Annotated in this window: 60 protein-coding genes and 2 pseudogenes (2 of these 62 running past the window's edge); 40 read left to right on the top strand and 22 right to left on the bottom strand. The window is 72.9% G+C overall.

Annotated features, from left to right (window positions below; all coding sequences use genetic code 11):
- Both IF73_RS0100875 and IF73_RS0100870 read right to left on the bottom strand, forming a co-directional pair.
- Positions 1-369 carry the 5' portion of a CBS domain-containing protein gene (locus tag IF73_RS0100875; RefSeq protein ID WP_031002299.1) on the bottom strand. Its footprint begins 312 nt before the window's first position, so 369 of the gene's 681 nt are visible here — the first part of the coding sequence; its start codon is at positions 367-369; the stop codon falls past the left edge of the window.
- Positions 369-605: a CBS domain-containing protein gene (locus IF73_RS0100870; RefSeq protein WP_031002298.1), complete on the bottom strand. Its 237-nt coding sequence runs from the start codon at positions 603-605 to the stop codon at positions 369-371. The genes IF73_RS0100875 and IF73_RS0100870 overlap by 1 nt, the downstream gene beginning before the upstream one ends.
- Positions 606-806: 201 nt before the next feature.
- Between IF73_RS0100870 and IF73_RS0100865 the strand changes: the two genes are divergently transcribed.
- The 13 genes and pseudogenes from IF73_RS0100865 (at position 807) to IF73_RS42510 (ending at position 11038) form a co-directional block, all read left to right on the top strand.
- The gene (locus IF73_RS0100865; RefSeq protein ID WP_051716451.1) at positions 807-1076 is read left to right on the top strand and encodes a DUF1918 domain-containing protein; all 270 of its coding nucleotides are present in this window, start codon (positions 807-809) and stop codon (positions 1074-1076) included.
- 527 nt (positions 1077-1603) lie between these two features.
- Complete coding sequence (locus IF73_RS0100855) at positions 1604-2521, top strand: universal stress protein (protein ID WP_031002296.1); 918 nt, start codon at positions 1604-1606, stop codon at positions 2519-2521.
- On the top strand, positions 2518-3219 hold the full coding sequence (locus IF73_RS0100850; RefSeq protein WP_031002295.1) for a helix-turn-helix domain-containing protein: 702 nt from the start codon (positions 2518-2520) through the stop codon (positions 3217-3219). Before IF73_RS0100855 ends, IF73_RS0100850 begins: the two co-directional genes overlap by 4 nt.
- A 256-nt stretch (positions 3220-3475) precedes the next feature.
- Complete coding sequence (locus IF73_RS37340; RefSeq protein WP_324616065.1) at positions 3476-4246, top strand: universal stress protein; 771 nt, start codon at positions 3476-3478, stop codon at positions 4244-4246.
- A 5-nt stretch (positions 4247-4251) separates the two neighbouring features.
- A complete protein-coding gene (locus tag IF73_RS42685; protein ID WP_324616064.1) occupies positions 4252-4383 on the top strand; it encodes a universal stress protein in 132 nt (43 codons plus the stop codon).
- Positions 4380-5300 carry a universal stress protein gene (locus IF73_RS0100840; protein WP_063833395.1) on the top strand — a complete coding sequence of 307 codons (921 nt, stop codon included), beginning with the start codon at positions 4380-4382 and terminating at the stop codon, positions 5298-5300. Before IF73_RS42685 ends, IF73_RS0100840 begins: the two co-directional genes overlap by 4 nt.
- Positions 5301-5472: 172 nt before the next feature.
- Positions 5473-5847, top strand: a complete 375-nt coding sequence (locus tag IF73_RS39260) for a PEP/pyruvate-binding domain-containing protein (RefSeq protein ID WP_324616063.1) — start codon at positions 5473-5475, stop codon at positions 5845-5847.
- Positions 5848-6086: 239 nt separating this feature from the next.
- Positions 6087-6500 carry a CBS domain-containing protein gene (locus IF73_RS0100830; RefSeq protein ID WP_031002292.1) on the top strand — a complete coding sequence of 138 codons (414 nt, stop codon included), beginning with the start codon at positions 6087-6089 and terminating at the stop codon, positions 6498-6500.
- Positions 6501-6705: 205 nt separating this feature from the next.
- Complete coding sequence (locus IF73_RS0100825) at positions 6706-7161, top strand: Hsp20/alpha crystallin family protein (protein WP_031002291.1); 456 nt, start codon at positions 6706-6708, stop codon at positions 7159-7161.
- Positions 7158-7661, top strand: a complete 504-nt coding sequence (locus IF73_RS0100820; protein WP_031002290.1) for a flavodoxin domain-containing protein — start codon at positions 7158-7160, stop codon at positions 7659-7661. The genes IF73_RS0100825 and IF73_RS0100820 overlap by 4 nt, the downstream gene beginning before the upstream one ends.
- Before the next feature lie 49 nt (positions 7662-7710).
- Positions 7711-8301 carry a hypothetical protein gene (locus IF73_RS38485; RefSeq protein WP_051716450.1) on the top strand — a complete coding sequence of 197 codons (591 nt, stop codon included), beginning with the start codon at positions 7711-7713 and terminating at the stop codon, positions 8299-8301.
- A 139-nt stretch (positions 8302-8440) separates the two neighbouring features.
- Positions 8441-10653: pseudogene (locus IF73_RS37330) on the top strand (cation-translocating P-type ATPase); the annotation flags it as partial.
- On the top strand, positions 10628-11038 hold the full coding sequence (locus tag IF73_RS42510; protein WP_267883562.1) for a cation-translocating P-type ATPase C-terminal domain-containing protein: 411 nt from the start codon (positions 10628-10630) through the stop codon (positions 11036-11038). The pseudogene IF73_RS37330 and the gene IF73_RS42510, both read left to right, overlap by 26 nt.
- Here IF73_RS42510 and IF73_RS0100805 read toward each other — a convergent pair.
- The 3 genes from IF73_RS0100805 to IF73_RS0100795 all read right to left on the bottom strand — a co-directional run bounded on the left by IF73_RS0100805 (position 10978) and on the right by IF73_RS0100795 (position 13551).
- On the bottom strand, positions 10978-11637 hold the full coding sequence (locus IF73_RS0100805) for a DUF4389 domain-containing protein (protein ID WP_037877926.1): 660 nt from the start codon (positions 11635-11637) through the stop codon (positions 10978-10980). The genes IF73_RS42510 and IF73_RS0100805 overlap by 61 nt on opposite strands.
- A gap of 5 nt (positions 11638-11642) precedes the next feature.
- Complete coding sequence (locus IF73_RS42505) at positions 11643-11765, bottom strand: hypothetical protein (protein ID WP_267883559.1); 123 nt, start codon at positions 11763-11765, stop codon at positions 11643-11645.
- A 343-nt stretch (positions 11766-12108) separates the two neighbouring features.
- Entirely contained in the window at positions 12109-13551 is a 1443-nt protein-coding gene (locus IF73_RS0100795) for an MBL fold metallo-hydrolase RNA specificity domain-containing protein (protein WP_078867878.1), read from the bottom strand.
- 170 nt (positions 13552-13721) lie between these two features.
- On the opposite strand from IF73_RS0100795, the gene IF73_RS0100790 reads away from it, so the two are divergent.
- Genes IF73_RS0100790 through IF73_RS0100780 form a run of 3 tightly spaced genes read left to right on the top strand, consistent with a single transcriptional unit; the run spans position 13722 to position 17604 of the window.
- The gene (locus tag IF73_RS0100790) at positions 13722-14450 is read left to right on the top strand and encodes an alcohol dehydrogenase catalytic domain-containing protein (protein WP_031002285.1); all 729 of its coding nucleotides are present in this window, start codon (positions 13722-13724) and stop codon (positions 14448-14450) included.
- Positions 14447-15217 (top strand): HAD family hydrolase, encoded by a 771-nt coding sequence (locus tag IF73_RS0100785; protein ID WP_031002284.1) that lies wholly within the window; start codon positions 14447-14449, stop codon positions 15215-15217. Before IF73_RS0100790 ends, IF73_RS0100785 begins: the two co-directional genes overlap by 4 nt.
- Positions 15214-17604: a glycoside hydrolase family 65 protein gene (locus IF73_RS0100780; protein WP_031002283.1), complete on the top strand. Its 2391-nt coding sequence runs from the start codon at positions 15214-15216 to the stop codon at positions 17602-17604. Before IF73_RS0100785 ends, IF73_RS0100780 begins: the two co-directional genes overlap by 4 nt.
- 136 nt (positions 17605-17740) lie before the next feature.
- Here IF73_RS0100780 and IF73_RS42500 read toward each other — a convergent pair whose 3' ends face one another.
- A complete protein-coding gene (locus IF73_RS42500) occupies positions 17741-17875 on the bottom strand; it encodes a hypothetical protein (protein WP_267883558.1) in 135 nt (44 codons plus the stop codon).
- On the opposite strand from IF73_RS42500, the gene IF73_RS0100775 reads away from it, so the two are divergent.
- The gene (locus IF73_RS0100775) at positions 17874-18191 is read left to right on the top strand and encodes a hypothetical protein (RefSeq protein WP_158821892.1); all 318 of its coding nucleotides are present in this window, start codon (positions 17874-17876) and stop codon (positions 18189-18191) included. The two genes, IF73_RS42500 and IF73_RS0100775, sit on opposite strands and share 2 nt — an antisense overlap.
- A 94-nt stretch (positions 18192-18285) precedes the next feature.
- Here the strand turns inward: IF73_RS0100775 and IF73_RS0100770 are convergent, their stop codons facing one another.
- Positions 18286-18909: a CBS domain-containing protein gene (locus IF73_RS0100770; RefSeq protein WP_037877925.1), complete on the bottom strand. Its 624-nt coding sequence runs from the start codon at positions 18907-18909 to the stop codon at positions 18286-18288.
- 249 nt (positions 18910-19158) lie between these two features.
- On the opposite strand from IF73_RS0100770, the gene IF73_RS0100765 reads away from it, so the two are divergent.
- The 5 genes from IF73_RS0100765 (at position 19159) to IF73_RS0100750 (ending at position 24931) form a co-directional block, all read left to right on the top strand.
- On the top strand, positions 19159-19668 hold the full coding sequence (locus IF73_RS0100765) for a hypothetical protein (protein ID WP_031002279.1): 510 nt from the start codon (positions 19159-19161) through the stop codon (positions 19666-19668).
- Positions 19665-20525 carry a universal stress protein gene (locus IF73_RS0100760; protein WP_031002278.1) on the top strand — a complete coding sequence of 287 codons (861 nt, stop codon included), beginning with the start codon at positions 19665-19667 and terminating at the stop codon, positions 20523-20525. Before IF73_RS0100765 ends, IF73_RS0100760 begins: the two co-directional genes overlap by 4 nt.
- 6 nt (positions 20526-20531) lie before the next feature.
- Positions 20532-21245 carry a cation-transporting P-type ATPase gene (locus IF73_RS41770; RefSeq protein ID WP_234338120.1) on the top strand — a complete coding sequence of 238 codons (714 nt, stop codon included), beginning with the start codon at positions 20532-20534 and terminating at the stop codon, positions 21243-21245.
- Entirely contained in the window at positions 21221-23119 is a 1899-nt protein-coding gene (locus tag IF73_RS37325; RefSeq protein WP_234338119.1) for a cation-translocating P-type ATPase, read from the top strand. Before IF73_RS41770 ends, IF73_RS37325 begins: the two co-directional genes overlap by 25 nt.
- Positions 23120-23188: 69 nt before the next feature.
- Complete coding sequence (locus IF73_RS0100750; RefSeq protein ID WP_031002277.1) at positions 23189-24931, top strand: GAF domain-containing protein; 1743 nt, start codon at positions 23189-23191, stop codon at positions 24929-24931.
- Positions 24932-25094: 163 nt separating this feature from the next.
- Here the strand turns inward: IF73_RS0100750 and IF73_RS0100745 are convergent, their stop codons facing one another.
- Positions 25095-25817, bottom strand: coding sequence for a CBS domain-containing protein (locus tag IF73_RS0100745; protein WP_234338118.1), 723 nt, complete (start codon positions 25815-25817; stop codon positions 25095-25097).
- Between the two features lie 73 nt (positions 25818-25890).
- Positions 25891-26901: an alcohol dehydrogenase catalytic domain-containing protein gene (locus tag IF73_RS0100740; protein ID WP_031002275.1), complete on the bottom strand. Its 1011-nt coding sequence runs from the start codon at positions 26899-26901 to the stop codon at positions 25891-25893.
- A gap of 335 nt (positions 26902-27236) precedes the next feature.
- Here IF73_RS0100740 and IF73_RS0100735 point away from each other — a divergent pair, with 335 nt between their 5' ends.
- Positions 27237-28934, top strand: a complete 1698-nt coding sequence (locus IF73_RS0100735) for a GAF domain-containing protein (RefSeq protein ID WP_037877921.1) — start codon at positions 27237-27239, stop codon at positions 28932-28934.
- 20 nt (positions 28935-28954) lie between these two features.
- Here the strand turns inward: IF73_RS0100735 and IF73_RS0100730 are convergent, their stop codons facing one another.
- Positions 28955-29419 (bottom strand): pyridoxamine 5'-phosphate oxidase family protein, encoded by a 465-nt coding sequence (locus IF73_RS0100730; protein WP_031002273.1) that lies wholly within the window; start codon positions 29417-29419, stop codon positions 28955-28957.
- Between the two features lie 239 nt (positions 29420-29658).
- Between IF73_RS0100730 and IF73_RS0100725 the strand changes: the two genes are divergently transcribed.
- Together IF73_RS0100725 and IF73_RS0100720 are read left to right on the top strand one after the other, a co-directional pair.
- A complete protein-coding gene (locus IF73_RS0100725; RefSeq protein ID WP_031002272.1) occupies positions 29659-30369 on the top strand; it encodes a response regulator in 711 nt (236 codons plus the stop codon).
- A 406-nt stretch (positions 30370-30775) separates the two neighbouring features.
- Positions 30776-31645: a universal stress protein gene (locus IF73_RS0100720; RefSeq protein WP_031002271.1), complete on the top strand. Its 870-nt coding sequence runs from the start codon at positions 30776-30778 to the stop codon at positions 31643-31645.
- A 53-nt stretch (positions 31646-31698) separates the two neighbouring features.
- Here the strand turns inward: IF73_RS0100720 and IF73_RS0100715 are convergent, their stop codons facing one another.
- Both IF73_RS0100715 and IF73_RS0100710 read right to left on the bottom strand, forming a co-directional pair.
- Entirely contained in the window at positions 31699-31923 is a 225-nt protein-coding gene (locus tag IF73_RS0100715) for a hypothetical protein (RefSeq protein ID WP_031002270.1), read from the bottom strand.
- Positions 31924-32017: 94 nt separating this feature from the next.
- A complete protein-coding gene (locus IF73_RS0100710) occupies positions 32018-32209 on the bottom strand; it encodes a hypothetical protein (RefSeq protein ID WP_031002269.1) in 192 nt (63 codons plus the stop codon).
- Between the two features lie 313 nt (positions 32210-32522).
- Between IF73_RS0100710 and IF73_RS0100705 the strand changes: the two genes are divergently transcribed.
- A complete protein-coding gene (locus tag IF73_RS0100705) occupies positions 32523-33707 on the top strand; it encodes an alcohol dehydrogenase catalytic domain-containing protein (RefSeq protein ID WP_031002268.1) in 1185 nt (394 codons plus the stop codon).
- Positions 33708-33771: 64 nt separating this feature from the next.
- On the opposite strand, the gene IF73_RS0100700 is transcribed toward IF73_RS0100705, so the two are convergent.
- From IF73_RS0100700 to IF73_RS0100690, 3 genes are read right to left on the bottom strand one after another with little or no spacing between them, the layout of a single operon-like run.
- Positions 33772-34245 (bottom strand): hemerythrin domain-containing protein, encoded by a 474-nt coding sequence (locus IF73_RS0100700; protein ID WP_031002267.1) that lies wholly within the window; start codon positions 34243-34245, stop codon positions 33772-33774.
- A gap of 46 nt (positions 34246-34291) precedes the next feature.
- On the bottom strand, positions 34292-35002 hold the full coding sequence (locus tag IF73_RS0100695; protein WP_051716448.1) for a hypothetical protein: 711 nt from the start codon (positions 35000-35002) through the stop codon (positions 34292-34294).
- Positions 35003-35014: 12 nt separating this feature from the next.
- Complete coding sequence (locus tag IF73_RS0100690; RefSeq protein ID WP_031002264.1) at positions 35015-35575, bottom strand: hypothetical protein; 561 nt, start codon at positions 35573-35575, stop codon at positions 35015-35017.
- Positions 35576-35737: 162 nt separating this feature from the next.
- Here IF73_RS0100690 and IF73_RS0100685 point away from each other — a divergent pair, with 162 nt between their 5' ends.
- Positions 35738-36388, top strand: a complete 651-nt coding sequence (locus IF73_RS0100685; protein WP_031002263.1) for an HAD family hydrolase — start codon at positions 35738-35740, stop codon at positions 36386-36388.
- A 59-nt stretch (positions 36389-36447) separates the two neighbouring features.
- Positions 36448-37824, top strand: a complete 1377-nt coding sequence (locus tag IF73_RS0100680) for a TerD family protein (RefSeq protein ID WP_031002262.1) — start codon at positions 36448-36450, stop codon at positions 37822-37824.
- A 39-nt stretch (positions 37825-37863) separates the two neighbouring features.
- On the opposite strand, the gene IF73_RS0100675 is transcribed toward IF73_RS0100680, so the two are convergent.
- Complete coding sequence (locus IF73_RS0100675; protein WP_031002261.1) at positions 37864-38583, bottom strand: hypothetical protein; 720 nt, start codon at positions 38581-38583, stop codon at positions 37864-37866.
- On the bottom strand, positions 38580-39221 hold the full coding sequence (locus IF73_RS0100670; protein WP_031002260.1) for a PadR family transcriptional regulator: 642 nt from the start codon (positions 39219-39221) through the stop codon (positions 38580-38582). The genes IF73_RS0100675 and IF73_RS0100670 overlap by 4 nt, the downstream gene beginning before the upstream one ends.
- A 193-nt stretch (positions 39222-39414) precedes the next feature.
- Between IF73_RS0100670 and IF73_RS0100665 the strand changes: the two genes are divergently transcribed.
- From IF73_RS0100665 to IF73_RS0100630, 8 genes and pseudogenes are all read left to right on the top strand, one after another.
- Positions 39415-40353 carry a daunorubicin resistance protein DrrA family ABC transporter ATP-binding protein gene (locus IF73_RS0100665; protein WP_031002259.1) on the top strand — a complete coding sequence of 313 codons (939 nt, stop codon included), beginning with the start codon at positions 39415-39417 and terminating at the stop codon, positions 40351-40353.
- On the top strand, positions 40350-41177 hold the full coding sequence (locus IF73_RS0100660; RefSeq protein ID WP_051716447.1) for an ABC transporter permease: 828 nt from the start codon (positions 40350-40352) through the stop codon (positions 41175-41177). The genes IF73_RS0100665 and IF73_RS0100660 overlap by 4 nt, the downstream gene beginning before the upstream one ends.
- A gap of 146 nt (positions 41178-41323) precedes the next feature.
- Positions 41324-41413, top strand: a pseudogene (locus IF73_RS40220) (transcriptional regulator); the annotation flags it as partial.
- A gap of 32 nt (positions 41414-41445) precedes the next feature.
- A complete protein-coding gene (locus IF73_RS0100650; RefSeq protein WP_031002257.1) occupies positions 41446-43167 on the top strand; it encodes a SulP family inorganic anion transporter in 1722 nt (573 codons plus the stop codon).
- Complete coding sequence (locus tag IF73_RS40875; protein ID WP_158821890.1) at positions 43164-43316, top strand: hypothetical protein; 153 nt, start codon at positions 43164-43166, stop codon at positions 43314-43316. Before IF73_RS0100650 ends, IF73_RS40875 begins: the two co-directional genes overlap by 4 nt.
- Before the next feature lie 61 nt (positions 43317-43377).
- Positions 43378-43791, top strand: coding sequence for an STAS domain-containing protein (locus tag IF73_RS0100640; RefSeq protein ID WP_031002256.1), 414 nt, complete (start codon positions 43378-43380; stop codon positions 43789-43791).
- Positions 43792-43913: 122 nt separating this feature from the next.
- Complete coding sequence (locus tag IF73_RS0100635; protein WP_031002255.1) at positions 43914-44258, top strand: ArsR/SmtB family transcription factor; 345 nt, start codon at positions 43914-43916, stop codon at positions 44256-44258.
- Positions 44258-44626, top strand: coding sequence for a hypothetical protein (locus IF73_RS0100630; protein WP_063833394.1), 369 nt, complete (start codon positions 44258-44260; stop codon positions 44624-44626). The genes IF73_RS0100635 and IF73_RS0100630 overlap by 1 nt, the downstream gene beginning before the upstream one ends.
- Here IF73_RS0100630 and IF73_RS0100625 read toward each other — a convergent pair.
- A complete protein-coding gene (locus IF73_RS0100625) occupies positions 44530-44979 on the bottom strand; it encodes a VOC family protein (protein ID WP_031002252.1) in 450 nt (149 codons plus the stop codon). The two genes, IF73_RS0100630 and IF73_RS0100625, sit on opposite strands and share 97 nt — an antisense overlap.
- 336 nt (positions 44980-45315) lie before the next feature.
- On the opposite strand from IF73_RS0100625, the gene IF73_RS0100620 reads away from it, so the two are divergent.
- The 4 genes from IF73_RS0100620 (at position 45316) to IF73_RS0100605 (ending at position 49496) form a co-directional block, all read left to right on the top strand.
- A complete protein-coding gene (locus IF73_RS0100620) occupies positions 45316-46059 on the top strand; it encodes a hypothetical protein (RefSeq protein WP_031002250.1) in 744 nt (247 codons plus the stop codon).
- 100 nt (positions 46060-46159) lie between these two features.
- Complete coding sequence (locus tag IF73_RS0100615) at positions 46160-47098, top strand: aminoglycoside phosphotransferase family protein (protein WP_031002248.1); 939 nt, start codon at positions 46160-46162, stop codon at positions 47096-47098.
- A gap of 55 nt (positions 47099-47153) precedes the next feature.
- Positions 47154-47840, top strand: a complete 687-nt coding sequence (locus tag IF73_RS0100610) for a TetR family transcriptional regulator (protein WP_031002247.1) — start codon at positions 47154-47156, stop codon at positions 47838-47840.
- Between the two features lie 66 nt (positions 47841-47906).
- Complete coding sequence (locus tag IF73_RS0100605; RefSeq protein WP_199806602.1) at positions 47907-49496, top strand: MDR family MFS transporter; 1590 nt, start codon at positions 47907-47909, stop codon at positions 49494-49496.
- Positions 49497-49577: 81 nt separating this feature from the next.
- Here IF73_RS0100605 and IF73_RS0100600 read toward each other — a convergent pair whose 3' ends face one another.
- The 4 genes in view from IF73_RS0100600 to IF73_RS0100585 are tightly spaced (each overlapping or abutting the next) and all read right to left on the bottom strand, a layout consistent with a single transcriptional unit that may run on beyond the window.
- On the bottom strand, positions 49578-50219 hold the full coding sequence (locus IF73_RS0100600) for a LutC/YkgG family protein (RefSeq protein WP_031002245.1): 642 nt from the start codon (positions 50217-50219) through the stop codon (positions 49578-49580).
- Complete coding sequence (locus tag IF73_RS0100595) at positions 50216-51652, bottom strand: LutB/LldF family L-lactate oxidation iron-sulfur protein (protein ID WP_031002244.1); 1437 nt, start codon at positions 51650-51652, stop codon at positions 50216-50218. The genes IF73_RS0100600 and IF73_RS0100595 overlap by 4 nt, the downstream gene beginning before the upstream one ends.
- Complete coding sequence (locus IF73_RS0100590) at positions 51649-52404, bottom strand: (Fe-S)-binding protein (RefSeq protein ID WP_031002243.1); 756 nt, start codon at positions 52402-52404, stop codon at positions 51649-51651. The genes IF73_RS0100595 and IF73_RS0100590 overlap by 4 nt, the downstream gene beginning before the upstream one ends.
- A protein-coding gene (locus IF73_RS0100585) for a rhamnulokinase (RefSeq protein WP_031002242.1) crosses the window boundary here: on the bottom strand, positions 52404-52958 show its 3' portion. 945 nt of this gene lie beyond the right edge of the window; 555 of the gene's 1500 nt are visible here — the last part of the coding sequence; its start codon lies beyond the right edge, outside the window — the gene reads right to left on this strand; it ends in the stop codon at positions 52404-52406. The genes IF73_RS0100590 and IF73_RS0100585 overlap by 1 nt, the downstream gene beginning before the upstream one ends.

The following is a 52958-nucleotide window of genomic DNA, read 5'->3' as shown; positions in this document are numbered from 1 at the left end:
GACCACGAGCCGTTTGACGCCCTGCACCTCCATCAGACGTGCCGCCTCCACCACCGTCCAGTCAGGGCGAACACACACCGGGGGCGCCGACATCAGCTCTTCCGCGCGCGTGCCCTCGGCCTTCGCCCGCGCCCATGCCTCGAGCCCCGGCACGGCCGGCATGTCTCCGGGGAATGCGGCCTGGTCGGCCGTCTTGCGCAGCAGATCACCCTCCGAGACGACTCCGAGCACCCGGCCGTCGCCGTCCACCACCGGCACCGCGGTGACCCGGTGCTGTCCGAGGATCCGCACGATCTCCTTGAACGGCGCGTCGCCGCGGACGCTCACCACGTCACGTGTCATCAGCTCGTCGATCCTGCGGTGGCGCATCACCCGCTCCTTTCCGATGTGGACACGTCCGTTGCCGACACCAGGCGAAGCTCGGCGGTGGACCGCAGCAGATCTGCCTCCGAGACCACGCCGAGCGGGCGTCGGTCATCGTCGACGACCGGTACCGCCGAGATGTCGTGATCCGCGAACAGACCCGCGATCTCCTCGAAGGAGGTGGCGGGGGCCGCGGTGACCACGTGGTGCGTCATCACTTCGAACACGGTGCGGTGCTCCATGACGCTCCTCCTGCACGGGTCGGGCGGTCCCCGTGGATCCCACCCTGATACGCGGACCTTCCCGGCAGCAGTGCCGAACGGTCCCCACCCGGGACCGATGGCCCCTATGAGGGCCGGCCGGTTCGCCCGCAACGTGGAGAGAGATGAAGCGACGGTCGCGGAGACCTCGTGGCTCCGCGCTCGTGCCGGGAGGAGAGGGCCATGACCGGGACCGCAACACGACACCACTCGGACGAGGACCGCGCCGGACTGTGGGCCCGTGTCGGCGACCGGCTGATCGTCGGAGGCGCCATCGTCGGTCACGAAGGCCGCGACGGAGAGATCGTCGGTCTGCACCACGCGGACGGTACCCCGCCCTACGATGTCCGCTGGTCGGACACGGGCCGGGTCACCCTGGTCTTCCCGGGCCCGGACGCGCACGTTCAGCACTTCCCGCGCTCCGGCAGGACGTCGGTCACGCCGCGGCCGTGAACTCGGCAGCGGCGTCGACCACCCCGGGCACCGCACGGGCGAGTCGCACGACCAGATCCGCGGGGACGGAGTCCGGCAGGCACCCCATGAGCGTCACCGACCCGTCCTCGACCCGGACGGTGAGTATGGAGTCACCCTCCGGCATCGGACGCGTGAGGAGCTCCGGGCGACAGCACCGGAACCTCACACAATCTCCCGCCGCCCAACAGTGCGCCCAAGGGGCCGACCGGGGTCCGCTCGGGCCCGGTCGACCGTCTGGTGTGCGCCGAGCCTCCATGGTTCGCTGCAGCTGGGGAAAGCCCGCGTGAGAACGCGGAGCAGCGGCTTCGTACCGCGCACCGCGCAATCGGGATCCGCGAGAAGCGGAGGGGTCCTTCCGCCCGCCCAGGCCCTGCCGACGGTCTCGTCCGCACGGCGCCGGCAGGGCCTGGGCGGGCAGAGGCCGGGACCGACCGGCCCTATCCGGCCACCGCGCCCGGTGCGAGCGTGGCAGGGAGCCATCTCGTACGCGGAAGGTGGTGGGGACGATGGAATCGCGCCTGGTGGTGGGCCCCCTGGTGGTGGGCGTCGATGGTTCCGACGCCAGCCTCACAGCCTTGGACTGGGCAGTCGACGAAGCGGTACGGCACCGCCTCCCGCTGCGTATCGTGCACGCCTCGCTGTGGGAACGCTACGAGGGCGTCGTACCGTCCTGGAGCACGGACCGGCCGGAGGGACAGGTCCTCGCGGAGAACATCGCCGGCACCGCCGAGGAGCGGGCCCGGCGGCGCGCGCCCGGTCTCGCCGTCACGGCGGACGTCCTCGCGGAGGACGCTGCCACGGCGCTGCTCAGGGAGGGACAGGAGGCCGCGCTCCTGGTCGTGGGGTCCCGTGGCCGGGGTGAGCTGGCTGATCTTCTGCTCGGGTCCGTCGGCCTCGTCGTGGCCGCCCGGGCACACGGCCCGGTGGTCGTCGTTCGTGGGGACCGGCACGGCTTGGAGGCGCGCCATCAGCGGGTCCTCCTGGGGGTCGGCGACCACGACGTGGACGCGCCGGCCGTGCGTTTCGCCTTCCGCGAGGCCGCGGCGCGGGACGCGGAACTCGACGTCGTACGGGCCTGGCGACGCCCTGCGCATGAACCCGTCGACCACCCGTTGATGACCGGTGAGTCCGGCGTGTACTTCGAACACCGCGCCTCCGAACTGCTCGACAAGGCCCTCGAGGCGGCGGCGAACGAGTACCCCGACGTACGGCTGCGGCGAAGTACGGTCGAGGGCTCCGCCCACCGAGCGCTGACCGACCGCTCCGCCGCCGCCGACCTCCTGGTCGTCGGGGCGCGACGCCGGGACCGGCATATCGGGCTGGAACTCGGCAGGGTCGCCCACCGGGCTCTCCACCATGCCTCATGTCCGGTCGCCGTCGTTCCCCGGCACCACTCCGCCCCACCCGAGGGAGAAGAACGATGACCTCCGCTGCCCGGCATCAGATGAGTGACCTCGGCCGCAGGATCGAGGCCAGGCGCACCCGTCTCGGCCTGTCTCGCGAGGACGTGGCCGCACGAGCCGGATCCACACCGGGCTACATCGAACTCCTGGAAGAGCAACTGCCCAGCCCGGGCATCGAGTTCCTGGTCCGGCTCGCGAACGCACTGGAGACGACCGTCCAGGACCTGACCGGGTACACCGCGGATCTCGCGCCCGGAAAGGCCCACGCCGGCCATCATGCCGGGATGGTCGGCATCGACGAGACGGAATGCTGGGCGCTGCTCGACGACCACGGCGTCGGTCGCGTCGCCGTCACCGGAAGCGACGGGCCGGAGATCTACCCCGTGAACTACCAGGTCGTGGGCAGAGAGGTCCTGTTCATGACCGCGGAGGACACGCCGCTCGCGCGGGCGGCCGTCACCGGCGCGGCGATCGCCTTCGAAGAGGATCGCGTGGATGACGCCTTCAGCCAGGGCTGGAGCGTTCTCCTGGCCGGCCCCGTACGCAAGGTGTCCGACCCGGCCACGGCCCAGACGCTCCGAGCAGCCGCGTACTCGACCCCGTGGGCCGGTGAAGGGAGGGACACCGTCGTCGTGCTCTCCCCCCGCCGGGTGACAGGGCGACGCGTGCTGGTGCAGGGCGCGCCCGGGACGTCGTCCGGGCCTCGGCCTCGACCTTGAGGCGATGCACGCCTCCCGGTCCGGGCCGAGACACGCCGTCGTCGGCCTACCCCAAGGGCACGTCGGTTACCGGCGCGGGACTGGGGTGGATGACCGCGTGGGCCGCGTGGCCGAGATGCGGACCCCGACCAGAGGGCCGAGCAGGCATTGATCAGGGCCGAACGGCCCATCCCCGGGAGACCCGCCACGGTGTCACCGTGGAGATGCCGATTCCGGGGCGTTGCCCTCGGGGCCCGGGTACTCCGCAGGAGGAACCATGACCAGTGACATCCCCGTACGGCCGGAGCTCGGCAACGTCGTCGTGGGAGTCGACGGGTCTCCCGCGGCCCGCACCGCCGCGCTCTGGGCCGCCGCCGAGGCGGATCGCCGGGGCCGTCCCCTGCACCTCGTGCATGCCGCGGACACCGATCGGCGCGCCTACTGGACCGACGCCGAGACGATCCAGGCGGTACGCGAGGCGGGCCGTGACCTGCTGACCGAGACGGCGAGCACGATCCACGAGCGTTTCGCGGACCTCGACGTCACCAAGGAGCTCAGTCGTCAGGAGCCGGTCTCCGGACTGAAGGCGGCTGCCGGCGACCAGGGAACGATCGTCGTGGGCAGCAGGGGCCTCGGCGGCTTCTCCGCCCTCCTGCTGGGCTCGGTGGGGCTCGGCGTGGCCGCCCGGGCCGACGTGCCCGTGATCGTCGTACGCGGGGAGGGCGAACGACCCGACACAGGCTCGGTGACCGCCGCCGTACGCGACACCACGGATCTGGACTGTCTGCTCCTCGCCGCCGCCGAGGCCGACGCCCGCAAGGCATCCCTGCGGATCGTGAGCGTCTGGAACGTCCTCACCCATGTCGGCAGCGTCGCCACCATGCTCGACGACCTGGACGGGATCGCCCGGCAGCGGGTACTCGAGGTGAAGGCCCTGGCCGACCGCGTCCGCGAGCTCTACCCCGATCTGGTCGTCGGCCACCACGTGGAGACCGGCACGAGCACTCCGGGGGGATCCTCGTCGAGGCGAGCAGCCGCACCGACCTGATCGTGATGGGCCGCGGCCACAGGCGACTGGGCGTCGGACCGGCCCTGGGGCGCGTCGCGCACGCCCTGATCCACCACGCCCCCTGCCCGGTGCAGATCGTCCCGTCTGCCGTCGTGAGAAGAGACGAGGAGCCGTGAGCGACGTACTGGCCGGCGTCGACCCCCGCGAGCTGTCCGTCCCGGCCCTGGTGTGGGCCGCCGACGAAGCCGTACGCAGAGGCGCCCGGCTGCGCCTGGTCGTCGCCGTTCCCCCGGTCCACGACCGGCTCGGATACGACGCCCGTGCCCACCAGAGATCCCTGCGCATCCGTGGGGAGTCGGCGCTCGCCCACGCACAGGACCTCGTACGGGGGTTGCACGAGGGACTGTGGACCGTGACGGAGCTCGTCGACGGAGCGCCCGCCACCGTGCTGCGCGAGAGGACGCGGGGCACCGCGCTCGCCGTAGTCGGCTCGCGGCGCCTCGGCAGGGCCGCCGAGGTCCTCAGCGAGGGCTCGGTGGCCGTTCCGCTGGCGGCGCGTGCCGACTGTGCCGTGGTGGTGGTCCGCGAACCGGAGCACACGGCCGTCCGTCCGCCGCTGATCGTGGTCGGCGTGGACGGCAGCCGGGACTGCCGGGCCGCCGTCGCCTTCGCGGCGGCGGAGGCGAGTCTGCGCGAGGCACGCCTCATGGCGATCTGGGTGTGGCCCCGCCCTCTGCTGCCCCATGGCGACGAGACCGAGGGCCTGGCCGATCGCCGTCGGCTGCTCGCCGAGGCGGTGGCCGGATGCGCGGAACGCCACCCCGACCTCCACGTAGAACAGCAGGTCATGCGCGGCCACCCCGTCGATGAGCTCACCCGCGCTTCCCGGGAGGCCCTCGCCGTGGTCGTCGGCCGACGGGGCCGTGGCGGCTACTCCGGCATGCGGCTGGGTTCCACGGTGCACGGACTGCTGCACCATGCCGCCTGCCCTGTGATCACCGTTCCCCTGCCCGATGCGGCGGGGGCGGACGATACCTCCGCCGGGGCCGACCGGACCCGGCCGCGTACGGACCGACCGGCTCCGACCGGCTGACCCGCTCGGCACCGTGCCGTGTCACGCCCCGGGCGGCACCGTGGGAGGACGAGATCGGTTCCGGACCGCCAGACGGATCCCCGGATCCCGGGAGAGGTGAACACCATGCAGCAGATCCGGATCAGTCGACCGCGGACGCCCTCCGGCCGTCCGGCCCCGTACTGAGGCCGCGGTGAGAACCGTGGAGGACACCAGGGGACCGATACGCCGCGTCGTACCGTTCACGGAGCCGGGGCGGCGTGATGCCGGACGCGCGGGAGGCAAGAACGCCGCGCTCGGCGAACTGACCAACCGGCTCGGCGTCGCCGGCATCCGAATCCTTCCGGGGTTCGCCACCACCGCCGAGGCATACCGGGAACTGCTCGCCACCGGGGACCTGCGCCGCCACGTGGAGGCACAGATCGACCGGCTGCACGAGGGGCCCCGCTCGACGGGGTCGGAGCGGCCATCTCCTCCTCTCCTCGGCGGCCGACCGTTCGAAGCGGAGGAGGCCACCTGGCCCAGGCGGAGGCGATGCTCGCCGGGGTCTCCGAAGGAAGGGGAGTGACCATGCCCCGCAGGACACGACGCAGTCTCGCCCGTGACGCTGAGCCGCGACCCCCGTCGCCCGGGCGGCGGAAGGCGGGTGATGTGCTGCCCACGGGACCTGGGAGCCTCCCGAGCGCTGTGCAGATGCACGCGCGCCCCGTGCGGGCGGTCCACACCATCCAGGTGCCCGCTGGTCTTCTCTGACCGCGGCAATCGACCCGATCGCGACCAGGGGGCTCGAAAAGAAGGAGGCAGGCCATGACGACCGCACGGGAGATCATGCACGCGGGCGCGAGCTGCGTGCAGGAGAACGAGACCCTGATGGACGCGGCACGACGGATGAGCGAACTCGACGTCGGCGCGCTGCCCATCTGTGGGCCGGACAACCGGCTCCACGGCATCATCACCGACCGGGACATCGTGGTGAAGTGCCTCGCCAGGGGCAAGGACCCCCACCACATGACGGCCGGACTCCTCGCCCAGGGCAAGCCGGTGACGGTCGACGCGGACGCCGACACCGAGCACGTGCTGCGCACCATGCAGGACCACCGCATCCGCCGCGTCCCCGTGATCGAAGACCACCGCCTGGTCGGCATGATCAGCGAGGCGGACCTCGCCCGGCACCTGCCGGAGGAACAGGTGGGCCACTTCGTCGAGGAGATCTGCCGCTGACCACACGAACAGCGCACACCAGGACCCATTGGGCCGGTCGGTCCCTTTCCGGTACGGCCCACTCGGCCCTCCCGGGCACCCCCCTTGGGCACTGCGCCGCAGGAAGCCCGGGCGGAGGATCGGAACTACAGGAGCCGGACCCGGCCCCCCGACTGATCCGGTCTCCCAGGCACTTTCCCGGGATCCGACGACGAGGAGCGGAACGATGACCGGACACCATGTGGAGCGCAGGCACAGCCTCTTCCCCGACTTCAACGACTTGTTCAACCGCGAGTTCCCGGGGCTGCCCGGATGGCGTCCCGCCACCGCCGCCCACTCCATCCCGGTGGAGGTTCTCAGCGACGCCGACGGGTACGTGCTGCGCGCCGAGCTGCCGGGCATGGACGCGGACGACATCGGCATCACCGTCGACGACAACCTGATCACGGTGAGCGCTGAGCACAGTGAGAGCAAGAGGGACAAGGAGCACTCGGAGTTCCGCTACGGATCCTTCCGCCGGACCGTGCGCCTTCCGGCGACGATCCCCGCCGATGACGTCGACGCCTCGTACGCGGACGGCATTCTCACCATCCGTGTCCCGATGCCCGAGGAGAAGGCGGAGACCCGCCGGACCATCCCCGTCCGCCGAGCCGACAGCGGGGGCGAGGGGGCAACGTCATGAATCCCAAGCGCGTCCTGGTCGCCTACGGCAGCAAGCACGGCGCGACCGCCGGCATCGCGGACGAGATCGGCAGGACGCTCCGGGCCGACGGCCTCGACGCGGTCGTTCTGCCCGCCGACACCGTCACCGACGTCAGCGGCTACGACGGAGTCGTCCTCGGCGGGGCCCTCTACGCGGGGCACTGGAACGGCAAGGCGCGCCGGTGTGCCCGGCGCAATGCCGAGCAGCTCCGTCACCGGCCGGTCTGGCTCTTCAGCAGCGGCCCCGTCGACAGCTCCGCCGAGCAGCACGAGATCCCGCCCGTGCCCGGGGTGGCCCGCCGGATGAAGAAGCTCGGCGCACGCGAGCACGTCACCTTCGGCGGCGCGGTGACCGCCGAGACGCCGGGTCCGATCGCCCGGTCCCTGGTCCGCCACGGCAAGGGCGGAGACTTCCGCAACCCGGAACGGGTCCAGGCGTGGGCGCACCACATCGGAACCGAGCTCGACGCCCTGGGCTGAGCAGCGGCGCCCGGGCGCCCGAAGGGCTGCCACACCCCGGAGGTTCGACATGAGCCACGAGTCGTCGGGCCGCGGGCCCACCGTGGCCGGGAGCAGGCCCGGAGGGCACGCCGCTCTGATCCTGGTCCTGCCGATCGCCCCCGTCTGTGGCGCCGTCGCGGCCGGGATGCGATGGACCGCCGGAGCCGGAGAAGACCGCGAACTCGCCGCCCACCGTCACCAGGTGCAGGCGATCACGACGGGGCAGGCCGAGGACCCGCCCGTCGGCAGCCGACAGGGCGCCAAGCCGCGCCCGTCGCACCCGGCGGTCTGGGAGTACCCCGACGACGTCCGAAGGACCGGGACCATCGACGTTCCGCCCGGGACTCCGCAGGGGCGCAGGCTGACCATCTGGGTGGATGACCGAGGCAGCCCCACCCGCCCGCCGGGCAGCACCGCTGACCTCGCATCGACCGCGCTCGCCGGGGGCACGGCTGTCGCAGGAGTGGTCGTGGCGTCGAGGGCGGGCCTCCTCACCCTCGCGCGACGACGCTCCGACGGCCGCCGGCTCGCCGCCTGGGAGCGGGAGCGGGAGCAGGTGGAACCCGTCTGGTCGGGCCGGCTCCGGCGGGGCGGCGGCCCCGGGAGCGGCGATGACTGACCGAACGGGCGGCCGCTCGCCCGAGGCAGAGGCCAGGGCACCGGATGAGGTGCTGCCCACCGACCCCAGCGAACCACTGCCCCGGCTGCGCCGTGAACTGGCGACCGGTCCGGACGGGCTGTCCGCCCGCGAAGCGGCCCGTCGCCTCGCCGTCCACGGGCCGAACGAAGTACGGCGCGAGGAGCACCCCTCCTTCGCGCGGGAGCTGGTCCGTCAACTGGTCCATCCTCTGGCACTGTTGCTCTGGGCGGCCACGGCTCTTGCCTTCGTCGCGGACCTGGCCGTCCTCGGCTGGGCGATCCTCGCTGTGATCGCCGTCAACGCGACCTTCGCCCTGCTCCAGGAACGGCAGGCCGAGCGCGCGGTCGAGACCCTCGCCCGCTATCTGCCCGAGCGGGCCCTCGTCGTGCGGGACGGCAAGCCCCTCACCGTGGAGGCCCGTGACCTGGTGCCGGGCGACGTGATCCTCCTGGAGGAGGGTGACAAGGTCCCGGCGGACGCGCGCGTCACGGAGGGCGGGGTCGAGGTCGACCTGTCGATGCTCACGGGGGAGTCCGTGCCGGCCGAACGGATGGCCGCCGCCGGACTCCTCGGCGCCCCGCTCCTGGAGGAACCGAACCTCGTCTTCAGCGGGACGACCTGCGTGGAGGGGCAGGCTCGGGCCGTCGTGTTCGCCACGGGCCACCGCACCGAGCTGGGGCGGATCGCAGCGCTCAGCCAGCGCACCCGGCGCGAGGCGAGCCCCTGGAACGGCAGGTCAAGAAGATCGCCTGGCTCATCGCCGGCGTCGCCACCGGCATGGGGGTCGTGTTCCTCGTCGTCGGAGTGGCGGTCGGCCTTCCGGTGACCGACTCCCTCATGTTCGCCATCGGCCTGCTCGTCGCCAACGTGCCCGAGGGACTCCTTCCGACCATCACGCTGGCTCTCGCCGTAGGCGTCCGGGCTCTGGCCCGGCGAGGCGCTCTGGTCAAACGCCTGAGCGCCGTGGAGACGCTCGGCTCCACCAATGTCATCTGCACGGACAAGACCGGCACGCTGACCCGCAACCGGATGCGTCTGCGTGCCCTGTGGACGCCGGGCCACGGCGCGGAACCCGGCCCGTGGGCGCAGGAGTTGGTGCGGACGGCCGCGCTGTGCACCACCGTCACCCAGGACGCCGACGGCGAACCGCACGGCGACCCGACCGAGGCGGCCCTCGTCGCCGCGGCCGACGAACGCGGCGACCCGGTGGACCCCGACCGCCGCGACGCGGGACGGCTGGCGCTGTTCCGCTTCGACCCACGGCTGCGGCTGATGTCGGTGGTGCAGCGGGACGAACGGGCACCGGGCCGCGCGCGGATCATGGTCAAGGGAGCCCCTGAGGCGGTTCTGGCCCGGCTGCGGCCGGAAGGAGGCGGGGACCGCGCCCGTGCGGCGGCACAGGAGCTGGCCGAGGGAGGCATGCGCGTCCTCGCCGTGGCCGTACGCGACCTGGCGACGGTCACCGAGCGGCCCTCGCGTCGCCAGGACGCCGAGTCGAGACTGACCCTGCTCGGTCTCGTCGGCCTGTACGACCCGCCGCGCTCCGAGGTGGAGGCAGCCGTCCGCCGCTGCCACGAGGCGGGGGTGAGGGTGCACGTCGTCACGGGGGACAACGGCGCCACGGCCGCAGCCGTCGCCCGCGAGGTCGGCATCGGCCTGCCACGACTGCAGGTCGTCGCGACCTCAGAGACCCTGGCGGACGACGAACTGGACCGGCTCCTGACGGACGACGACGCGGAGATCGTCTTCGCCCGCTCCTCGCCCGAGACGAAGCTCAAGGTGGCGGACGCCCTGAGGGCGCACGGCCGGATCGTGGCCATGACCGGCGACGGAGTGAACGACGCCCCGGCCCTGCATCGCGCGCACATCGGCGTGGCCATGGGCCGCTCGGGCACGGACGTGGCCCGCGAAGCCGCCGCCATGGTCCTCACCGACGACGACTTCGCCACGATCGTGACCGCGATCGAGTCCGGGCGCCGCGTCTACGACAACGTCCGCAAGTTCATCGTCTACATCTTCGCCCACGCCACCCCGGAGATCGTGCCCTTCCTCGTCTTCGCGCTCTCCGCAGGGGCGGTCCCGCTGCCGCTCACCGTGCTGCAGATCCTCGCCATCGACCTGGGAACCGAGACCCTGCCCGCCCTCGCCCTCGGCCGGGAACGCTCCGAACCCGGCATCATGGAACGGCCACCACGGCCGCCACACCAGGGCGTGATCTCCCGCGACATGCTCGTCCGCAGCTGGGGCTACCTGGGGCTGACGTCGGCGGTCCTCGTGATGGTCGGCTACTTCTACGTACTCTGGCGTGCGAGCTGGCAGCCCGGCGACCCGACAGAGGCCGGCAGTCCCCTGCACCACGCGTACGTCACGGCCACCACCGCCACCTTCGCCGGGCATCGTCACCTGTCAGGTCGGAACCGCCTTCGCCGCCCGCACCGACCACGCAGCGCTCCGCGCCATCGGCGTGCTCTCGAACCCGCTGCTGCTTGCGGGCATCGCCTTCGAGCTGGCCTTCACCGCCGCCCTCGTCTACGCGCCCCCGCTTCAGCGCCTCTTCGGTACCGCAGCCCTCCCCCTGGACGTCGTCCTGCTCATCATGACGTTCCCCGTTCTGGTGTGGGGCACGGATGAGCTTCGGCGGTCCTGGCGGCGTCGTCACGGGCCCCTGTCCGCTACCGCCTCCGTGCCGCCCTGGTCGAGGCGGAAGGGCGGGTAGGCGTCCGTCATCAGACTCGCGTAGGCGGCGACGCGCAGGACCCAGCGGTTGAGGCCGACGATCAGGGCGAACAGGTCGCGCGGATACCGGTCGTTGAAGGCCACGGCGAAGCCCGCGATGAGCGTGAGCAGGGTGACCAGACCGCCGCTCCACCAGCCGGCGCGCATGCCGCCGGTGAAGAAGGCGATGATCAGGTAGTGGGGGATGGCGAGCAGCCACCATTTGACCAGGACCTGCGCGCGCGAGAGTCGCTGCGGGTAGGCGATGTCGAGCCGGGCCGGGTAGTCGGGCTGGGCGCCCAGGCTGAAGGGCGGGTAGCGGTCGGTGGCGAGTGCGCCGTACGAGTAGTACGACACGCGCCAGGACCAGCGGAGCACACCCAGGTTGAAGTCGAAGAGGCCCCGCGGGTAGCGCTCGGTGAACAGGACGGCGAAGAAGGCGATCACGGTCACGACGAAGAACGCGATCCAGAGGAAGAACAGCACGATCCAGTGGGGGATCACCAGGATCCACTTGACCAGCCACAGCCAACGCGACAGCGGGGCGTCGAGTTCGGCGGTCACCCTGACCGGAGCGTACGGGACGCGCGATGTGTCCATGGTCGTCACTTCCTCGCCGTGGCGTCGTCTACGCGTGCGAGCCGGCCGACGACCGCCACGACGCCGTTCTCGACCTCCACCGACGCGTTTGACGGGCTCAGCCTCAGGATGAAGGGCTGGGTTGTCATGACTGTCTCCTCACCGGGCGTAGGCCAGGGGTTCCACGTCGACGCGCGGCATGAGGTCGTGGAGGAGCCGGCTGCGGGCCGACAGGCGCCGAGATGCCGTTGGTACGGCGGCATGATCCAGAACCGGTCGGTGTGCTGTCGCTCCCGGCGATGCGCGTACCCGCCGGGATGTGCACCGGGCGGGAACGTTCCAGGAGCCGCTCGCGTGCGTCAGGCGCGAGTTCGTTCGGCAGCGTTCTTGTGGTGGTCATGGTGTCCTCCAGCCCTTCCCCCCAGGTTCCCGCGGGGCGGGCGTCCCCCGGGAGGGCCACGCAGGGCACACCGGGGGCCCGAAGGGCCCGGGTCAGCGGACCAGGACGGCCTCACCGGAGCGGGGGACGACGGCCGTCCAGCCCAGCTCGTGGTCGATGCGGTCGCGCAAGACAGCGGAGGCGGTCGGCTCGCCGTGGACGAGATACGTCGTGTGCGGCGGCGGCGCACCGCGCAGCCAGTCGACGATCTGGTCCGCGTCGGCGTGGGCGGAGAAGTGCGGCACGTCGGCGACCTCGGCCCGCACGGGCACGTACTCGCCGAACATCTTCAGCACGCGGGCCCCGTCGACCAGGTCCCGCGCCCGGGTCCCGGCCGCGGCGAAGCCGACCACGACCACGGCGTTGCGTGGGTCGGGGAGGAGTCGGTGCAGGTGGTGCAGGACGCGTCCGCCGGTGGCCATGCCGGCCGAGGAGACGATCACGGCGGGTCCGGGGGCCTTGTTGATCTCGATGGACTCCTGGACCGTTCGTGCGGCCTGGAACGGGGCGGGGCTGAGTGCGGTCTCGCCCTGGGCCAGGATCTCGGGCCGCAGCTCGGCGGAGCGCTCGCGTACGGCGTCCCGGTAGACGTCGAGCGCGGCGAGGGCCATGGGGCTGTCCACGTACACCGGCACCGACTGCGGCAGCACGCCGCTCTCGCGCAGCCGGGTCAGCTCGTGCAGGACCACCTCGGTCCGGTCGATCGCGAAGGCGGGGATCACCACGGTGCCGCTCCTGGCCACCGTCCGGGCGATGACGTCGGCGAAGGCCGACCGACCGGTCTCCTGGTCGTGGCGTCGGTCGCCGTACGTCGACTCCATCAGCAGCACGTCGGCGCCCGAGAACGGCTCCGGCGGCAGCAGCAGCGGGTGCCCGGGGCGGCCCAGGTCACCCGAGACGGCCAGGGTGTGTCCGTCCTCCAGCGTGAGCCGGGCCCATGCCGAGCCGAGGATGTGCCCGCCGTGGTGGAGCGTGAGCCGGGTGCCGGCCATGATCTCCACGTCCCCGCCGACCGGCACCGGGTCGAAGAACGCCAGCGTCTTCTCGACGTCGGAGTCGTCGTACAGCGGTTTCGCCGGGCGATGCTTGGACCAGCCGTGCTCGTCGGCGTGCCGGGCGGCCTCCATCTGAAGCCGGGCGCTGTCGCGCAGCACGATCCCCGCGAGGCGGGCGGTGTGGGCGCTGGTGAGGATCGGCCCGCGGAAGCCCTGCCGCACCAGACGCGGCAGATAGCCGCAGTGGTCCAGATGCGCGTGGGTGACGACCACGGCACGGATGTCGGAGGCGTCACGGGCGAACCGCTCCCAGTTGCGCCGGCGCAGGTCCGCGAAACCCTGGAAGAGACCGCAGTCGAGGAGGATCCGCGCATGGTCGCTCTCGACCAGGAACTTGCTGCCGGTGACCGTCCCCACACCGCCCAGGAAACTCAGCAGGGCCGGTCGCGGGGGAGGACCGGCGGGCGCGGTGGGAGCGGGGTTCTGGGCTGCCTCGGACATGAGCGCCCTCCTTCGCAGAGCGGGCCGGTTTCCACCCTTGCACCCGGACCCGCCCGGGCCGCAGGGCCCGATCGGCCCTCCCGTGGGGCCGGTCGGCACATGTGTCTTCAGCGCGTGATCGCGGAGCGTGAGCGATGAGGCCGTCCGCGCGTGACGGGGAGGTGGGCGCCATGAGGGCAGCGGTCTTCCAGGGACCGGGCAAGATCTCAGGGCGGGACGTGCCCGATCCGGACGTCGACGACCCTGGCGACGCGATCGTGGGGGTCGACGTCGTCACTGTCTGCGGCACCGACCCGCACATCCGGAAGGGAGACGTGCCCGAGGTGTCCCCGGGACGGGTGCTCGGCCACGAGGCCGTCGGGACGGTGGTCGAGACCGGGCGGGACGTCCGTCCGGTGCGGCCCGGGGACCGCGTCCTCATCTCCTGCGTCTCGGCCTGCGGTGTTGTCGGCGGCACGCAGGCGGAGTGCGTCCGCGTGCCGTTCGCGGACCTTTCCGTACACCCGCTCCCGAATGTGGTCGACAGCGTCGAGGCGGTCCTGCCGGCGGACCTCTGCCCCACCGCCCAGGAGGTGGGCGTCCTGAACGGCGGCGTACGGCCGGGCGACACCGTCGTCGTGGTCGGCGGCGGCCCCGTCGGCCTCGCCACCGCCCGCCTCTCCAGCCCGGGCCGGATCATCGCCGTCGACCTCGCCGAGTCCTTCGAGACGTGCGCCCGGATGGTTCGGCCCGGCGGCCGGGTCGCCGGCATCGGACTCCACGGCAAGCCCGCTTCGCTGCTCCTCGACGACCGGTTCGCTCTGGAGCGGATGGAGGAGGCGTACGATGTGTTCGGCCGCGATGCCGACACCGGGGCCGTCGAGGTCGCGCTCCGCACCGGCTCCCCGGACGCGAGATGAACGGTCCGCCCGCTGGCTCGCCGCCGCGAGGTGTCGTCCTCGACACCGACGGGGTGCTCCTCGACTCCGCCGTCGTGCACGCGGCGGCGTGGAAGGCCGCTTTCGACGCGTGCCTCGGAGACACTGCGTCCGGGCCGGGGACGTGGGTGCCGTTCGACGCGGACGCCGAGTACCGGCGGTTCGTCGACGGCAGGTCGCGGTATGACGGAGCCGAGGCGTTCCTGACGGCCCGTGGCATTCGACTGCCGCCCGGAGGGCCGGACGACCCGCCCGGTTGCGACACCGTCTGGGCCGTCGCGGCGCGCAAGGAACAGGCGTTCCAGGACGCCCTCCGGACCAGGCCGGTCGCTGCCTACGAGGATGCCGAGCGGGCGCTCACCGCCCTGCGCTCGCTGCGCGTGCCGTGCGCCGCGGTGTCGGCCTCCCGGCACGCACGGGCCCTGCTGGGCGCCGCTGGTCTCGACCGGCTTCTCGCCGCCGTCGTCGACGGCGAGGACGCCGCCCGGCTCGGCCTCGCAGGCAAGCCGGACCCCGCGCTCTTCCGGAACGCGGCCGGTCTCCTCGGCGTCGGCCCGCAGGACACAGCGGTCGTGGAGGACGCGCTCGCCGGCGTCCGGGCGGGCCGTCGAGGCGGCTTCGGTCTCGTCGTGGGCGTCGACCGCACGCCGGACGGTCGCGGCGCCGCCGCCTTGCGGGAACAAGGCGCGGATCTCGTCGTCCCCGACCTCGCGACCCTGGTCCGAATCGTGTGGGGTGACCGCGTATGACCACCGGCTGGACGTGGCGCTACGACGGCTACGACCCGGAGCGCGAACGGCTCGTCGAGGCCCTCTGCACCCTCGGCAACGGCCGCTTCGCCACGCGGGGGTCAGCCCCCGAATGCGACGCCGGCGTCCTTCACTACCCGGGGACCTACCTGGCGGGCTGCTACGACCGGCGCACGTCGGCCGTCGCCGGTCGGCGGGTCGAGAACGAGGACCTCGTCAACCTTCCGAACTGGACGCTACTGCGTTACCGCTGCCTGCCGGACGACGGTCCGCCCGGCGACTGGCTGACGCCCGACTCCGAGTACCTGCGGCACCACGACGTACAGGTCGACCTGCAGGGAGGAGTGCTCACCCGAAGCGTGCTCTTCAGGGACGCCCGCGGACGTGGACTGCGCGTCGGCCACACCCGCATCGTGCACATGGGGGACTCCCATCTGGCAGCGCAGCTCACCCTCTTCCGTGCCTACGGCTGGAGCGGCGCCGTCGAGGTCGAGTCCGCCGTCGACGGAACCGTCACGAACTCCGGCGTCGAGCGCTACCGGCACCTGGAGCAGCACCACCTCACGCAACACCGGGCCGGGTTCGACCCCGGTGGCGTCGCCTGGCTCACCTGCCGTACGGCCGACCCGGGCATCGGGATCGCCATGGCCGTCCGCACCGTCACCCGCCCCGTACGCCCCGCCCGTGAGGCCGCGACGAGCACCGGCACCGTCCAGACCTACCACCTGCCGATCGGCCCCGGCCGCTCGGTGACGGTCGTCAAGACTCTGGCCCTGCGCGCCTCGACGGACAGACCGGCCGGCGATCCCCTCACGGCGGCACGGGACGACCTCGACCGCGCCCCCGCCTTCCCCGGACTGCTCGCCACCCACCGGGCCGCCTGGCAGCGGCTCTGGGAGCAGGGTGAGTTGGACGTGCCCGGGGAGGCGGGCCGCGTCCTGCGCCTGCACCTCTTCCACCTGCTCCAGACACTTTCCCCGCACACGGTCGAGCTCGACGTCGGTGTCCCCGCCCGCGGTCTGCACGGCGAGGCATACCGGGGACACGTCTTCTGGGACGAGCTCTTCGTCCTGCCCTACCTCAGCCTGCACTTTCCGGAGGTGGCCCGGTCCCTGCTCATGTACCGGCACCGTCGGCTCCCGGCCGCCCGCGACGCGGCGCGCCGGGCCGGCGGAACCGGGGCCATGTACCCCTGGCAGAGCGCGAGTTCGGGCCGGGAGGAGACGCAGGAACTGCATCTCAACCCGCGCTCCGGACGCTGGCTGCCCGACCTCTCACGGCTCCAGCGGCACGTGGGCTCGGCCGTCGCCTACAACGTGTGGCGGTACGCGCAGACCACCGGCGACCTCGGGTTCCTGCACTCCGCCGGAGCCGAGATCCTGCTGGAGGTCGCCCGACACTGGGCGGGCTCCGCCGCGTTCGACCCGGAACTGGGGCGCTACCGGATCCGCGGGGTCGTCGGCCCCGACGAATACCACGACGCCTATCCCGACGCCACGACGCCCGGTATCGACGACAACGCCTACACCAACGTGACCGCCGCCTGGGTACTGGCCCGAGGCATCGACCTGCTGGGCGAACTGCCCGACTCCCGGCGCACCGAACTGGCCGAGCGGCTGTCGCTCGACGACGGCGAACCCGACCGCTGGGAGGACGTCTCCCGACGCCTCCACGTGCCGTTCCACCAGGGGGTGGTCAGCCAGTTCGAGGGCTACGGTCACCTGGCTGAGCTCGACTGGGACACGTACCGCGCCCGGTACGGGGACATCCGAAGGCTGGACCGCATCCTGGAGGCCGAGGGCGACACCGTCAACCGCTACCAGGCGTCGAAGCAGGCCGACACCCTCATGCTCGGCTATCTGTTCCGCCCCGACGAGCTGGCTGCGCTGTTCGCCCGGCTCGGCTACCGCCTCGACGACGACGTATGGCGCTCCACGGTCGCGTACCACCTGAGCCGCACCAGCCACGGATCGACGCTCAGCAGCCTCGTCCACGGCTGGGTCCTGGCCCGGCAGAAGGGCGCCGACGCATGGCGCTACTGCGAGGAGGCGTTGCTCGCCGACGTGGCCGACGTTCAGGGCGGCACCACCGGGGAGGGCATCCACCTCGGCGCCATGGCGGGCACGCTCGACCTGGTCGAACGCGGGTTCACCGGTCTGGAGGCCGGGCCGGACGGACTCCGGGTGGCCCCGGTGCCGCTGGCGCAGATCCCCCGGTTCGCCTTCACGCTCTGCTTCCACGGCCATCGAGGCGTGCGGGTTCGCATGCTTCCCGGGCGGCTGGCCGTCCGCGTCCCGCCCTCGACGCAGGACCCGCTCATCATCGTGCTCCCCGGCGAACGGCGGTTCACGGTGCCACCGGGACAGGAGCGCTGGTTCCGCTTGTGAGCGGCTCGTGGACGTAGCCCATCGACGACCCCGGGTCCCGCGCCGCTGAGCGCACCGTCGGCCCCTCCGGCGGCTGCGCCACGAGGGAGAGGGACAGCCCGTCGAGGGTGGCCCGGAGCAGGATCCGCCGCATGGCCTACCCGGCCCGCGGCCACTCCTCGGGCGCGTCCTCGGCCGTGCCGAGCAGGGCGATCCGGGGCCTCTTCTCGAAGCGAGCCGAGGAGCGGCCCGCGGCACGGTGCCGGGCGTCGCAGTCCCGGACGGAAGACATGACGTCCTACTGCAGCGGGCCGAAGGCGTACGACGGGACTCCCGCCGACTCCGGTCCCTCCCCGGCCGCGCCGACCGGGCTCCTCGGTGAAGGGGAAAACGGTGTTCCTGCCCCGCAGGGCGCCGTGCGGCGCGGCCAGGTCCGCCGCCCCGGTGGGGTCCACGAGACGCGCGTCGGCGAGATGCCAGGGATCTCCCGGGTCGGGCAGCAGCCGGATCTCGGCCTGTCGGCCACGGCGCGCGGCGGCGACGCGCGGGCCGAACAGGGCGGCACCGCAGCCGAGGTGGCGGGCGCGGTGGTCGGGATCCCTGCGTGACATCCGGCGTGAGGGGTCGCCATGCGGCTCGACGGTGCCGGTTCGGTGGACGAACCCCCATGGCTGGGCGTTGTGCCAGTCCTGTCCGCGCAGGTCACCAGGCGACGTCGTGAGCGCCGCGGGCGGGAGCCCCGCGCCGTGCGGCGTCCTCGTCGACGGACAGCCGGTCCACGACGGCGACGACACCGTCCACGCGCTCGGAGAGTCCGACGAGCGTCGTGGCCTGGCCCTGTCGCCGGACCCGGCCTTCGAGTGTCACCACACCGTCCAGGACGTGGACGTCGACCGCGTCGGCGTCGAGGCCCAGTGCATCCGCCAGCACTTCCTCGCCTATGCGGCGTCGTATCTCCGGATCCGGACGGAGGAAGACGCGAAGCAGATCGCGACGGGTCACGATCCCCACCAGCCGCTCCTCCTCGTCGACGACGGGAAGGCGCTCCACCCCGCGGCGAACCATCAGCCGCGCGGCGTCCGCCGCCGTCTCCTCCGCGTGCACCGTCACCGCCGGTGCGCTCATGAGCTCCCGCGCGGTCAGCTGCCGGCGAGCCAGCAGATCGGATTCGGAGACCACTCCGACGACGTGGTCGTCGTCGTCGATGACGGGGACACCGGTGATGTCGTGCTCGGCGAGAAGCTTCGCCACGTCCCTGAACGACATGTCCGGCACGGCGGAAACCACGTTGTCGGTCATCAGGGTGCCGACCTTCAGGTGCTTCATCGCCGCACCTCCTGTCCGAGCGGCCGAGCGGCCGAGCGGCCGGCTCCCTTCTCCACCACCGTCCGACGCATGCCCGGCGACCTGCGAGGGCCGAACGGCCCACGCCCCGGGCCCGACCGGACCCGCGAGAACGGGAAGGGACCGTTCGGCCCCTCCCTTGCCCCCAGCGGCCCTCCAGGCGCCGGGAGGCCGGGTGTCAGGGTGAGACCAGTCCCACGGATCGGACTTCCGGAGACCGGAGGAGGAGCCATGGACGGAAACACGGCCCGTCCCGGACTCGGCGGAGTCGGTGTCGGCGTGGACGGACCGGAGTCCGTGGATGCGGCGGCAACCTGGGCCGCGACGGAGCTGCGTGAGGGTGCTCTCTGTCTCCTCCGTACGACGGACAGCGACGCCGCCCCACCCGTTCTCTCCCAGGCGGAGACCGACCTGTACCGGCGAGCCGGCCAGGAGCTGCTCGACCGAACCGCCGCAGCGGTCGCGGCGCGCCACCCCGGTCTCCCTATCGCCGCTGACGGGACCACACCGGTCGTCGTGGTGCGCGGCGCACCGGAGCCCGCCGAGACCGGTGCCGTTCTGGCGGCGGTCCGCGACGAGAACGACGCGGGCCGCGCCGGGGCCCTCGTGGTCGGCGGCCGCCGCGCACCCGGATGCCTCGGGCCGACGATCGGCCGAACCACTCTCACCCTGCCGCAGCACGCCCACAGCCCGGTGGAGCTCATCCCCCGGCTCGGGCTCGGACACGGGAGCACACCATGACCGCCACCCCGGAGCGTCTCCGTATCGTCGCGGGCATCGACCCGGCCAGGAACTGGCGTCTCGCGCTCGCCTGGGCTGCGGACGAGGCAGATCGACGTGGTCTCGCCCTCCACCTCGTGGTCGCCGTTCCGAGTTCGCACGACACGCAGCACGTCGACGACACCCCTCGGCGTCGAGCTCAGACCGCTGCCGGTGAGGACGCACTGCGTACCGCATCGGCGTGGGCACACGGTCGGCAGCCGGGCGTCCGTGTCACCACCGCGCTCCTCGATGGTGCACCCGTCAAGGTGCTGGCCGGCCTGTCGCGTCAGGCCGCCATGGTCGTTCTCGGCTCTCGGCACCTCAGCCGCACCGAGGAGTTCCTCAGCGCCGGCTCCCTCGTCGTCCCCGTCTCGGCACAGGCACGCTGCCCCGTCGTGGTCGTGGGCGACGCCGAGCACGGCACGCAGGACCCGGCATACCTCGTGGTCGGTGTCGACGGCAGCGAGTCCTCACGGGCAGCGCTGGCGCTGGCCTTCGAGGAGGCGGACCTGCGGCGCTGCGCGCTGCGGGCCGTCGCCGTCTGGCAGCCGCCCGTCTTCACCCTGCACACCGGGGACACCCTCTTCCACGCCGAGCGTCGACTGCTCTCCGAGACCACCGCCGGTTGGGCGGAGAAGTACCCGGACGTGCGGCTCACCCACGAGGTCCTGATCGGTTCGCCCGTCGAGATGCTGGCGGAAGCCGGCGAGCACGCCCTTGCCGTCGTCGTCGGCCGTCGGGGACGGGGAGGATACTCCGGGATGCGGGTCGGATCCGTCGTCCACGGTCTGCTTCACCGCGCCCACTGCCCGGTGATCACCGTCCCTGTCGAGTGAGCCACCATGACGACCTCGGCAACCGCCTCTACCGTTGAGATGGCCGGCCTCACCGAGGTGGAGGCCGCCCGCCGGCTCGCCGAAACCGGGCCGAACGAGGTGGCTGCCAGGAAGCCCGTACCGCTTCACAGCCGCATCCTGGCGCAGCTGCGCGACCCGCTGATCATGGTGCTCCTCGGGGCCGTCGTCCTGACCCTCGCGATCGGCGACCACCCGGACGCGATCGTCATCGCACTGGTCATCATCGTGAACACCACCGTCGGTGTCGCCCAGGAGATCCGGGCCGACAACGCCGTCGCCGCCCTCTCCGCCCTGAGCGCCCCACACGCGCGAGTGCGGCGTGACGGCACCGTCCGCGACCTCCCGGCTGCCGCGGTCGTCCCCGGAGACGTGCTGCTCCTGGGAGAGGGTGACGTCGTGGCCGCCGATGCCGAACTCGCCGAGGCGTCCGCTCTGCTGCTGGACGAGTCGATGCTCACCGGGGAGTCGGTGCCGGTGGACAAGGACACCGGGGGCACGCTGAGCGCGGGCTCGGTCATCGTACGAGGGCGGTGCGTGGCCACGGTCACGGCCACAGGCGCCTCGAGCGCACTGGGCCGCATAGCGGCCCTTCTCGACGACCGCCGCGAGCCGACCCCACTGCAACGACGCCTCTCCGCCCTCGGCCGCGTGCTGGCCGCGGTGACCCTGGGCCTGTGCGTGTCTTCGCGCTCGGCCTGATGCGGGGCCTCCCGATCGGCACCATGGCGGTCACCGCCATCAGTCTGGCGGTCGCCGCAGTCCCCGAGTCCCTCCCCGCCGTCGTCACCCTGGCCCTCGCACTCGGGGCCCGCCGCATGGTCGCCCGACACGCGCTCGTGCGGCGGCTGCCCGCGGTGGAGACGCTCGGCTCGGTGTCCGTCCTCGCCACCGACAAGACCGGCACCCTCACGGAAGGACGCATGGTCGTCCAGCACGTCTGGACGCCGCGGGTGAGCGCGGAACTCACGGGCGTGGGATACGAGCCCGAGGGTGAGGCTCTGGTCGACGGGCGACCGGCACGCGAGGCGGAGCTCGCGCCGGTACGGGACCTGCTGACCGTGACCGCCCTCTGCAACGACGCCACACTGCGTCCACCGGACCCCGCCACGTCCGAGGCCCGGTGGACGGCCCTGGGCGACCCCATGGAGGCCGCTCTGCTCACGGCGGCCGCCAAGACCGGCTGCCCGGCGCCGGCGGAGCTGTCGGCGAGCCGGCCACGGATCGGGGAGGCGCCCTTCGACAGCCTGCGCCGACGCATGACCACGCTGCACGCCGCCGGGCAGGGCCGGGTGCTCATCTGCCTCAAGGGCGCCCCCGAAGCCGTACTCGACACCGCTGTTCTCGAAGACGGCCCGGGCCCGCTCGCACAGGCCCGCCAGGAGGCCGCACGCCTGGCCGAGCGCGGCTATCGCGTGCTCGCCGTGGGCTCGGGGGTGCGCGACGGTGTGCCGGACCGGATCACCGCGGTGGAATCCGGGCTCACGCTGCTCGGCCTCGTCGCCCTCAGCGACCCGCCCAAACCGCACGCCGCAGCGACCCTTGCCACCTGCCGCGCGGCCGGCATCACCCCCGTACTGATCACTGGCGACCACCCCGCGACCGCCCGAGCGGTGGCGTCCCGCGTGGCACTGCTGGGAGACGACAGCGAGGCGCTCGGACGTGTCGTCACGGGCGCGGACGTAGCAGCCGGAAGCGTCGCCGACCTCACCGCCGTCCGGGTCTTCGCCCGCACCGACCCGCAGCAGAAGCTGGACATCGTGGAGGCGTGGCGCGGCCGGGGCGCGGTGACCGCCATGACCGGTGACGGGGTCAACGACGGTCCCGCCCTGCACCGGGCCGACATAGGCGTCGCCATGGGGGAGCGTGGCACCGAGGTGGCGCGGCAGGCGGCCGACGTCGTCCTCACGGACGACGAGCTCTCCACCGTCGTCGCCGCCGTCGAGGAAGGCCGGCGCGTCTACGACAACATCCGCCGTTTCCTGGTCTACGGGATGGCCGGCGGCGCCGCCGAGATCCTTGTCATGCTGATCGGCCCCTTGCTTGGACTGCCGCTGCCTCTCCGAGCGGGCCAGATACTGTGGATCAACCTGCTCACGCACGGTCTCACCGGCGTCGCGATGGGCGCCGAACCGGCCGCCCCGGGCGTGATGCGACGACCGCCCCGCCCGCCGGACCAGCACATCCTCGGCGGCGGCGCCTGGCAGCGACTGCTCCTCCTCGCCGTGGTGGTCACGACCGCCACGCTCGGTGCGGGACTCGCCGCCCGGGCGTTGGGTCTCCCATGGCAGAGCGTCCTCTTCCTCGCCCTGCTCGCCGCTCAGCTCGGCGTCGTCATGGGCCTGCGCGCCCGACTGCTGACCCGGCAGAACCTCTTCCTCCCGCTCGCGGTCCTCGCCTCGGGGTTCCTGGCCGCCGCCGCCCTCTACGTGCCGTTCCTCAGCTCGGTCCTGGAGACCGAACCACTCGGCTGGGCGGGCATCGGCATCGCCGCGGCCTGCGCACCGGCCGGATTCCTCGCCGCACGTCTGGTCCGGACGGCCTTCCGGGGACCGAGCCCAGCAGGAAGGGCATGAGCATCGGGACTACCGTGAGAACGAGAGCGGCGGGTGCCGTCCGCGCGCCTGACGCGACCGGAGGTTTCGATGGTCCGGGAGGACATCGAGTCCGCTGATGCGCGGCTGCCACGGCTGCGGCTCGACGAACTGCTGGACGAGCTCCAGGTCCGCATCGACGAGGTGCGGGGGACACGTGACCGGCTGAACGGGCTGCTCGAAGCCGTCATGTCCGTGGGCCGCGAACTCGACCTGCCGCAGGTGCTGCGCGGCATCGTGGAGTCCGCCGTGACCCTCGTGGACGCGGAGTACGGGGCCCTGGGCGTCATCGGCGAAGACCAGAGACTCTCCGAGTTCCTGCCGATCGGCATCGACGACGAGCTGCGCGAGAAGATCGGCGCTCTGCCGTCCGGTCACGGCATCCTGGGCGAGCTGATCCGCAACCCCGAGGCGTTGCGCCTTGCCGAGCTGTCCGACCATCCCGCCTCGTACGGTTTCCCGGCTCACCACCCGCCGATGCACACGTTCCTCGGCGTCCCGATCCGCGTCCGCGACGAGGTGTTCGGCAATCTCTACCTCACGGAGAAACGGGGCGGCGCGGACTTCGACGGCGAGGACGAGGCCGTCGTCGCGACCCTGGCCGTCGCCGCCGGGATCGCGATCGAGAACGCCCGCCTGTACGAGGAGGGACGACTGCGGCAGCGCTGGCTGTCCGCGAGTTCCGACTTCACCAGCGCCCTGCTGTCCGGAGCGGAGGAGACGGAGGTCCTCGGAGGGATGCTGGAGCACGCCGTGGACATCGCAGGCGCCGACGTCGGGGTCTTCTATCTCGTCGGATCGGGCGGTGAGCTGCGCGGCTCCCTGGCCAGCGGCGAGGGTGCCGAAACCCACAGAGGTGTTGTGCTGCCCAGCACCGAGGGAACCCTCGCCGCGGCGGCTCTGGAAGGGGACGGCCTGGTCACCGCCGCCGACGTCGAGAACGACGCGCGCATCACGGTGCAGCGCGAGCGCTGGCAGGGGTTCGGACCGGCGGTGGCCGTCACGGTGGGCACGAAGGAACGGCTGAGCGGGGTGATGATCCTCGCGCGGCGTCATGGACGGTCGCCCTTCGAGGGCGCCGAGATCAGCGCCTTGCCCGGATTCGCCGGCCAGGCGGCCCTCGCCCTCGAACTGGCCGACCGGCGTCGGGACGCCGAGCAGGTGAGCCTTCTGGAGGACCGCGACCGCATCGCGCGCGACCTGCACGACCTCGCGATCCAACGCCTGTTCGCCACCGGCATGACGCTGCAGAGCGCCCGCCGGTTCGTCGAGCACCCGGAGGCAGCGGACCGGCTGTCCGGGGCGATCGACGACCTGGACGCCACCATCAAGATCATCCGGTCGACCATCTTCGGCCTCCGGGACCACGAAACATCCGGAACCGCGCCGAAGCTCAGGAACCGCGTCGTCAAAGTGGTGGACGAAGCCGCCGAGCCCCTCGGGTTCGCCCCTGCCCTGCGTATGGAGGGACTCCTCGACACAGACGTGCCGGCGGAGGCGGCCGACGAGGTCGTCGCGGTGATCGGCGAGGCGCTCACCAATGTCGCCCGTCACGCTCAAGCCCGCCGAGGGGAGGTGGCGGTCGTCGTCGAGGAAGGCGTTCTCTCGGTGACCGTGAGCGACGACGGAGTCGGGGTCAGGCCGGGAGGCACCCGCAGCGGCCTGCGGAACCTGGCCGAGCGGGCCGAGTGGCTGGGCGGCGAACTGTCCGTGCACGTGAGGCCGGGGCCCCCGGGCACGGCGGGCGGAACCGTGCTCGAATGGCGCGTCCCGCTGCCGACCGACGAGGGGTGACAGAGCTGCTTCGCCCAGGCGTCGTGCGCGTGAGTCCGTGCGGCGATGACAGCTGCCTGGACACGGCGTTCCACGCCCAGTTCCCTCGCCGTTGAGGGAGTGCGGCCGGTTGCGGGGCGGCGGCGGAGATCAGCGGGCCGACCTGTCCGGCTTCGGGACGTCGTCAAGCGGGCGGTGACGTGGGGAGCGCGGGCGAGCCGTCACGCCCGTCGCCCGTCAGCCGGTTGACCACGCCGACGACGCCGTCCACCCGCCAGGCGGCCCGAAGCAGCACGGTGACGTCGTCCTCCGGTCCGGCGGCACCCTCGATGGTGACGATCCCGTCCCGGACACCGATGCGGAGCGTGGCGGCGTCGTGGCCCGGACCGTAGGGACGCACGGCGTCGACGACGGCCTCGCGGATCTCCTCGTCGGTGCGCAGGAAGACGCGCAGGAGGTCACGGCGTGTGGTGATGCCGATGAGGCGGTCCTCCTCGTCCACCACCGGCAGCCGGTCGATGTGGCGGCGTTCCATGATGCGCGCCGCGTCGGCCACGCGCTGCTCGGGATGGACGGTGACCGCGGGAGTGGACATCAGGCCGCCGGCCGTCGCGGCCGGTCCCGCGGCGGGGCGGGCGCGGACGATCCGCCCCAGGGTCCGCAGCACGCGGTCCCGGCCGGACCCGGTCCGGCCGCGTGCCCCCTGCCGTCGGGTCAGATCGCCCAGGGAGACCACTCCCACGACCTTGTCGTCGTCGTCCACCACCGGCAGACCGCCGACGTGGTGCGTCGTGAGCAGGCGGGCCAGCTCCTCGAAGGAAGTGCCGGGGTACGCCTGGACCACTTCGCCGGTCATCACCTCACCCACGGTCCGGTACTGCACCACGGTGCTCTCAGCTCCCTTCACCTGGGGGTCCCTTGGGTGCGGCGCACGGCATCACCGGTTCCGTCCGCCGCGGCGCCGCGACGGAGTCCGCGCTTCACATCTCGAAGACGACGCGGGCCTTGACGCGCCCGTGAAGGACCTCGTCGACGCACTCGTTGACGGACGAGAGCGGGCGGGTCTCGTAGACCACGCGGGTACGACCGGCGGCGTGCAGCTGGAAGACCTCGGCCAGGTCCTGGCGGGTACCGACGATCGACCCGATGACGGATGTCCCGCCGAGGACGGTGGAGAAGACCGGTACCCGGACGATGCCGTCAGCGGGCAGGGCGACCATGACCAGCTTGCCGCCGCGGCGCAGGCCGGCCAGGGCCGTCGCGAAGGCATCCTCGTTCACCGCCAGCGCCAGGGCCGCGTGGGCTCCGCCGTGCCGCTGGAGCACCGCCGCCGGGTCCTCCTTGCGGGCGTCGACGAGGATGTCGGCGCCGAGCTCGGCGGCGAGTCGGAGCTTCTCGTCGGAGACGTCGATGGCGGCGACCGTCGCACCGGCGATCTTCGCGTACTGCACGGCCAGATGCCCCAGACCGCCGACGCCGGAGATCGCCACGAGGTCGGCCGGTCCGACGCCGGCGACCTTCAGGGCCTTGTAGGTGGTGACCCCCGCACAGGTCAGCGGGGCCGCTTCGCGCGGGTCGACGCCGTCGGGGACGGGCTGCGCGAAGGCGGCGTGGGCGAGCATCTTCTCGGCGTACGCGCCGTCGGTGCCGTAACCGGTGTTGACCTGCTCCTCGCACAGCGTCTCCCAGCCGGTGAGGCAGTGCTCACAGCGTCCGCAGGCCCAGCCCAGCCACGGTACGGCCACGCGCTGTCCGAGCGACAGGTCCGTGACGCCGTCCCCGAGGGCCTCCACGATGCCGACGCCCTCGTGCCCGGGGACGAACGGCGGCGTGGGCTTCACCGGCCAGTCACCGCGTGCGGCGTGGATGTCCGTGTGGCACAGCCCGGACGCCTCGACGCGGATGCGGACCTGGCCGGGGCCGGGCTCGGGATCGGGGCGCTCCTCGAGCACCAGAGGTTCTCCCAGGGCCTTCACCACTGCTGCCTTCATGACTCGCTCCTCCTGATCGTCGCTGCTTCCACAGTGCTGCGAGGCGAGGTGAAGGGGACAGAACCGATCAGGACCCGCGCCGTGGGCCGTTCGGCCCGGGATCCGCCGGGCCACTCGGCACGCGGGAGGACTCCGCCTTCGGCCCGCTGGACCAGACCGGCCAGCTGACCGTGCGGAACCTGGGGCGGCGGACGGTCCTGGGGCCGACGGTTTCCACCGCCGCCCAGGCCGGGGCCGCTGCCGACGGCCCGGCCACCCGCACGGCCGATAGGCTGCCGCCCAGGAGCAGGTGATCGACTTCAGGAGGCAGGGTGGGCGAGGAGCCGTTGTCGCGGATGCCACAGATGCGGCTCGACGAGCTGCTGGAGGAGCTGCAGGCGCGCATCGACGCGGCTCGTGGGACGCGGGACCGTGTGCACAGCCTGCTCGAGGCCGTCGTGTCGGTGGGCCGGGAGCTGGACCTCTCCCAGGTGCTGCGGCGCATCGTCGAGGCCGCGGCGCTCCTGGTCGACGCCCGGTACGGCGCCCTGGGAGTGATCGGCCCGGACGGCCGGACCCTGTCGCGGTTCCTCACCGTCGGGGTCACGGAGGACGAGAGCACGAAGATCGGTCCCCTGCCGGCGGGGCACGGCATCCTCGGCGAGCTGATCAAGAACCCCGAGCCGCTCCGGCTGACGGACCTCGGCGCCCACGAGGCGTCCTACGGCTTCCCCGCCCACCACCCGCCGATGCGCACCTTCCTGGGCGTGCCCATCCGCGTCCGCGACGAAGTCTTCGGCAATCTCTACCTGACCGACAAGCACGGCGGTCTGGACTTCGACTCCGAGGACGAGTCGGTGATCTCCACCCTGTCCGTCGCCGCCGGTGTCGCCATCGACAACGCGCGGCTGTACGAGGCGTCGCAGCGCCAGCAGCGCTGGCTTCGGGCCAACGCGGAGATCACCAACAACCTGCTCTCCGGCAGCCCCCGGCTCGAGGTCCTGGAACTGATCGCCCGCCGCGCCCAGGAGATCACCGGGGCGGCACTCGCCGACGTCTCCGTGCCCGTCGCCGGGACGGACGACCTCGTCGTCGAGCTGGCCATCGGTGGCGACGGCGAGACCCGACGCGGCCTGGTGGTCCCGGTCGCGGGCACCCTCTCCGGCGCCGCCTTCCGGAGCGGCGCGCCCGTGACCACCACCTGCCTCCCGCAGGACGACCGCTGCACCGCCGGGCCCCGCCGCTTCGACGGTCTGGGCCCCGCGGTCGCCGTCCCCCTGGGAACCACCGCAGAGGACACCCGAGGCGTCCTGCTGCTCGCCCGCCACCGGACCGAACCGGTCTTCACCGACGGGGAACTGGAGCCGCTGCTCGCCTTCGCCGGGCAGGCCGCGCTCGCGCTGGAGCTGGCCGCGCGGCGCAGCGACGCCGAGCAGCTCGCCCTTCTGGAGGACCGCGACCGCATCGCCCGCGACCTGCACGACCTCGCCATCCAGAGGCTCTTCGCCACCGGAATGACCTTGCAGAGCGCCGCCCGGCTCGTCCAGCACGAGGGCGCCGCCGAACGCGTCTCGCGCGCCGTCGGCGACCTCGACGAAACCATCAAGATCATCCGCTCCACGATCTTCGGTCTGCGCGCCCGTGACGAGGACGCGGGACCGAGCCTGCGGGCCCGCGTGGCCCGTGCGGTCGGCGAGACGGCGACGACCCTCGGCTTCCCGCCCCGTCTGAGCATGGAGGGCCTGCTGGACACCGACGTACGGCCCCAGGTGGCCGACCACGTCACGGCGGCCCTGACCGAGATGCTCAGCAACGCCGCCCGCCACGCACAGGCCACCCGGGTCGAGGTCGCCCTGCAGGCCACCGCGCACGAGGTCGTCCTCACCGTCACGGACAACGGCCGGGGAATCCCCGAAGGCGGCAGGCGCAGCGGCCTGAACAACCTGGAGGAGCGGGCTCGCGGTGTGGGGGGAACCCTGACGATAGAGCGTCCGGAGCAGGGCGGCAGCAGACTGGTGTGGCGCGCGCCGCTCGGGTCCGACCACGCCGGGTGACCTCCGGAGCCCCGGCACGCCTACACGGTGAGCCGCAGGCCCGTCACCAGGTCCGGCCGGATGCGCAAAGCGGCGTTCGTGGCGGGGTGTTGCGCCCAGGGGCGCAGACGAGCGGCGAACCGCGCGAGTTCGCTCTCGTCGGTGACCCGGCGCGCGTATCCGGTGACCACCACGCTCCAGCCGAGGTGCGTCTCGGGGTCGATGACGTCGGCCTCGTAGGCCACCACCACACCTGCGGCCTGGGTGGGCGTCACGATGGAGGCGAGCGTGGCGCCGTCGTGCAAGCGGACGATGATGTCCTCGCCGTCCATGAAGTGGTTGACCGGGCGGATGGCCGGCAGGGCCTGGTGCGTGAAGACGATGCGTCCGAGCGAGATGCTGCCGAGCAGCCGCAGGGCCTCGGCGCGGTCGAGCTGTCCCGTTCGCCGGGGCGCCACCGACTCACGGCGGTCGTCCACCGTGGTGCGCGTGGCTTCGTCCTTCATCGTGCTCGCCTTCTGTTCCGGCTCGGCCCCGGACGCCTTCGCCGCCTTCGGCCAGCGTCTCCCCTCACACGCCTGCCCCAGTAGGGCCGAACGGCCCCTTCCAGCGGTGCCGGTCGCCGGCCGCTGCCGCCGGGGGCTCGCAACTGAGGGCCGTCCGGCCCTGTCGATGGTCCCGCAGGCGCGGCAGGATGCGTGGGGAGCCCATGGGGGCGGAGAACTCGGCGAACACGGAGTGTGTGATGACGGACATCAGGGGTGGGCTCACCGAGCGGGAGCCGATCAGGGTCTTCCTTCTCGACGACCACGAAGTGGTGCGCCGCGGCGTGCACGATCTGCTGGACGCCGAGCCCGACCTGACCGTGGTCGGGGAGGCCGGCACGGCCGAGCAGGCGCTGGTGCGGGTGACGGCACTGCGACCGCAGGTCGCCGTCCTCGACGTGCGCCTGCCCGACGGGGACGGCGTGAGCGTGTGCCGCGAGCTGCGCTCGCGCATGCCCGACCTGGCCTGTCTGATGCTGACGTCGTTCGACGACGAGGAGGCACTGCTCGACGCGATCATGGCCGGTGCGTCCGGCTACGTCCTCAAGCAGATCACCGGCACCGACCTGGTCCACGCCGTGCGTACGGTCGCCTCCGGCCAGTCCATGCTGGACTCCGGGGCCACGGCCCGGGTCATGGCCCGGCTTCGCGGCGGATCTCCGCGGGAGGAGCAGCCGCAGGGTCTGCCCGGACTGACCGAGCGGGAGCGCGAGATCCTGGCCCTGGTGGGTGAGGGACTGACCAACCGGCAGATCGGCGAGCGGTTGTTCCTGGCGGAGAAGACGGTCAAGAACAACATTTCCCGGCTGCTCGCCAAGCTGGGCGTCGAGCGCCGGGTGCAGGCCGCCGTCATCGCCACCCAGGCGCTGGCTGCCCAGGGCGGGGCGGCAGGGCGGGACGGCCGCGCCTGAGTCCGGCGCCGCCGCCAGAGCCGGACAGGGCCCGCGGGCGTCGATATCCGGCGTACGGAGAAGGCGAGGGCCCTGCGACAGGTCGCCGGCCCCTCGCGCCTTGACCGAGGTGCAGTCGGACGGGCACCCGCCGTGAACCGGAACACGGAACCTCGACAGGGAACCGGAACACGGCGTGACGTGGGCAGCACACCGCCGCGCCGTTGCCGCTCCCGAGGGCCGGGCCCCCTGGGCCCGGTGCGGGGACCTTCGGCCCCCTGCGCGCAGCGTCCCGGCCGATCAATGTGGAGGAGCAGGCCCGCCCAGCGGCGCCGGGGAGCGCCGGACGGCGGTCGTCGGGCTGCTGAAGGCCCGGCCTGCCCATGCCGCGACCGGCCCGCCCGGCCGCCCGACCCCCGGAGTCACCATGCCCCGCACCGTCACCGCCGGTCTCGACGGATCCCCCGAGAGCCTCGCCGCCGCACAGTGGGCCGCCCTGGAGGCGTTGCGCCGGGCCGTGCCGCTGCGGCTGCTCCTCGCGTGGGACGTCGACGAGAACCCCCGTACGCGCGTGGTCGACCCGGAGACGGCTCGCGGATGGGGCGAGCGCACCCTCGCCACCGTCGAAAGGCGGCTGCGGCGCCGCCACCCGGGACTGCGCGTCGAGACGGCGTGGGTGGCAGGCGACCCGGTCCAGGAGCTGTGCGCCGCCGCCGAGGAAGCGGACCCACTGGTGCTCGGCTCCCGTGGCCTGGGCGGCCTGGCCGGGTTCCTCGCGGGGTCGGTCTCCCTGGCGGTGCTCGCCCGCACGCGGCGACCTGTCGTTCTCGTGCGCCCACACGACCTGCTGGAGCCCGGTGAGGAGCGCACAGAAGGGGTGGTCGTCGGCCTGGACGTCGCCTCCGCCGGCGACGAGCCGCTCGCCTTCGGTTTCGCCGCCGCGGACCGGTACGGCTGCGGGCTGCGCGTGGTGCACCGCTGGGCCGTCCCCGCGCTCTACGGACCCGACATGGTCGGCGCACGGCCGCTGCTCCTGACGGAGGTCGCCGCGGACACACGACGGGCGCTCGACGAGGCGGTGGCCCCCTGGGCCGAGAAGTTCCCGGACGTCGCGGTGGTGCGCGACTGCGACCAAGGCCGGCCGGCCCAGGCACTGACGGAGCTGTCGCGCGACGCCCGGCTCGTCGTCGTCGGCCGCAGGGTCCGCCGGTCAGGGATCGGCGCCCACATCGGGGCCGTCACCCACGCGGCCCTGCACCACTGCCTGGCGCCGGTCGCGGTCGTGCCGCACGACTGAACGGGAACGGCCGCGGAACGCGGTGCGCCGCCACCACCCGTCCGCCATCGCGTTCAGGCGGCGACGTACTGGTGCGGATGTCCGCCGCGCCACTCGATCAGGTGCGAGTCGGCACCGACGAGACCCTCCGGGTCCTCGAAGCCGGCACCGCGCAACAGCTCGACGAGGTCCCAGTCGTCGTAGGCCAGGCCCAGGATGCCGCCGCGCAGGGTGACCCGGCGTCCGCCGGTCCGGGACGGCCGGTGGACGGTGACGACGCTTCTTCTGTCCGGTTCCATGTCCGTGCGATGCCCGCGAGCCGGCCGCCCATGCGGCGTGGAGAGGACGCACGCACGGCACCGGGGCCGGAGATCGGGGGAAGGACGGCGGGCGTCAGTCCTCGCCCCGGATGATGTTCCGTTCTTCGCGCGGCGCGACGCCCTGTTCCTGATCGACGTCGACCTGCTCGTCCGGTGCCCCCGCGTCCGGGGTGCTGACGGCGGGCCGGTGAGTGGACAGCGTGCTGTCGTGCCAGAAGATCTCGTCGGCGGATTCCGTGTCGGTCCGCGTGTCCATCGCGGCCATCTCCTCGATCCGGGTCCGGCCTTCGGCCGGAAGTGTCGAGCAGCGCCTACCCGGCACGCCGACGCTGAGTCGCTCTCACGGATTCCGTTCTGTTCTCACGGTTTCACCGAGAGGCGTCATCTCGCGCAGAAGGCGGAGCGTGCGAGGAGTACCGCCGCCCGGCCCGGGTAGTGGCCCGACCGATTCCCGGCGGCTGCGCGCCCCGTGCGTGCCGGCCCGCATCAGCGTGACCGCCCGGTCCGGCGGTGTGCCGCGGCGCGAGGTGACCCGGCCGTGAGGTGTTTCACCGGCACGTGGAAGGAAGGTGACCGCGATGAGGGCCGTGACGTGGCAGGGCAGGCGGAAGGTCTCGGTGGAGACCGTGCCCGATCCGGAGATCCGGGAGCCGACGGACGTGATCGTGCGGATCACGACGAGCGGGCTGTGCGGATCGGACCTGCATCTGTACGAGGTGCTCGGACCGTTCATCGACCCGGGCGACGTGCTCGGGCACGAGCCGATGGGCGTGGTCCAGGAGGTGGGCCCCGAGGTGCGGCGCCTCGCCCCCGGCGACCGGGTCGTGGTGCCGTTCAACATCTCCTGCGGCACCTGCGCGATGTGCGGGCGCGGCCTCCACTCCCAGTGCGAGACGACGCAGGTGCGGGCCTACGGCACCGGCGCCTCCCTCTTCGGCTACACCAAGCTGTACGGGCAGGTGCCGGGCGGCCAGGCGGAGTACCTGCGCGTGCCGTTCGGCGACACCCTGCCCATCCCGGTCCCGGAGGGGCCGCCGGACGACCGCTTCGTCTACCTCTCGGACGTCCTGCCGACGGCGTGGCAGGCCGTCGAGTACGCGGACGTACCGCCCGGCGGCTCCGTCGCCGTCCTCGGCCTCGGGCCCATCGGCGACATGGCCGCCCGCATCGCGCTGCTGCGCGGCGCCGGACTCGTCGTCGGCATCGATCCGGTGCCCGAACGACGCGCCCGCGCGGCGGCCCGCGGCGTACACACCATCGACCCGGCCGCCGACGGCGCCGAACCGATCGAGCGGGTCCGGGACGTCACCGAGGGCCGGGGCCCCGACGCCGTCGTCGACGCCGTCGGCATGGAGGCGCACGGCGCGCCCGTCGCCCGGGGCCTGCACTCGATGGTGGCCCGCCTGCCGGACGCCGTCGCCCGCGGCCTGATGCGCCGCTTCGGCGTCGACCGGCTCTCCGCGCTGCACCTGGCCGTGGAAATGGTCCGCCGCGGCGGGACGGTGTCGCTCTCGGGGGTGTACGGGGGAGCGGCCGACCCGATGCCCCTCCTCGTGATGTTCGACAAGCAGCTGACGCTCCGCATGGGGCAGGCGAACGTGCTGCGCTGGGTCGACCGGCTCCTGCCGCTGCTGACCGACGACGATCCCCTGGGGGTGGACGACTTCGCCACCCACCGGCTGCCGCTGGGGGAGGCGCCGGAGGCGTACGAGATGTTCCAGACGAAGCGCGACGGCGCGGTGAAGATCCTCTTCAAGCCCTGACGGCTCTCGTGAAGCCAGGACGGCCCGGGCCGTCCTGGCTTCACCGCCGTGCCACAGGTCGTGGTCAGGAATCCGCGCTCGGTACCTCGAGCGGACTGCCGGGCGCGTTCTTCCGTTCCTCCGCCATCCGTTCGCCGAGCTCGACCAGCCGCTTGCGGCCCATGGCCTTGCGCACCTCGGGGAACCAGTCGCTCTCCTCCTCCTCGACGTGGTGCCTGACGTTCTCCATCAGCACCGTCATCTTGGCGTCGAAGCGCTCGTCCTCCGGGTCGAGACCGTCGAGCTCCGAGAGCATCCAGAGCACCGCGTGATGCTCCTCGACGCTCTCCAGGACGTGGTCCGTGGTGTCGGGCGCGGCCTCCCGCGCCGCCGGGTAGAAGACCTGCTCCTCGATCCAGGCGTGCGTGGTGAGTTCACGGATGACGTCGTCGGCGAGCTCCCGCTTGCGCTGCTGGGCGTCGTCGCCCGCCCGCTCGAACTCCTTGAACAGTTTCTCCACGGTCTTGTGGTCCTCGCGCAGCAGCACGATGCCGTCCATGGGTCACTCCTCCCTGCCGGTGCGGCGGCCGTCCGGGCCGCGTCCTTCATCCGGCGGCGTGGTCCCGCTCGGCGCGGTCGCCGCCGTCATCGGATCCTGCCGTCTCACGGTCCGCGCCGGTGCTGAGCAGCCGGTGGAAGAACGAGCGGTAGCGGACCAGGGCCGTCCGGAGGCTCTCGGTGTCGACGTCCTCGCCCTGCCGCCACTGGCCTTCGAGGCTCCTGCGGTGGTCGGCGAAGGTGGCGGCGAGCTTCTGCATCACGTCCGCCACCAGCGCGTCGGCCTCGTGCACGGCCCGGCGGGGGTCGTCCACGAACAGGCTCTGCAGCTCCTGCCAGCGGGTGTTGAAGCCCTCCTCGTCGGCCGGATCCATCAGCCGCGGCGACTCCTCCGCCGGGCGGTGGTCGCCGACGTCCGCGTCCGTGGTGCCGGAGGAGCCGTCGCCGGCCATGGCGCCGTAGGAGCCGTCGACGGACGCGGCGCCGGCGCGGGCGCCCGTGCCCGTGTCGGTGCCCGTGTCAGTGGCGGCGGTGTCGGCGGAGTCGCCGCGACCCGTGTCCGACGCCGTCCCCGCGCCCGTGTCGCCCCGGTCGTCCGGCGTGTCGACGGCCTCGCCCGGGTACAGGGGCGGCCTGCCGGAGTCCAGGCCCTGCTCGTCCCGGTCCGTGCCGGGGGCGGCCCCGGCCCGTGACGAGCGGGCGATGTCGTCGGTCGAGAGACCGGTCCCGGACCGGTCGGGGGTGTCGTTCTCGCGCATGTCGTACGCCTCTCAGGACCGGCCGGAGCCGGACCCACTTCCGTCGGAGAGCAGTTCGTCGAAGAGGACCCGGTAGTGGATCATCGCTCCGCGGAGCTGCTCGGTGGTGGCCCGGTGCTCGGAGCTCAGCCGGTCGACCTCGTGCGCCGCCCGGTAGTGCTCCAGGGTGCGGCCGTGCTCCACGGACAGGTCGCGGGCCCGCTGCTCGAAGTCGTCCGTCGGGTAGCCGCGCTCGCGCATGAGGGCGGTCACGAGCCGGTCCGCGTCGTGGACCGCCGCCTCGGGACGGTCGACGAACTGCTCCTGCACCCCGGTCCACTCCCGCGCGTAGCGGTCCGCGACGGCGGGGTCGAGCGGTCGTACGTCAAGGTCGTCGTGCCGCTTCTCGCGTCGTTCGAGGTCGTGCTCGGCGGCCCTCCGGCCGCCCGCCTCCTCGACCGTGCGGTCGTACTCGGGGCCGAAGCGCTCCCGCAGCCGACGCCGTCGGCGCCGGTCGAGGACGATCGCCACTGTGATCACGACGATCACCACCGCGATCGGGATGATGATGGCCAGGAGAGTTCCTGTGGACATGTGCCGACCCCCTCTGACTGTGCCGCATGGACGGTGACGGGTCCCGGACTCCCGCGCCTGCCCAGCGACGGAGCGGTGAAACGGGGCCGCTCCCGCCGTCGCGCGGGGCGCGAGCGCCACCGGCCGCTTCGTACGCGCCTGGCCGGCCTCTATCCTGCGGAAATGATCAAGCCGATAGAGCTGGTGATATTCGACTGCGACGGCGTGCTGGTCGACAGCGAGCGCATCGCCGTACGGATCCAGGTCGCGCTGGGCTCGGAACTCGGCTGGCCCCTGACCGAGGCGGACGTCGTCGACCGCTTCATCGGGCGGTCCAGGGAGTCCATCTGCGCGCAGATCGCCGAGCAGCTGGGGGAGGAGACCGCCCGGTTCTGGTGGGACCGGCTGATGCGGCGGCACCGGGAGGAGGTGGACGCCGGCCTGGAGGCCGTCGACGGGCTCCCCGAGGCGCTGTCGGAGATCGTTCTGCCGGTCTGCGTCGCCTCCAGCGGGACCCACGAGAAGATGCGGCACACGCTCGGTGTGACCGGCCTGTACGAGCGGTTCGAGGGCCGCATCTTCAGCGCCGGCGAGGTCCCGCGCGGCAAGCCGGCCCCTGACCTCTTCCTGCACGCGGCACGACGGATGGGGGTCGACCCCGCGGCCTGCGTGGTCGTCGAGGACAGCCGGCCGGGCGTCGAGGCCGCCCGCGCCGCCGGGATGCGGGCCCTGGGCTACGCGGGCGGGCTCACCGCGGCCGAGCGACTGCAAGGACCCGGCACGACCGTCTTCCACGACATGCGCGACCTCCCCCGCCTCCTCAAGGAGGCGTAGCCCCGCCGGCCGTAAGCGATCATCTGTTCCTCACGCTGCCCCACTGGCACCATGGGCCCATGACGCACATCGCCAAGGGCGCCAACATCCCTGTCCCCACAGCTCCCTTGAGGGTCGCGGTCGGGCGCCGACAGGTGCCCGGCACGCCCGGTGTGGACGCCGCCGCCCTGCTGCTCGACGCGACGGGCGCGGTGCGCCGTGACGGCGACCTCGTCTTCCGGAGCATGTCCGTGCATCCGTCCGGTGCGGTACGGCACCTGGGAGCGGGCGACGGCGGCGGGCAGATCGCCGAGTGGCTGGAACTGGACCTCCCGCTCGTCGAGCCGGAGGTCCAGCGGGTGTTGGTCGCCGGGTACGGCGACGGCGCCGCGTTCGGCGCGGTGCCCGGCCTCTACGCGCAGGTGGTGACCGCCGACGGCGGGCTTGTGACCCACTACGACGTGACGGACGCCTCCACCGAGACGGCGTTCGTGCTCGGGGAGTTCTACCGGCGCGACGGGGCCTGGAGGTTCCGTGCCGTGGGGCAGGGGTACGACACGGGCCTCGCGGGGCTGGCACAGGACTTCGGAGGGCGCGCGGCGCAGGCCGCGGCACCGGTTCCCGCGCCGCCGACCGCCGGTCCCGTGACACTGCAGGACGTCGTCAAGGTGGGCTCCGAGGCAGGAGCCGTACCCCTGGGGGAGTCCCCGGCCCCGACGCCTCCGGCCTCGGGTGCGGCTCCCGTCATGGCCAAGGCGGCGCCTTCCGCCGAGCGCGTACCCGTGGCCGTACCGGCACCCGAGCCGGTACCGGTACCCGAGCCCGTACCGGTACCCGAGCCCGCGTCCCCTGCCTGGGGCCGCGACCTCCTCGACTTCGAGCCGATCGTCCACCGCGGCAAGAGCGCCAAGACCATCACCGTGGACCTCCCCTTCCCGCCGCACTCCGACCCCGTGATCCTGGAGGCGCGGCTCACGGACGCCCACTTCCGCTTCCTCCACGTCCAGATCGTCGGGTCCGACGAGGACGTGTTCTGCAACGACCTGCCGGACCACTACGGCCGCGCCCTGTTCGTGCCCCCGCCCGGCGGCGGCCCCGTGAAGCTGAAAGTGCGCCACTCGGGCAACTGGGAGCTGACCTTCCGGCCGCTCACGGCCGCGCTCCCGATCGGGCCCGGGACCGTCCGGGGCAGCGGCCGGGAGGTCTTCGTCCACACCGGCCCGGCCGCCGAGCTGACGGTCCGGGCGTCGGACCGGCACAGCGGCTGGTTCCAGGTCTTCTCCCACCGGGGGGACGCGCCCGGCGCGCTGCGGGAGCCCGCCGAGCGGCTCGCGTACGCCTGGAACGGCCGCCGGGTCAAGGAGAAGGTCCGGATTCCCGAGGGGCCCCTCCTGATCGTGATCGACAAGAGCAAGCACCAGTGGGAGTTCACCCTCGATCCGCTGAACAGCCCCTGACCGGTCGACCGGTCAGAGGCTGTTCAGGCGTTCCGAAGATCAGGAGGACGTCGTCGTCGCCAGTACGGCGCACGCGACGACGCCGAGGAGGACGAGAACCGCCACCGTCCACCCCACGGCGGCGGACCGCCCGCCCCCGGCGGCGTCGAGACGCTCCCGGAGGTCGTCGTCCGGCCATCCCGGGCCGACGCCGGACAGGAGGCGGACCGGGTCCGTGTGCCGCCACCGCCGGAAGTCCGCGATCAGACCGTCCAGCCGCCCGCCGGCCACCGTCCGTCCCGCGTCGAGGCGGTCCAGGTCCGCCAGGGTCTCCTCGAAGTGCCCGCGGACGCCCCCTTCGCCGCCGCCGTCCGCGAGCGCCTCGGTCCGCACGAGCACGTACGGGCCGAACCGGGCGTCGACGAGCGCGGTGAACGCCTCGTACACGGGCGCGTACCGCGCACCGATCCGGCCGGTCAGCGCCTCCCGCCTCGCGTGCAGCCGTGCCACCGCCGTCCGGTGGTCGACGACGAGGTAGGGGTACGTGGCCTCGCCCCAGTCGCGCAGCAGTTCCGCGTGCGCCTCGGTGCCGGCGTCCTCGGTGTCGGCGATCCTCGCCTCGGCGAGGTCGCCGGGGCCGAACATCGCCCACCACAGCAGCGGCGGCCAGTCCTTGGCCGCCAGTTCCGTCGACCCGTCGAAGAAGGCGGCCCACTCACCCGCCGACCCGACGGGCGTACGCGGGGAGCGTGCGCTGTTCAGATGGAGGCGCGTGCTCACCGGGGGTCGTCCTCCGGATGGGGCCCCGTCGCGTACGGGTTCTCCTCGCCGTCCGCGAGGACGCCGACGAACGGCTCGCCCTCACCCGCGAAGGTGTAAGCGCCGCCTTCGATCCGCTCGATCAGCCCGCGCGTCCACTCCGCGCCGCTGTCGGCCGCGTGCACCCACATGTTCATGATCTCGCCGATGTGCCCGAGCTGCTCCGGACCGTCCTCCGGCGTGTAGTACTCGGTGACCGCGGACCGCCACTGTTCGAGGCCGGCGATCCGCTTCCTGAGGAGGGCGACCGCCTCCTCGCGCGGCAGGTCGACGATGAAGCCGATGCCGGCCGAGAGGACGTCGGTCTTCTGCTCGTGCGAGCTCAGGGCCTCGCGCAGCAGCGTGAAGTACTCCTCGGTGCCCTTGTCGGTGATCTCGTACTCGACGCGCGGCGGGCCGCCGGCGGTGCTCGGCGCGATCTCGTGGGCGACCAGGAGTCCCTGCTTCGCCATCTGCTTCAGCGCGTGGTAGATCGAGCCCGGCTTGGCGTTGGACCACTCGTGGGCGCCCCAGTACTCCAGGTCGTTGCGCACCTGGTAGCCGTGCGCCCGGCCGTGCTGGCGGACCGCGCCGAGGATCAGCAGCCGGATCGCTGACATGTGCGTTTCCCCTCCCGTCCGCTCTGGGCGGTGATCACCAGGCCACTCTACAAGTTTGACTAGCGGCAGCGGGCGTCGAGGGATTTTTGCTAATCAAGTTTGACTAGTAGGGAGGCGGTGGCGTACGGTGAAGCTCTAGTCAAGTTTGACTACTGATTTCGGCATCTGATGTCTGGCTCTGAGGGAGGACGTTGTGTCTGACCGCGATCTGGCGATCGTCGCGGACGGCCTACGGAAGAGGTACGGGGACAAGCAGGCCCTCGACGGCCTCGATCTCACGGTCCGGGCCGGCACCGTCCAGGCCGTCCTCGGCCCCAACGGCGCCGGGAAGACCACGGCGGTACGCATCATGTCCACGCTGCTGCGCCCGGACGAGGGGCGGATCGAGGTCGCCGGCCTCGACGTGCGGACCCGGGCCGACGAGGTGCGCTCGCGCATCGGGCTGCTCGGCCAGAACGCGGCCGTCGACGAAGAGCTCAGCGGCCGCCAGAACCTGGAGATGTTCGGCCGGCTCCATCACCTCGGCGCGCGCCGCGCCGGTGCGCGGGCCGACGAGCTGCTGGCCCGGTTCGGCCTCGCGGACACCGGCGACAAGGCGGTCGGGCGGTACAGCGGCGGCATGCGGCGGCGGCTCGACCTGGCGGCGTCGCTCCTCGCCCGGCCGGAGGTGCTCTTCCTGGACGAGCCCACCACCGGGCTCGACCCGCGCGGCCGCACGGAGGTCTGGAACGCGGTCCGTTCGCTGGTCGACGGCGGCACGACCGTGCTGCTGACCACCCAGTACCTGGAGGAGGCCGACCAGCTGGCCGACCGGATCGCGGTGGTCGACCACGGAAGGGTCATCGCCGAGGGCACGGCGGACGAGCTGAAGGCCAGAACGGGCGGCGACCGCGTCGACGTGGTCCTGCGCGACGCGGCTCAGGTGGCCCGAGCGGCCGCGCTCCTCCCGGGCGAGGTGCGGGTCGACGAGGACCGGCGGATGGTCAGCGCCTCGGTCACCGACCGGATGGCCGCCCTGACCGAGACCGTACGGGCCCTGGAGGCGGCCGGCATCGAGGCGGAGGACATCGCCGTGCGCCGGCCGACCCTCGACGAGGTCTTCATCCGTCTGACGAAGGAGGACGCGGCATGAGTGCGACGATCCACGAGGTGAGCACCGCTCTCGCTACGCGTTCCCGGCTGGGCTGGGCGGCCGCCGACTCCTGGACGATGACCAGGCGCGAGCTGGCCCACTGGGCGCGGCAGCCCGTACAGGTGGTCGTCGGCCTGGTCTTCCCGGTGATGCTGCTGCTGATGTTCGGCTACCTGATCGGCGGCGGACAGGGCGTCGACGGGGACTTCAAGGCGTACCTCGTCCCCGGCATGCTCGCCATGACCATGGTCTTCGGTCTCGAATCGACGATGCTCGCCGTGACCCAGGACCTCGGCAAGGGGGTCATCGACCGGTTCCGCTCGATGCCGATGACCTCCGGCGCGGTCCTGGTCGGGCGCAGCGTCGCCGACATGCTGCAGTCGGCGGTCGGCCTGGCCGTGATGCTCGCGGTCGGGTACGCCATCGGCTGGCGCTGGCACGAGGGGTTCGGCTCCTTCCTGGGTGCGGTGGGCCTGCTGTTGCTGCTGCGCTTCGCGATGCTGTGGGTCGGGATCTTCCTGGCGATGGTCGCGGGCAAGCCGGAACTGGTGCAGGCGGTGCAGATCCTGGTCTGGCCGGTCGGCTTCCTCTCCAACGCGCTGGCCTCGCCCGCGTCGATGCCCTCCTGGCTGGGCGCGATCGTGGAGTGGAACCCGCTGTCGGCGACGGCCACGGCGGTGCGCGGACTGTTCGGCAACCCGGACGCCGGCGGCGACTCCTGGGCCGCGACCCACGCGGAACTCCTCGCGGTGGCCTGGCCCGTGGTGCTGATCGCGGTGTTCTTCCCGCTGGCGGTGAGGCGCTTCCGCGATCTGAGCCGCTGACGCTCCCCCTCCCCTCCCCGCGGCCCCGCCGCCGGTCCGGGTCCCCCTGACCGGCGGCGGGCTTGCCCATGCGGCTATTCTATGAATTGCATAATTTGGCAATTCACTACATGCTGTCGGTGCGACGGCGAGGAGAGGGCTGGAGCGTGTCGATTCCGCTGTACCAGGCCAGGGCCGAGGCCGAGTTCTTCCGGAGGCTCGGACACCCCGTCCGCAGACGTGTCCTGGAGTGCCTCGGTGAGCTCCGGGAAGCCCAGGCCACCGCCCGATGAACACGCTTGTCGGCCGGATGCGCGCGCTGCTGCCCGGACGCGCCGACGTCGCCGCCATGCGCCGTGAGCCACGGCGTGACCTGCTCGCCGGGCTCACCGTGGCCATCGTCGCGCTGCCGCTCGCCCTCGGCTTCGGCGTCTCCTCCGGACTCGGAGCGGAGGCCGGCCTCGCGACCGCCGTCGTCGCCGGGGCGGTCGCCGCCCTGTTCGGCGGCTCCAACCTCCAGGTCTCCGGGCCGACCGGGGCCATGACCGTCGTCCTCGTCCCCCTGGTGGCCCGGTACGGGCCGAGCGGCGTCCTCACCGTCGGCCTGATGGCCGGCGTGATCGTGATCGGACTCGCCCTGGCGCGGGTCGGCCGGTACATGGCGTACATCCCCGCCTCGGTCGTCGAGGGGTTCACCCTGGGCATCGCCCTCGTCATCGGCCTCCAGCAGGTGCCCCCCGCCCTCGGTGTCCCCAAGCCCGAGGGCGAGCGGGTCCTGGAGGTGACCTGGCGCGCCGTCGGGGAGTTCGTCCAGCACCCCAACTGGACCGCCCTCGGACTCGCGCTGGGCGTCGCCGCCCTCATGCTGGGCGGCGCCCGGTGGCGGCCGACCGTCCCCTTCTCGATCGTCGCCGTGATCGCGGCCACCGTCGTCGCCCAGCTCTGCCACCTCGACGAGGCGCCCCCGATCGGCGCGCTCCCGGCCGGACTCCCCGCCCCCTCCCTCGGCTTCGTCGACCCGTCCCGACTGGGTTCGCTCATCGCCCCCGCCGTGGCGGTCGCCGCCCTCGCGGCCCTGGAGTCCCTGCTGTCGGCGCAGGTCGCCGACGGCATGACCGTCGGCGAGAAGCACGACCCCGACCGGGAGCTCTTCGGCCAGGGCCTCGCCAATCTCGCCGCGCCCCTCTTCGGAGGCGTCCCGGCGACCGGCGCCATCGCCCGTACGGCGGTCAACGTCCGCACCGGCGCCACCTCCCGGCTCGCCGCGCTGACCCACGCGGCCGTCCTCGCCGCCATCGTCTACACGGCCGCCCCGCTGGTCTCCAGGATCCCGCTGGCCGCCCTCGCCGGCGTCCTGCTCGCCACCGCCGTCCGCATGGTCGAGGTCGGCTCGCTGCGCGCCATGGCGAAGGCCACCCGCTCCGACGCCGTCGTCCTGGTCCTGACCGCCGTCGCCACCCTCGCCCTGGACCTCGTGTACGCCGTCGTCATCGGCTTCGTCGTCGCCGGCGCCCTCGCCCTGCGGGCCGTGGCCCAGCAGGCGCGGCTCGCCGAGACGGACGTCACGGCCGACCTGCCGGGCGAGCACAGCGCCGAGGAGCACGCGCTGCTCGCCGAGCACATCGTGGCGTACCGGATCGACGGACCGCTCTTCTTCGCCGCCGCCCACCGCTTCCTCCTCGAACTGTCCGACGTGGCCGACGTCCGCGTCGTCATCCTGCGCATGTCCCGGGTGACGACCGTCGACGCCACCGGCGCCCTCGTGCTCAAGGACGTCGTCCAGAAGCTCCACCGGCGTGGGATCGCCGTCCTGACCTCCGGCATCCGGCCCGGGCAGCGGCAGGCCCTCGACTCCGTCGGCGCCCTGGACCTGCTACGCCTCGACGGACGGGAGTTCGCGACCACGCCCGAGGCGATCGCCGCCGCGCGCGCCCACCTCCACGGCGCCGGCGTCCTGACCCCCACCCCCGCCCCGCACCCCCGCACCGCCGCCGAGGAGCCGTCCCGATGACCGCCGCCACGACCCGTCGTATGACCGACGTCTCCGGCGCAGGGGCGCGTACGCTGCCCGGCTGGGCGTACGGACCGCACGACACGCTGCTGCGGATCACCCCACAGACCGTCACCGGACACCGGCTCGGCGCGGCGCGAACCGCGTGACGGCAGACGCGGAGGCCGCTCCCGTGCGGTTCCCCCCCCGAGGAAGACGAAGGCAAGGACGATGACCATCGAATGGCGCTACACCACACACCCCGGCCTCGGTGTGCTGTCCCTGTCGGGCTACCTCGGGGCGGACGCCGTCGGCCGGTTCAGCGGCGCCGTCGGCTGGGTGCTGGCCCGTGGGACGGGCGTGGTCGTCCTCGACCTCACCGGCCTCCGCGGCTGGTCGGCGGGCGGTCAGCTCGCCGTCGCCGAGGCCGCCCGGCGCCTCGCGGCGGACGGGCGCGGCCTCGAACTCGCCGCGATCCCCGCCGACGGCTCCCTCGTCCCCACCGGCGACACCCCGCCGATCCCGGTCCACTGCGACCTGCCGACCGCGCTCGCCGCACACCACGGCGGCGGCCGGGAACAGCGCGAGTGGCGGAGCGACGACTGGCCCGGTACGCGGAATCCGGCGACCCGGCCCGGGGACTGACCCGGGGCCGGGCGTCCGTCAGGACGGCGCAGCAGCGAGGATGTCCCCATGGCGAAGAGTTCTGCGTGCTCACGACGAGGGATACCGCGAACGCGGCGACGGACGCACGGGCGGTGGGCCCGGTGAAGGCGCCCCTGTACCAACTGAAGGCCGAGTTCTTCAAGACGCTCGGACACCCGGTCCGCATCCGCGTGCTGGAGCTGCTGAGCGAGCGGGACCACGCGGTGTCGGAGATGCTGGCCGAGGTGGACGTCGAGGCGGCGCACCTGTCGCAGCAGCTCGCCGTGCTGCGCCGGTCGAACCTGGTCGTCGCGCGCCGCGAGGGCTCGGCGGTGTTCTACTCCCTGACCAGTCCCGAGGTGGTCGATCTCCTCGCGGTCGCCCGGACGATCCTCTCCGGCGTACTCGCCGGGCAGGCCGAGCTCCTCGCCGACCTCAACGCGAATCCGCAGGGACGAACCGGCTGATGGACACGGAATCCCGGGAGGTCCGCCTGCCGCTCGGCGAGGTGGTCGCCGTGCTGCGGGACCTGAACGAGTTCGTCGTCTCCCTCGACCGACTCGGATCCCGCCGGGCGTCCGGAACCGCCGACGCGCACGCCGTCGGCACGTTCGTCGCCGACTGGGACGTCGCCCGCCGCCTGGCCCGGGCGCGCCACGTCATCGGCGTCGCCCTGGACGCGCAGCTGAGCGAGGAGGAGAACGCCGAGATCGACGCGCTGTGCGAGGAGGGACGCTTCTACGGCACCGGCGGCGTCGGCGGGCCCTCCGCCGACCGCTCCGGCCAGGACGTCGCGACGAGTTCGACCTCGAAGCCGTCGTCGTTCTCCAGGTAGGCGGCGTACTGCCGGGGGCCGCCGGCGTGGGGGTGGAGGTCGGGGAAGAGCAGGTGCCAGCCGTGCTCGGCGGCCTCGGCCGTCAGCTTCTCGACGGTCGCGGCGTCCTCGATGTGGAACGCCAGGTGGTTCAGCCCGGGGCGGCGGCGGTCGTGCCGGTCGGCCGTGAGCGCCGGGGACCGTTCGAGGACGACGTACGTCGGACCGAGCAGCCAGCTGCGGCCGGTGGCCCAGCTCTGGGACACGGTGTAGCCGAGCGCCTCCAGCAGCCAGCCCAGCGACGCGAGCGCGCGGTCGAGGTCGGGCACCCAGATCTCGACGTGGTGCAGCGTCCCGTGCGCCGGCCGGTTCACGCGGCCACGGCCTCGGGGCGGACGCCCGCGACGGTCGAGGCACAGCGCGGTGGGGAGCCGAAGGGGCTGACGGGCGTGGTCACGGCGTCCTCTCTCAGTCGGTCTCCAGGGACGGTACGCCATCGGTCCGCTGCGTGATCACGGCGCCGGCGCCGGCGCGGAAAATCTCCGGCGGGGGGTGGCCGCGCTCTGTTAGCCTCCCGCAGGCCGTGCGAGAGAACGAGGAGGTGGTACCCGTGAACGCATTTTCGACATGGGTGCTCCTCTCCGGGGTCACGGTCGGGCGGTAGGTGTCGTCCGGGAGCGCCGTTCGAGCACTCCTGAAAGGGCACGACCGTGCACCTCACCTTCACCTCTGAGCAGCTTCTCGACGACGGCGTCGTCGAGCGCGCGTTCACCCTCGGCGAGATCCCCGGCATCCTGTGGACGCCGCCGTCCGCGCCCGAGCCGGCGCCTCTCGTCCTCATCGGCCACCCTCCGCTCGGCCTGCGCACGATGTATCCCCGGCTGGCGGGGCGGGCGCGGTACTACGCGGCGGAGTACGGCCTCGCCTCGGCCACCATCGAGCTGCCCGGGAGCGGTGAGCGGCCTCGGTGGGCGGCCGCCGAGCAGGCCCGGGCCGACCTGCGGCGGGCGAGGGAGGCCGGTGAGCCGGTCGGCGGCGAGATCGTCGACGCGCTCGTGCTGCCGCTGGTCGAGAAGGCGGTGCCGGAATGGCAGGCCGCCCTGGACGCGCTCCTGGCGCTGCCCGGCATCGGCGGTCCGGTCGGGTACGAAGGGGGCGTGATCTCCCTCGGGGTCCGGCTTGCCGTCGTCGAGCCGCGCCTCGTGGCCGCGGGGCTCTTCGCCGGGAGTCTCATCCCCGCCGTCATGTTCGAGGAGGCCCGGCACGTCACCGTTCCGGTCCACATGCTCCTGCAGTGGGACGACGAAGGGAACGACCGTCAGGCGGCGCTGGACCTGTACGACGCCTTCGGGTCCCGGGAGAAGACCCTGCACGCCAATCTCGGAGGGCACACCGGCGTGCCGTGGTTCGAGCTGGAGAGCGGGGCCCGGTTCCTCGCCCGGCATCTGAGGTGAGGGGGGCGCGGGTCCCCGCCGCGTCGACGGGGACCCGCGCCGCCGGGCATCGGGGATCGGGCCTTGGCGGGTGCGGCGGGGCGGCGCGTAGGGTGCCGGGATGTTCGCGATGCCAGAGGAATTCGTACGGAGCACTGTCGAGCGCGAGGGCGAGGCCGGGGCGGTCTGGACGGCCGAACTGCCCGGAATCGTGGGGGAGTTGCTGGGGCGTTGGGGGTGCGCGCTGGACGGGGCCGTCATGCACGGGGGTGTCGGCGTCATCGTTCCCGTACGGCGGCGGGGCGGGGAGAGCGCCGTACTGAAGGTGTCGTTCCCGCATCCCGGCAACGTCCACGAGCCGGACGCTTTCGTGGCCTGGGGCGGGCGTGGCGCCGTGCTGCTGCACGAGCGCGACGACGCGCGGTTCGCGATGCTGCTGGAGCGGGTCCACGCGACGACCCTCGCGGAGGTCGAGGACGGGGAGGAGGTCGTGGCGGTCGCGGGGCGGCTCGGGCGGCGTCTCGCCGTTCCCGCGCCGGCCGGCCTGCCGCGGCTGAGCGAGCGGGCCGACGCCTGGGAGGAGGAGCTGCGCGGGGACGCCGAGGAGCTGTCGCACGCCCTGCCGCGCCGGGTGCTGGACGCCGCCTGCGCGACCGTACGCGAGCTGGGCCGGGTCCAGCCGGACACCCTCGTCCATGGTGACCTGCACGCCCGGAACATCCTGCGCGCCGAGCGGGAGCCCTGGCTCGCCGTCGACCCCAAGGGGCTCGTGGGCGATCCCGCCTACGACGGCGGCACCCTGCTGAAGTCCCGCGCGCTGACGCTCCTTGAGGCGGACGACCTGGGCAGGGCCGTCCATCGGCTCCTCGACGTCTTCGCCGACGCGGCGGAGCTCGACCGCGAGCGCGTCCGGCGCTGGGCCCAGTTCCATGCGGTGCAGGCCGCCTTCTGGGCGCGGCGACACGGCTTCCGGGTCGCTCGCAGTGGGCCTCGGCTGGACCTGATCACCCGGTTCGCCGACCACCTGGCAGAGCTGCTGGTCACCGAACGTCCGGCCTGACTCGGCCCACGGAAGACATTTTTGCAGGGTCTGCATTTTTGCGTACCATGCACCTATGGTGGAGGGGGTGCCCGCCGAGGGCGGGCTCAGAGAGCGCAAGAAGCGGGCCACGCGTGCCGCACTGGTCGAGGCGGCGGTACGACTGGCGGCGGAGCACGGTGCCGAACACGTCACCGTCGACGCCATCAGCGCCGCGGCCGGGGTCTCCACGCGTACGTTCTTCAACTACTTCGACTCCCGTGACGAGGTCTTCGTCATGGTCAGCGCGGATGCGAGCGACCGGGTCCGCCGCGCCGTGCTCGCCGCTCCACCGGCGCTCTCCCCGCTGGAGGCGCTCCGCGAAGCCCTCGCGGCGGAACTGCAGGAGGTCGAGCGGCAGCAGGAGCTGTGGCGGCTCCACGCCGAAGTCCTCCGCAAGGCACCCCAACTCCTCGCGCGGCGGATCGGCGCCCACATGGCCGACGAACTCGGCCTCGCCGAGACCCTCGCCGAACGCATCGGCGCCGGCTCGCCGCTCTTCACCGAGGACCGCCCCGAGTTCGCCTCGCCGGGCGACGAGGAACGACGGCGCGCCCTCGGGCTCTACCCGCGCCTGCTCGCCGCCGTCGGCGGCGCGGCGGTCCGTGTCGCCGTCGAGCACTGGAGCGTCCGGCAGGGGGAGGTCCCCTTCGCGGACGTCTTCCGCGAGACCTTCGAACACCTCGCGGCCGGACTTCCCCCACCCCCCGCCTCCCACGACTGACGAACCCCCGAGAAAGAGAACGCAGTGACCTCACCAGCGGCGCCGGTCCAGGCGCCCCCGGCCGCCATGTCGGACCGGCAGATACTCCAGGCCATGTCCGGGCTGATGGCGGGCATGTTCGTCTCCATCCTCGCCGGCACCGTCGTCGCCAACGCCCTGCCCCGGATCATCGCCGACCTCGGCGCCACCCAGTCCTCCTACACCTGGGTCGTCACCGCCGAACTCCTCGCCATGACGGCCACCGTGCCGCTCTGGGGCAAGCTCGCCGACCTCTACAACCAGAAGCTCCTCCTCCAGATCTCCCTGGGCCTGTTCGTCGTCGGCTCGCTGCTGGCCGGCTTCTCCCAGGAGGTCGGGCTGCTGATCTTCAGCCGGGTCGCCCAGGGCATCGGCGCCGGCGGTCTCACCGCCCTCGCCCAGGTCGTGATGGCGGCCGTCATCCCGCCGCGCCGGCTCGGAAAGTACGCCGGCATCTTCGGCGCCGTGTTCGCCGTCGGCACCGTCGCCGGACCGCTCATCGGCGGCGTCCTGGTCGACACCTCCTGGCTGGGCTGGCGCTGGTGCTTCTTCATCGGCGTCCCGTTCGCGCTGCTCGCGATCGTGCTGCTCCAGCGGACGCTGACCCTCCCCGACCTGCGCCGCGAAGCGAAGATCGACTACCTGGGCGCCTTCCTCATCGTCGCCGGCGTCTGCGCGCTCCTCATCTGGGTCACGCTGGCCGGCAACAGCTTCGACTGGGCCTCCTGGCAGACCGCGGCCCTGACCGGCGGCGGACTCCTGCTGCTTGTCGCGGCGGTCTTCGTCGAGTCCCGGGTGCCCGAGCCGATCATCCCCCTCGGGATCTTCCGCAACCGGACCGTCTCGCTCACCACCGTCGCCAGCCTCTTCGTCGGCCTGGCGATGTTCGGCGGCACCGTCTTCCTCTCGCAGTACTTCCAGATCTCCCTGGGCAAGTCCCCGACGGTCGCCGGCCTGATGAGCCTGCCCATGATCCTGGGACTCCTGGTCTCCTCCACCGTCGCCGGCCAGATCATCAGCAAGACCGGCCGGTGGAAGATCTACCTGGTGGCCGGCGGCCTCACCATGACGGCCGGCCTCGGACTCCTCTCCACCATCGGAGCCGACACCTCCTTCGCCCTGACCAGCCTCTACATGGCCGTCATGGGCGTCGGCGTCGGCATGCTGATGCAGAACCTGGTCCTGGCCGCGCAGAACGACGTCCCGGCCACCGAGCTGGGCGCCGCCACCTCGGTCCTCTCGTTCTTCCGCAGCCTGGGCGGCACCATCGGCACCAGCGTCCTCGGCGCCATCCTCGCCAACCGGGTCGCCTCTGAGATGTCGAAGGGCCTCGCGGACGCCGGCGTGCCGGCCGGCGGCGGCGCGGCCGGGCACGGCGCGGTGCCGGACATGGCGACCCTCCCCGCCCCGATCCGCGAGATCGTCGAGCACGCCTACGGCGTCGCCACCGGCGAACTCTTCCTCATCGCGACCCCGTTCGCGGCGCTCGCGCTCGTCGCCGTCCTCTTCGTCAAGGAGAAGCCGCTGAAGACGACCAGCGGCATGCAGCGGCTCGCGGAGGAAGCCGGAGACGGCGGGGACGCCGGCGACGCCGCGCAGGGCGACGCGCCCCGCACCGCCGCCGACGCCCCGGCATAGCCCCCGAAGAGACGGCCTCCCCCCACCGACGTCGCGGTGGGGGGGAGGCCGTCTTCGTGCGTACGCGGGGGCGCGCGGGCATCACGCGCCGGTGAGCAGCACCACCTGGAGGGTGCGGGGGCCGTGGACGCCCTCGACCCGGTCGAGTTCGATGTCGCTGGTGGCGGAGGGGCCGGAGATCCAGGTCAGGGGGCGCGTCGGGTCGAGGCGCGGCAGCGCGTGCGGGACGGAGGCGACGGTCTGGCCGGCGGCGCGTACGACGCAGATGTGCAGGTCGGGGACGAGGGTGAGCGCGCGCCTGCCCTGGCCGGGGCCGCCGTCCAGGACGATCGTGCCGGTCTCGGCGATCGCCAGGGCGCAGCCGGTGACCACGGCGTCCGTGGCGTCGAGGTCGCGTGGGGCGAGCGGGGTGTCCGCGTCGTGGCGCTGTTCCGCGGTCGTCGCGGAGAGCCAGGCGGCGGGCAGCCCGGGCGGCACGGCGACCGTGGTGGCGCCGTGCCGGTCGAGGAGCTCCGCGACGAGGGCGGGGAGTTCGGCCTCCGTGGCGCGGTGCACGATCGCGCGGTAGTCGGCGAGGTTCTCGTGGAGGAGGTCCAGGATCGCGGCCGGGTCGTCGGGGGTGTGGGCGGGGAGGTAGTCGCGGGCGGGTTCCGGCGCGTGGGGCGCGTCGGCGAGCGCCTGGCGGATGCGGCGCAGGACGCGTTCGCGGGAGTTCTGGCTCACGGGCGGTCTCCTGTGCGGTTCTTCTTCCACCAGTCGCGGAACGGTTCGGCGGGCATCTCGGGCAGGTCGCGGCTCTCCGTCCACTGGCTCGCGCCGGGGCCGGGCAGCTTCTTCGGGTGCAGGGCGCGCGTCCTCGACGCGATGCGCTCGCCCGCGGCGAGGGCGGCCGGGTGGTCGAGGATCCAGGTGGCCGCCTTGACGGCGGCCTTCTCCAGGCGGTGGCCGGGACCGCCCTGCTCCGCGACCTTCTCCCGCAGGTGGACGAGGACTTCGGGGATGTCGATGGCGACGGGGCACACGTCGTAGCAGGCGCCGCAGAGGGAGGAGGCGTACGGGAGGGAGGCGTCGACCTCGCTCTGGGTGCCGCGCAGCTGCGGGGTGAGGATGGCGCCGATGGGTCCGGGATAGACGGAGCCGTAGGCGTGGCCGCCGGCCCGCTCGTACACCGGGCAGACGTTGAGGCAGGCGGAGCAGCGGATGCAGCGCAGGGCCTGGCGGCCGACCTCGTCGGCGAGGGTGTCGGTGCGGCCGTTGTCGAGGAGGACCAGGTGGAAGGCGGTCGGGCCGTCGGCGTCGGCGGTGCCGGTCCACATGCTCGTGTACGGGTTCATGCGCTCGGCGGTGGAGGAGCGGGGGAGGGTCTGGAGGAAGACCTCCAGGTCCCGCCAGGTGGGGACGACCTTCTCGATGCCGACGACGGAGATCAGGGTCTCGGGGAGGGTCAGGCACATGCGGCCGTTGCCCTCCGACTCCACGACGACGAGGGTGCCGCTCTCGGCGACCATGAAGTTGGCGCCGGAGATGCCGACCCTGGCGCGGAGGAACTTCTCCCGCAGGTGCAGCCGGGCCGCTTCGGCGAGTTCGGCGGGGCTGTCGGTGAGGCCGTCGGGTGCCTCGCGCCCCCACGTGGCCATCTCGGAGGCGAAGATGTCGCGGATCTCGCCGCGGTTGCGGTGGATGGCGGGGACCAGGATGTGTGACGGGCGGTCCTCACCCAGCTGCACGATCAGCTCGGCGAGGTCGGTCTCGTAGGCGCGGATGCCCTCCGCCTCCAGAGCCTCGTTCAGCCCGATCTCCTGGGTGGCCATCGACTTGACCTTGACGACCTCGGTCTCGCCGGTGGCCTTGACCAGGCCGGCGACGATCCGGTTGGCCTCGGCCGCGTCCGCCGCCCAGTGGACGGTGCCGCCGGCGGCCGTCACCGCCTCCTCCAACTGGACCAGGTACGTGTCCAGGTTGAGCAGGGTCTCGTTCTTGATCTGCTTCCCGGCCTCGCGCAGCTCGGCCCAGTCGGCGAGTTCGGCGACGGCGACCGCCCGTTTGTCGCGGATGGTGTGGGTGGCGTGGCGGAGGTTCGCCCGCAGGGTGGTGTCGCGTACGGCGTCGCGGGCGGCCTTCGGGAAGGCCGGCATGCCGATGAAGGTCCCGCTCATGCGAAGGGCTCCTCTTCCGTGCTCGCGAGGATCTCGGCGAGGTGCAGGGCGCGCTGCGGGGCGTCCTGGCGGCGCAGCATCCCGCCGAGGTGCATCAGGCAGGAGTTGTCGGCGCCGCACAGGACGTCGGCGCCGGTGGACAGGGAGTTGCGGATCTTGTCGGCGCCCATGGCGGCCGACACGTCCGGGTTCTTCACGGCGAACGTGCCGCCGAAGCCGCAGCACTCCTCGGCCCCCGGCAGCTCCACCAGCTCCAGGCCCTTCACCGCCTCCAGGAGCCGGCGCGGCCGCTCGCCCAGGCCGAGCATCCGCAGGCCGTGACAGGACGGGTGGTACGTCACCCGGTGGGGGAAGTAGGCGCCCACGTCCGTCACTTCGAGGACGTCGACCAGGAACTCCGTCAGCTCGTACGTCCTCGGGACGAGCGAGTCGGCGGCCTCGCTCAGTGCGGCGCCGCGCCCCTCGGCCTTCGCCTTCCGCCCGATCCGGGGGTAGTTGTCGCGGACCATGGCGACGCAGGACCCGGACGGGGTGACCACGTGGTCGTAACCCTCGAAGGCCCGGGCCATGCGGTGGACCAGCGGTTCGGTCTCGCGGCGGTAGCCGGTGTTGTACTGCGGCTGTCCGCAACAGGTCTGCGCCTCGGGGAAGTCCACGGTGACGCCGAGACGTTCGAGGAGTCTCACGGTCGCGACGGCCGTGGCGGGATAGACCGCGTCGTTGACGCAGGTGGCGAAGAGGGCGACACGCATCAGGGGTTCCTCGGGGCGGAGTCGAGTCGGGCGGCGGCCGCGTCCCAGGCGGCGCTGTCACCCCGCGGGGTGTAGTGCCGCAGGTGCTGGGTGGAGGCGATGAGCCGGCGCATGTCGGCGAGGTCTCCGGCCAGGCCGGCGGCGCGGGCCTGGACGAGGATGTTACCCAGCGCGGTGGCCTCGGTGGGGCCCGCGACGACGGGCAGGCCGGTGGCGTCGGCGGTGAGCCGGCACAGCAGGTCGTTGCGCGCGCCGCCGCCGACCAGGTGGACGCGGGTGATGTCGCGCCCGGCGAGCCCGGCCGCCTCGCGCAGGGTGCGGCGGTGGGCGAGGGCCAGGCTCTCCAGGACGCAGCGGACGACCGCGCCCTGACTGCCGGGGACGCGCTGACCGGTGCGGGCGCAGTACGCGCGGATACGGGCGGGCATGTCCCCGGGGGCGAGGAACTCGGGGGCGTCCGGGTCGATGACGGAGGCGAGGGCTTCGGCCCGTGCGGCGTCGGCGAGCAGCGTGGGGAGGAGGGTCGGCAGGTTCTCCTTGTCCCAGGTGCGCCG

The organism is Streptomyces sp. NRRL F-5727 (genome assembly GCF_000719555.1).
Taxonomy (GTDB): Bacteria; Actinomycetota; Actinomycetes; order Streptomycetales; family Streptomycetaceae; genus Streptomyces.
This window is presented reverse-complemented; position numbering and strand designations above follow the sequence as displayed.

Bases quoted from the DNA above. Each gene is read 5' to 3' on its own strand.
- IF73_RS0100715 (WP_031002270.1), bottom strand. From the start codon at position 31,923: ATGGAACCGGACAGAAGAAGCGTCGTCACCGTCCACCGGCCGTCCCGG.
- IF73_RS0100700 (WP_031002267.1), bottom strand. From the start codon at position 34,245: ATGGACGGCATCGTGCTGCTGCGCGAGGACCACAAGACCGTGGAGAAA.
- IF73_RS41770 (WP_234338120.1), top strand. From the start codon at position 20,532: ATGACGACCTCGGCAACCGCCTCTACCGTTGAGATGGCCGGCCTCACC.
- IF73_RS0100765 (WP_031002279.1), top strand. From the start codon at position 19,159: ATGGACGGAAACACGGCCCGTCCCGGACTCGGCGGAGTCGGTGTCGGC.
- IF73_RS37340 (WP_324616065.1), top strand. From the start codon at position 3,476: ATGACCAGTGACATCCCCGTACGGCCGGAGCTCGGCAACGTCGTCGTG.
- IF73_RS0100590 (WP_031002243.1), bottom strand. From the start codon at position 52,404: ATGCGTGTCGCCCTCTTCGCCACCTGCGTCAACGACGCGGTCTATCCC.
- IF73_RS0100865 (WP_051716451.1), top strand. From the start codon at position 807: ATGACCGGGACCGCAACACGACACCACTCGGACGAGGACCGCGCCGGA.
- IF73_RS0100805 (WP_037877926.1), bottom strand. From the start codon at position 11,637: ATGGACACATCGCGCGTCCCGTACGCTCCGGTCAGGGTGACCGCCGAA.
- IF73_RS0100855 (WP_031002296.1), top strand. From the start codon at position 1,604: ATGGAATCGCGCCTGGTGGTGGGCCCCCTGGTGGTGGGCGTCGATGGT.
- IF73_RS0100615 (WP_031002248.1), top strand. From the start codon at position 46,160: ATGTTCGCGATGCCAGAGGAATTCGTACGGAGCACTGTCGAGCGCGAG.
- IF73_RS0100760 (WP_031002278.1), top strand. From the start codon at position 19,665: ATGACCGCCACCCCGGAGCGTCTCCGTATCGTCGCGGGCATCGACCCG.
- IF73_RS0100740 (WP_031002275.1), bottom strand. From the start codon at position 26,901: ATGAAGGCAGCAGTGGTGAAGGCCCTGGGAGAACCTCTGGTGCTCGAG.
- IF73_RS42505 (WP_267883559.1), bottom strand. From the start codon at position 11,765: ATGACAACCCAGCCCTTCATCCTGAGGCTGAGCCCGTCAAACGCGTCG.
- IF73_RS0100850 (WP_031002295.1), top strand. From the start codon at position 2,518: ATGACCTCCGCTGCCCGGCATCAGATGAGTGACCTCGGCCGCAGGATC.
- IF73_RS42685 (WP_324616064.1), top strand. From the start codon at position 4,252: ATGGGCCGCGGCCACAGGCGACTGGGCGTCGGACCGGCCCTGGGGCGC.
- IF73_RS0100775 (WP_158821892.1), top strand. From the start codon at position 17,874: ATGACGTCCTACTGCAGCGGGCCGAAGGCGTACGACGGGACTCCCGCC.
- IF73_RS0100660 (WP_051716447.1), top strand. From the start codon at position 40,350: ATGAGTGCGACGATCCACGAGGTGAGCACCGCTCTCGCTACGCGTTCC.
- IF73_RS0100595 (WP_031002244.1), bottom strand. From the start codon at position 51,652: ATGAGCGGGACCTTCATCGGCATGCCGGCCTTCCCGAAGGCCGCCCGC.
- IF73_RS0100610 (WP_031002247.1), top strand. From the start codon at position 47,154: ATGGTGGAGGGGGTGCCCGCCGAGGGCGGGCTCAGAGAGCGCAAGAAG.
- IF73_RS0100790 (WP_031002285.1), top strand. From the start codon at position 13,722: ATGAGGGCAGCGGTCTTCCAGGGACCGGGCAAGATCTCAGGGCGGGAC.
- IF73_RS0100870 (WP_031002298.1), bottom strand. From the start codon at position 605: ATGGAGCACCGCACCGTGTTCGAAGTGATGACGCACCACGTGGTCACC.
- IF73_RS0100735 (WP_037877921.1), top strand. From the start codon at position 27,237: ATGCCACAGATGCGGCTCGACGAGCTGCTGGAGGAGCTGCAGGCGCGC.
- IF73_RS40875 (WP_158821890.1), top strand. From the start codon at position 43,164: ATGACCGCCGCCACGACCCGTCGTATGACCGACGTCTCCGGCGCAGGG.
- IF73_RS0100750 (WP_031002277.1), top strand. From the start codon at position 23,189: ATGGTCCGGGAGGACATCGAGTCCGCTGATGCGCGGCTGCCACGGCTG.
- IF73_RS0100650 (WP_031002257.1), top strand. From the start codon at position 41,446: ATGAACACGCTTGTCGGCCGGATGCGCGCGCTGCTGCCCGGACGCGCC.
- IF73_RS38485 (WP_051716450.1), top strand. From the start codon at position 7,711: ATGAGCCACGAGTCGTCGGGCCGCGGGCCCACCGTGGCCGGGAGCAGG.
- IF73_RS0100605 (WP_199806602.1), top strand. From the start codon at position 47,907: ATGTCGGACCGGCAGATACTCCAGGCCATGTCCGGGCTGATGGCGGGC.
- IF73_RS0100680 (WP_031002262.1), top strand. From the start codon at position 36,448: ATGACGCACATCGCCAAGGGCGCCAACATCCCTGTCCCCACAGCTCCC.
- IF73_RS0100730 (WP_031002273.1), bottom strand. From the start codon at position 29,419: ATGAAGGACGAAGCCACGCGCACCACGGTGGACGACCGCCGTGAGTCG.
- IF73_RS0100710 (WP_031002269.1), bottom strand. From the start codon at position 32,209: ATGGCCGCGATGGACACGCGGACCGACACGGAATCCGCCGACGAGATC.
- IF73_RS0100705 (WP_031002268.1), top strand. From the start codon at position 32,523: ATGAGGGCCGTGACGTGGCAGGGCAGGCGGAAGGTCTCGGTGGAGACC.
- IF73_RS42500 (WP_267883558.1), bottom strand. From the start codon at position 17,875: ATGTCTTCCGTCCGGGACTGCGACGCCCGGCACCGTGCCGCGGGCCGC.
- IF73_RS0100640 (WP_031002256.1), top strand. From the start codon at position 43,378: ATGACCATCGAATGGCGCTACACCACACACCCCGGCCTCGGTGTGCTG.
- IF73_RS0100630 (WP_063833394.1), top strand. From the start codon at position 44,258: ATGGACACGGAATCCCGGGAGGTCCGCCTGCCGCTCGGCGAGGTGGTC.
- IF73_RS0100825 (WP_031002291.1), top strand. From the start codon at position 6,706: ATGACCGGACACCATGTGGAGCGCAGGCACAGCCTCTTCCCCGACTTC.
- IF73_RS0100820 (WP_031002290.1), top strand. From the start codon at position 7,158: ATGAATCCCAAGCGCGTCCTGGTCGCCTACGGCAGCAAGCACGGCGCG.
- IF73_RS0100780 (WP_031002283.1), top strand. From the start codon at position 15,214: ATGACCACCGGCTGGACGTGGCGCTACGACGGCTACGACCCGGAGCGC.
- IF73_RS0100785 (WP_031002284.1), top strand. From the start codon at position 14,447: ATGAACGGTCCGCCCGCTGGCTCGCCGCCGCGAGGTGTCGTCCTCGAC.
- IF73_RS0100795 (WP_078867878.1), bottom strand. From the start codon at position 13,551: ATGTCCGAGGCAGCCCAGAACCCCGCTCCCACCGCGCCCGCCGGTCCT.
- IF73_RS0100685 (WP_031002263.1), top strand. From the start codon at position 35,738: ATGATCAAGCCGATAGAGCTGGTGATATTCGACTGCGACGGCGTGCTG.
- IF73_RS0100830 (WP_031002292.1), top strand. From the start codon at position 6,087: ATGACGACCGCACGGGAGATCATGCACGCGGGCGCGAGCTGCGTGCAG.
- IF73_RS0100695 (WP_051716448.1), bottom strand. From the start codon at position 35,002: ATGCGCGAGAACGACACCCCCGACCGGTCCGGGACCGGTCTCTCGACC.
- IF73_RS0100670 (WP_031002260.1), bottom strand. From the start codon at position 39,221: ATGTCAGCGATCCGGCTGCTGATCCTCGGCGCGGTCCGCCAGCACGGC.
- IF73_RS0100690 (WP_031002264.1), bottom strand. From the start codon at position 35,575: ATGTCCACAGGAACTCTCCTGGCCATCATCATCCCGATCGCGGTGGTG.
- IF73_RS0100720 (WP_031002271.1), top strand. From the start codon at position 30,776: ATGCCCCGCACCGTCACCGCCGGTCTCGACGGATCCCCCGAGAGCCTC.
- IF73_RS0100725 (WP_031002272.1), top strand. From the start codon at position 29,659: ATGACGGACATCAGGGGTGGGCTCACCGAGCGGGAGCCGATCAGGGTC.
- IF73_RS0100770 (WP_037877925.1), bottom strand. From the start codon at position 18,909: ATGAAGCACCTGAAGGTCGGCACCCTGATGACCGACAACGTGGTTTCC.